56 protein-coding genes and 1 riboswitch (1 of these 57 running past the window's edge) are annotated in these 55349 nt (G+C 69.7%); of the genes, 28 read left to right on the top strand and 28 right to left on the bottom strand.

Annotated features, from left to right (window positions below; all coding sequences use genetic code 11):
- The 5 genes from E3O60_RS10515 to E3O60_RS10495 form a co-directional block, all read right to left on the bottom strand.
- On the bottom strand, positions 1-1444 hold the 5' portion of the coding sequence (locus E3O60_RS10515) for an ATP-dependent Clp protease ATP-binding subunit (RefSeq protein ID WP_088457570.1). It extends 719 nt beyond the left edge of the window; only the first 1444 of its 2163 coding nucleotides appear in the window; it begins with the start codon at positions 1442-1444; the stop codon falls past the left edge of the window.
- Positions 1445-1523: 79 nt separating this feature from the next.
- Positions 1524-2177: an alpha/beta hydrolase gene (locus tag E3O60_RS10510; RefSeq protein ID WP_088457571.1), complete on the bottom strand. Its 654-nt coding sequence runs from the start codon at positions 2175-2177 to the stop codon at positions 1524-1526.
- A complete protein-coding gene (locus E3O60_RS10505; protein ID WP_103479909.1) occupies positions 2174-3088 on the bottom strand; it encodes a VOC family protein in 915 nt (304 codons plus the stop codon). Before E3O60_RS10505 ends, E3O60_RS10510 begins: the two co-directional genes overlap by 4 nt.
- 64 nt (positions 3089-3152) lie before the next feature.
- Complete coding sequence (locus E3O60_RS10500) at positions 3153-3545, bottom strand: VOC family protein (RefSeq protein WP_088457573.1); 393 nt, start codon at positions 3543-3545, stop codon at positions 3153-3155.
- A gap of 126 nt (positions 3546-3671) precedes the next feature.
- Positions 3672-5051: an LLM class flavin-dependent oxidoreductase gene (locus tag E3O60_RS10495; protein WP_103479910.1), complete on the bottom strand. Its 1380-nt coding sequence runs from the start codon at positions 5049-5051 to the stop codon at positions 3672-3674.
- Between the two features lie 284 nt (positions 5052-5335).
- Here E3O60_RS10495 and E3O60_RS10490 point away from each other — a divergent pair, with 284 nt between their 5' ends.
- The 7 genes from E3O60_RS10490 to E3O60_RS10460 all read left to right on the top strand — a co-directional run bounded on the left by E3O60_RS10490 (position 5336) and on the right by E3O60_RS10460 (position 13849).
- Positions 5336-6766: an aminobutyraldehyde dehydrogenase gene (locus E3O60_RS10490; protein ID WP_241993244.1), complete on the top strand. Its 1431-nt coding sequence runs from the start codon at positions 5336-5338 to the stop codon at positions 6764-6766.
- Positions 6763-8811, top strand: a complete 2049-nt coding sequence (locus tag E3O60_RS10485) for a primary-amine oxidase (RefSeq protein WP_134498029.1) — start codon at positions 6763-6765, stop codon at positions 8809-8811. The genes E3O60_RS10490 and E3O60_RS10485 overlap by 4 nt, the downstream gene beginning before the upstream one ends.
- On the top strand, positions 8808-9683 hold the full coding sequence (locus tag E3O60_RS10480; protein WP_241980072.1) for a universal stress protein: 876 nt from the start codon (positions 8808-8810) through the stop codon (positions 9681-9683). The genes E3O60_RS10485 and E3O60_RS10480 overlap by 4 nt, the downstream gene beginning before the upstream one ends.
- Positions 9684-9737: 54 nt before the next feature.
- On the top strand, positions 9738-11288 hold the full coding sequence (locus tag E3O60_RS10475) for an APC family permease (protein WP_088457577.1): 1551 nt from the start codon (positions 9738-9740) through the stop codon (positions 11286-11288).
- Between the two features lie 48 nt (positions 11289-11336).
- Positions 11337-11699, top strand: coding sequence for a hypothetical protein (locus tag E3O60_RS10470; protein WP_088457578.1), 363 nt, complete (start codon positions 11337-11339; stop codon positions 11697-11699).
- 183 nt (positions 11700-11882) lie between these two features.
- Positions 11883-13247 carry a glycosyltransferase 87 family protein gene (locus E3O60_RS10465; protein ID WP_088457579.1) on the top strand — a complete coding sequence of 455 codons (1365 nt, stop codon included), beginning with the start codon at positions 11883-11885 and terminating at the stop codon, positions 13245-13247.
- Entirely contained in the window at positions 13244-13849 is a 606-nt protein-coding gene (locus tag E3O60_RS10460) for a histidine phosphatase family protein (RefSeq protein ID WP_088457580.1), read from the top strand. The genes E3O60_RS10465 and E3O60_RS10460 overlap by 4 nt, the downstream gene beginning before the upstream one ends.
- An 80-nt stretch (positions 13850-13929) precedes the next feature.
- Here the strand turns inward: E3O60_RS10460 and E3O60_RS10455 are convergent, their stop codons facing one another.
- Complete coding sequence (locus E3O60_RS10455) at positions 13930-15108, bottom strand: methyltransferase (protein ID WP_134498027.1); 1179 nt, start codon at positions 15106-15108, stop codon at positions 13930-13932.
- 102 nt (positions 15109-15210) lie between these two features.
- Between E3O60_RS10455 and E3O60_RS10450 the strand changes: the two genes are divergently transcribed.
- The 3 genes from E3O60_RS10450 (at position 15211) to E3O60_RS10440 (ending at position 20020) form a co-directional block, all read left to right on the top strand.
- Entirely contained in the window at positions 15211-18561 is a 3351-nt protein-coding gene (locus E3O60_RS10450; protein ID WP_134498025.1) for a DEAD/DEAH box helicase, read from the top strand.
- A gap of 8 nt (positions 18562-18569) precedes the next feature.
- A complete protein-coding gene (locus E3O60_RS10445; RefSeq protein ID WP_088457583.1) occupies positions 18570-19442 on the top strand; it encodes a DUF1206 domain-containing protein in 873 nt (290 codons plus the stop codon).
- Positions 19443-19519: 77 nt separating this feature from the next.
- Positions 19520-20020: a glutathione peroxidase gene (locus E3O60_RS10440; RefSeq protein ID WP_088457584.1), complete on the top strand. Its 501-nt coding sequence runs from the start codon at positions 19520-19522 to the stop codon at positions 20018-20020.
- On the opposite strand, the gene E3O60_RS10435 is transcribed toward E3O60_RS10440, so the two are convergent.
- Complete coding sequence (locus E3O60_RS10435; RefSeq protein ID WP_103479915.1) at positions 20017-20400, bottom strand: cupin domain-containing protein; 384 nt, start codon at positions 20398-20400, stop codon at positions 20017-20019. The genes E3O60_RS10440 and E3O60_RS10435 overlap by 4 nt on opposite strands.
- A 177-nt stretch (positions 20401-20577) precedes the next feature.
- A complete protein-coding gene (locus E3O60_RS10430; protein WP_134498023.1) occupies positions 20578-22143 on the bottom strand; it encodes a carboxylesterase/lipase family protein in 1566 nt (521 codons plus the stop codon).
- Positions 22144-22302: 159 nt separating this feature from the next.
- On the opposite strand from E3O60_RS10430, the gene E3O60_RS10425 reads away from it, so the two are divergent.
- The 7 genes from E3O60_RS10425 to E3O60_RS10395 all read left to right on the top strand — a co-directional run bounded on the left by E3O60_RS10425 (position 22303) and on the right by E3O60_RS10395 (position 28248).
- On the top strand, positions 22303-22866 hold the full coding sequence (locus tag E3O60_RS10425; RefSeq protein WP_103460360.1) for a dihydrofolate reductase family protein: 564 nt from the start codon (positions 22303-22305) through the stop codon (positions 22864-22866).
- A 60-nt stretch (positions 22867-22926) separates the two neighbouring features.
- Entirely contained in the window at positions 22927-23871 is a 945-nt protein-coding gene (locus tag E3O60_RS10420) for a carbohydrate kinase (RefSeq protein ID WP_134498022.1), read from the top strand.
- A gap of 142 nt (positions 23872-24013) precedes the next feature.
- Positions 24014-24973 carry a hypothetical protein gene (locus E3O60_RS10415; protein WP_134407933.1) on the top strand — a complete coding sequence of 320 codons (960 nt, stop codon included), beginning with the start codon at positions 24014-24016 and terminating at the stop codon, positions 24971-24973.
- 93 nt (positions 24974-25066) lie between these two features.
- Positions 25067-26038, top strand: a complete 972-nt coding sequence (locus E3O60_RS10410) for an aldo/keto reductase (RefSeq protein WP_088457589.1) — start codon at positions 25067-25069, stop codon at positions 26036-26038.
- A complete protein-coding gene (locus E3O60_RS10405) occupies positions 26035-27036 on the top strand; it encodes an NAD-dependent epimerase/dehydratase family protein (protein ID WP_241983686.1) in 1002 nt (333 codons plus the stop codon). The genes E3O60_RS10410 and E3O60_RS10405 overlap by 4 nt, the downstream gene beginning before the upstream one ends.
- A 28-nt stretch (positions 27037-27064) precedes the next feature.
- A complete protein-coding gene (locus E3O60_RS10400) occupies positions 27065-27949 on the top strand; it encodes an aldo/keto reductase (protein ID WP_103479921.1) in 885 nt (294 codons plus the stop codon).
- Positions 27946-28248 carry a putative quinol monooxygenase gene (locus E3O60_RS10395; protein ID WP_103479922.1) on the top strand — a complete coding sequence of 101 codons (303 nt, stop codon included), beginning with the start codon at positions 27946-27948 and terminating at the stop codon, positions 28246-28248. Before E3O60_RS10400 ends, E3O60_RS10395 begins: the two co-directional genes overlap by 4 nt.
- A gap of 16 nt (positions 28249-28264) precedes the next feature.
- Here the strand turns inward: E3O60_RS10395 and E3O60_RS10390 are convergent, their stop codons facing one another.
- Genes E3O60_RS10390 through dnaK form a run of 5 tightly spaced genes read right to left on the bottom strand, consistent with a single transcriptional unit; the run spans position 28265 to position 33161 of the window.
- On the bottom strand, positions 28265-29188 hold the full coding sequence (locus E3O60_RS10390; RefSeq protein WP_088457593.1) for a LysR family transcriptional regulator: 924 nt from the start codon (positions 29186-29188) through the stop codon (positions 28265-28267).
- Positions 29189-29238: 50 nt separating this feature from the next.
- The gene (locus E3O60_RS10385) at positions 29239-29652 is read right to left on the bottom strand and encodes a heat shock protein transcriptional repressor HspR (protein WP_088457594.1); all 414 of its coding nucleotides are present in this window, start codon (positions 29650-29652) and stop codon (positions 29239-29241) included.
- Between the two features lie 8 nt (positions 29653-29660).
- Entirely contained in the window at positions 29661-30668 is a 1008-nt protein-coding gene (locus E3O60_RS10380; RefSeq protein WP_088457595.1) for a DnaJ C-terminal domain-containing protein, read from the bottom strand.
- Entirely contained in the window at positions 30661-31293 is a 633-nt protein-coding gene (locus E3O60_RS10375; protein ID WP_134498020.1) for a nucleotide exchange factor GrpE, read from the bottom strand. Before E3O60_RS10375 ends, E3O60_RS10380 begins: the two co-directional genes overlap by 8 nt.
- On the bottom strand, positions 31293-33161 hold the full coding sequence (gene dnaK, locus E3O60_RS10370) for a molecular chaperone DnaK (protein WP_103460304.1): 1869 nt from the start codon (positions 33159-33161) through the stop codon (positions 31293-31295). The genes E3O60_RS10375 and dnaK overlap by 1 nt, the downstream gene beginning before the upstream one ends.
- A gap of 221 nt (positions 33162-33382) precedes the next feature.
- On the opposite strand from dnaK, the gene E3O60_RS10365 reads away from it, so the two are divergent.
- From E3O60_RS10365 to E3O60_RS10355, 3 genes are read left to right on the top strand one after another with little or no spacing between them, the layout of a single operon-like run.
- Positions 33383-34108, top strand: a complete 726-nt coding sequence (locus tag E3O60_RS10365; protein ID WP_279327056.1) for a response regulator transcription factor — start codon at positions 33383-33385, stop codon at positions 34106-34108.
- Positions 34105-35637, top strand: coding sequence for a cell wall metabolism sensor histidine kinase WalK (locus E3O60_RS10360; RefSeq protein WP_198415711.1), 1533 nt, complete (start codon positions 34105-34107; stop codon positions 35635-35637). The genes E3O60_RS10365 and E3O60_RS10360 overlap by 4 nt, the downstream gene beginning before the upstream one ends.
- On the top strand, positions 35637-36116 hold the full coding sequence (locus tag E3O60_RS10355) for a 2'-5' RNA ligase family protein (protein WP_088457599.1): 480 nt from the start codon (positions 35637-35639) through the stop codon (positions 36114-36116). The genes E3O60_RS10360 and E3O60_RS10355 overlap by 1 nt, the downstream gene beginning before the upstream one ends.
- 56 nt (positions 36117-36172) lie before the next feature.
- Here E3O60_RS10355 and E3O60_RS10350 read toward each other — a convergent pair whose 3' ends face one another.
- The 3 genes from E3O60_RS10350 to E3O60_RS10340 are packed head-to-tail and all read right to left on the bottom strand — an operon-like array spanning position 36173 to position 39152.
- Positions 36173-37279, bottom strand: coding sequence for a Gfo/Idh/MocA family protein (locus tag E3O60_RS10350; RefSeq protein ID WP_088457600.1), 1107 nt, complete (start codon positions 37277-37279; stop codon positions 36173-36175).
- The gene (locus E3O60_RS10345) at positions 37258-37962 is read right to left on the bottom strand and encodes a ThuA domain-containing protein (RefSeq protein WP_088457601.1); all 705 of its coding nucleotides are present in this window, start codon (positions 37960-37962) and stop codon (positions 37258-37260) included. The genes E3O60_RS10350 and E3O60_RS10345 overlap by 22 nt, the downstream gene beginning before the upstream one ends.
- Positions 37959-39152 (bottom strand): Gfo/Idh/MocA family protein, encoded by a 1194-nt coding sequence (locus E3O60_RS10340; RefSeq protein WP_134407928.1) that lies wholly within the window; start codon positions 39150-39152, stop codon positions 37959-37961. Before E3O60_RS10340 ends, E3O60_RS10345 begins: the two co-directional genes overlap by 4 nt.
- A 111-nt stretch (positions 39153-39263) precedes the next feature.
- On the opposite strand from E3O60_RS10340, the gene E3O60_RS10335 reads away from it, so the two are divergent.
- The 3 genes from E3O60_RS10335 to E3O60_RS10325 all read left to right on the top strand — a co-directional run bounded on the left by E3O60_RS10335 (position 39264) and on the right by E3O60_RS10325 (position 42229).
- A complete protein-coding gene (locus E3O60_RS10335) occupies positions 39264-40292 on the top strand; it encodes a LacI family DNA-binding transcriptional regulator (protein WP_088457603.1) in 1029 nt (342 codons plus the stop codon).
- A 61-nt stretch (positions 40293-40353) separates the two neighbouring features.
- Positions 40354-40845, top strand: coding sequence for a GNAT family N-acetyltransferase (locus E3O60_RS10330; protein ID WP_088457604.1), 492 nt, complete (start codon positions 40354-40356; stop codon positions 40843-40845).
- Positions 40846-40900: 55 nt separating this feature from the next.
- Positions 40901-42229, top strand: coding sequence for an MFS transporter (locus tag E3O60_RS10325; protein ID WP_134498018.1), 1329 nt, complete (start codon positions 40901-40903; stop codon positions 42227-42229).
- On the opposite strand, the gene thiD is transcribed toward E3O60_RS10325, so the two are convergent.
- The 4 genes from thiD to E3O60_RS10305 form a co-directional block, all read right to left on the bottom strand.
- A complete protein-coding gene (thiD, locus tag E3O60_RS10320; protein ID WP_241993243.1) occupies positions 42201-43097 on the bottom strand; it encodes a bifunctional hydroxymethylpyrimidine kinase/phosphomethylpyrimidine kinase in 897 nt (298 codons plus the stop codon). The genes E3O60_RS10325 and thiD overlap by 29 nt on opposite strands.
- Complete coding sequence (gene thiE, locus E3O60_RS10315) at positions 43094-43735, bottom strand: thiamine phosphate synthase (RefSeq protein ID WP_134407926.1); 642 nt, start codon at positions 43733-43735, stop codon at positions 43094-43096. Before thiE ends, thiD begins: the two co-directional genes overlap by 4 nt.
- Complete coding sequence (thiM, locus tag E3O60_RS10310; protein WP_134407925.1) at positions 43732-44550, bottom strand: hydroxyethylthiazole kinase; 819 nt, start codon at positions 44548-44550, stop codon at positions 43732-43734. Before thiM ends, thiE begins: the two co-directional genes overlap by 4 nt.
- A riboswitch (TPP riboswitch) is annotated at positions 44542-44642 on the bottom strand. Its footprint overlaps the gene before it by 9 nt.
- 33 nt (positions 44643-44675) lie before the next feature.
- A complete protein-coding gene (locus tag E3O60_RS10305; RefSeq protein WP_088457608.1) occupies positions 44676-44942 on the bottom strand; it encodes a hypothetical protein in 267 nt (88 codons plus the stop codon).
- Between the two features lie 132 nt (positions 44943-45074).
- On the opposite strand from E3O60_RS10305, the gene E3O60_RS10300 reads away from it, so the two are divergent.
- Positions 45075-45875, top strand: coding sequence for an isocitrate lyase/phosphoenolpyruvate mutase family protein (locus E3O60_RS10300; RefSeq protein WP_134407924.1), 801 nt, complete (start codon positions 45075-45077; stop codon positions 45873-45875).
- A 37-nt stretch (positions 45876-45912) separates the two neighbouring features.
- The gene (locus E3O60_RS10295; protein ID WP_088457610.1) at positions 45913-46782 is read left to right on the top strand and encodes an alpha/beta fold hydrolase; all 870 of its coding nucleotides are present in this window, start codon (positions 45913-45915) and stop codon (positions 46780-46782) included.
- 34 nt (positions 46783-46816) lie between these two features.
- Here the strand turns inward: E3O60_RS10295 and E3O60_RS10290 are convergent, their stop codons facing one another.
- The 3 genes from E3O60_RS10290 to E3O60_RS10280 are packed head-to-tail and all read right to left on the bottom strand — an operon-like array spanning position 46817 to position 49673.
- Positions 46817-47587, bottom strand: coding sequence for an ABC transporter ATP-binding protein (locus E3O60_RS10290; protein ID WP_134407923.1), 771 nt, complete (start codon positions 47585-47587; stop codon positions 46817-46819).
- Complete coding sequence (locus E3O60_RS10285) at positions 47584-48675, bottom strand: iron ABC transporter permease (RefSeq protein ID WP_134407922.1); 1092 nt, start codon at positions 48673-48675, stop codon at positions 47584-47586. Before E3O60_RS10285 ends, E3O60_RS10290 begins: the two co-directional genes overlap by 4 nt.
- Positions 48648-49673, bottom strand: a complete 1026-nt coding sequence (locus E3O60_RS10280) for an ABC transporter substrate-binding protein (protein ID WP_241979918.1) — start codon at positions 49671-49673, stop codon at positions 48648-48650. Before E3O60_RS10280 ends, E3O60_RS10285 begins: the two co-directional genes overlap by 28 nt.
- 197 nt (positions 49674-49870) lie before the next feature.
- Between E3O60_RS10280 and E3O60_RS10275 the strand changes: the two genes are divergently transcribed.
- A complete protein-coding gene (locus E3O60_RS10275) occupies positions 49871-50956 on the top strand; it encodes a glutamate--cysteine ligase (protein WP_134407920.1) in 1086 nt (361 codons plus the stop codon).
- A 33-nt stretch (positions 50957-50989) separates the two neighbouring features.
- On the opposite strand, the gene E3O60_RS10270 is transcribed toward E3O60_RS10275, so the two are convergent.
- The 4 genes from E3O60_RS10270 to E3O60_RS10255 all read right to left on the bottom strand — a co-directional run bounded on the left by E3O60_RS10270 (position 50990) and on the right by E3O60_RS10255 (position 53377).
- Positions 50990-51484, bottom strand: coding sequence for an FBP domain-containing protein (locus E3O60_RS10270; protein ID WP_134407919.1), 495 nt, complete (start codon positions 51482-51484; stop codon positions 50990-50992).
- An 8-nt stretch (positions 51485-51492) separates the two neighbouring features.
- Positions 51493-52092, bottom strand: a complete 600-nt coding sequence (locus tag E3O60_RS10265) for a TetR/AcrR family transcriptional regulator (RefSeq protein ID WP_088457616.1) — start codon at positions 52090-52092, stop codon at positions 51493-51495.
- A gap of 49 nt (positions 52093-52141) precedes the next feature.
- Positions 52142-52276, bottom strand: coding sequence for a hypothetical protein (locus tag E3O60_RS18985; RefSeq protein WP_255455313.1), 135 nt, complete (start codon positions 52274-52276; stop codon positions 52142-52144).
- An 81-nt stretch (positions 52277-52357) separates the two neighbouring features.
- Complete coding sequence (locus tag E3O60_RS10255) at positions 52358-53377, bottom strand: DMT family transporter (RefSeq protein WP_134407918.1); 1020 nt, start codon at positions 53375-53377, stop codon at positions 52358-52360.
- A 33-nt stretch (positions 53378-53410) separates the two neighbouring features.
- Here E3O60_RS10255 and E3O60_RS10250 point away from each other — a divergent pair, with 33 nt between their 5' ends.
- On the top strand, positions 53411-54007 hold the full coding sequence (locus E3O60_RS10250) for a TetR/AcrR family transcriptional regulator (protein ID WP_134407917.1): 597 nt from the start codon (positions 53411-53413) through the stop codon (positions 54005-54007).
- Here the strand turns inward: E3O60_RS10250 and E3O60_RS10245 are convergent.
- Entirely contained in the window at positions 54004-54603 is a 600-nt protein-coding gene (locus E3O60_RS10245; protein ID WP_134407916.1) for a hypothetical protein, read from the bottom strand. The genes E3O60_RS10250 and E3O60_RS10245 overlap by 4 nt on opposite strands.
- A 147-nt stretch (positions 54604-54750) precedes the next feature.
- Between E3O60_RS10245 and E3O60_RS10240 the strand changes: the two genes are divergently transcribed.
- The gene (locus E3O60_RS10240; RefSeq protein WP_241993242.1) at positions 54751-55203 is read left to right on the top strand and encodes a VOC family protein; all 453 of its coding nucleotides are present in this window, start codon (positions 54751-54753) and stop codon (positions 55201-55203) included.
- The last annotated feature ends 146 nt before the right edge of the window (positions 55204-55349 follow it).

Genomic DNA, 55349 nt, shown 5'->3' with positions numbered 1-55349 from the left:
CATCGAAGAGGAACTCGGCGAGCGCCTTGGCCAGCTCGGTCTTGCCCACTCCGGTGGGCCCGAGGAACAGGAACGAGCCGGTAGGCCGGTCGGGGTCGGAGATGCCGGCGCGTGACCGGCGCACCGCATCGGCCACGGCCCGCACGGCCCGCTTCTGGCCGATCAGCCGGTGGCCGAGTTCCCCCTCGAGGTTGAGCAGCTTGTCGGTCTCCCCCTGCAGCAACCGGCCCACCGGGATACCGGTCCAGGCGGCGACCACCGCGGCAATGTCCTCCGCCGTGACCTGATCGCCGACCATCCGGGCGCCCTCCTGCTCGGTCTGCTCGGCCTCGGCGAGCTCACGCTCTATCACGGGGATATCGCCGTAGAGCAGCCGGGAGGCCTTTTCCAGGTCGCCGCGACGTTCGGCCAGCTCGGCCTGGCTGCGGGCGCTCACCAGGCGCTTCCTCAGATCGCCGACCCGGTTGAGTGATGCACGTTCCTTCTGCCAACGTTCCTGCAATTCGCCGAGCTTGACCTGGCGCTCGGCCAGATCGCCGCGTAGCTTCTCCAGGCGCGCCTTGGAGGCGTCGTCCTTCTCCTTCTTGAGCGCCATTTCCTCGAGCTTGAGCCGGTCCACGCTGCGGCGCAGCTCGTCGATCTCCACCGGTGAGGAGTCGATCTCCATCCGCAGCCGGCTGGCGGCCTCGTCGATCAGGTCGATGGCCTTATCGGGCAACTGCCTCGCGGTGATGTACCGGTTCGAGAGGGATGCCGCGGCGACGAGCGCGGCATCCGCGATCGAAACTTTGTGGTGCGCCTCGTAGCGCTCCTTGAGACCGCGGAGGATGGCGACGGTGTCCTCGACGCTCGGTTCGTCCACCATCACCGGCTGGAACCGACGCTCGAGCGCGGCATCCTTTTCGATGAATTCGCGGTATTCGTTCAGGGTGGTGGCGCCGATCAGGCGCAGTTCACCGCGGGCGAGCATGGGCTTGAGCATGTTCGATGCCGCCACCGAGCCCTCGCCACCGCCGGCGCCCATCAGGGTGTGCAGCTCGTCGACGAAGGTGATGATCTGGCCGTCGGCGTCGTTGATCTCCTTGAGCACGGCCTTCAGGCGTTCCTCGAACTCGCCGCGGTACTTGGCGCCGGCCACCAGCGCGGCCAGGTCGAGCGACACCAGCTGCTTGTCCTTGAGCGAGTCGGCCACGTCACCTGCGACGATGCGCTGGGCCAGACCCTCCACCACGGCGGTCTTGCCCACGCCGGGTTCGCCGATCAGCACTGGATTGTTCTTGGTGCGCCTGGTGAGCACCTGGCTCACCCGGCGAATCTCGGCGTCACGGCCGATCACGGGGTCGAGCTTGCCGCTCCGGGCAATGTCGGTGAGGTTCACGCCGTACTGTTCCAGCGCGGTCTTCTGCTTCTCGTCGGTGCCAGGGGCGCCCTGCATGTTGGCCATCAAAAATCATCCTCCGCGAATACTTGAGTGGACTCGGCTCAAGTTTAGACTGGAGGTGGCGGATACGCTACCAGGGCACCTACTTCGCGGTGGCCGGCTTTCGGGCCGCGTGGAGCGCGAGGAAGTCGCGCACGTCGCCGGCCTCGGCGTCGTCGATTCCGTGGGCGAGGCCCGGGTAAATGCGTTCGACCAGGGTGGAGTGCCGCGGCAGGTAGGCGCTGGTGCGCGTGATCGCGGCCTCAGCAATGACCCGGTCCTCGGCGCCGCGACCCCAGAAGACGGCCGGGCGCGTCTCGGCGAGGGTCGCGTCGCCGGGCTGCTCTGCAGCCAGAACGAAACCGCCGAGCACGACGGGGGCGAGCACCCGCTCGGGCCGGGTGCGCAGCAGCTGGCTGGCCATCAGGCCGCCCTGCGAGAAGCCGATCGGGATCACCCGGGTGCCGGGAGCCAGGTTCGCATCGACCCAGGCCCAGATCGTCTCGGTGGCCTCGGCGACAGGCCGGGCGTCGGGGTTTCCGGGCGTGGTGATCGGGAACCAGGCCGCGCCACCGGTGCCGAGTTCGAGCGGCGCGCGCAGCGACGCCCACGGCAGGGCGAGCCCGAACGCCGGGATCAGGCCGGTCAGGTCGTGTTCGTTCGAACCATAGCCGTGCAGGAGCAGCGCGACCGCGGGTTCGGTGGTGCCGTCGGCCGGCCAGGCGGACGAGCGCACATCCCGCAGCTGCGGGGTCATCGGGCGATCAGCTCGTCGGTGGTGAGGTCGGGCAGCGCCACGGTGACCTGGGTGCCCCACGGGTCGGCGACCGTCACGGAGCGGCCGTCTCCGGCGAACGGAATCGACCGGGCGGTGAGGCGGGCGGTGAGGGAGTGCAGGTCAGCGACGGCGGGCACCGTCACGGCCACGTCACCGAGGCCGAGGCTCGCCGCGCGGGGGCCCGAGCCACGGCTGTTCCAGGTGTTCATGGCGATGTGGTGGTGGTAGCCACCCGCGGAGGCGAAGAGCGCGCCCGGGTAGCTGCCCTGGGTGGCCTCAAAGCCGAGCGCGTCGACGTAGAACGCCCGCGCCGTCTGGATGTCGCCGACCTGCAGGTGCACGTGCCCGACCGCGCCGGGCAGGGCGGAGCCGGCATCGACGATTGCCTGATCGAGGTGACCCTGCAGGTAGGCGTTGGGGTCGAGGTACTCGGTGGCCATCCGGATCTGTTCGCCGTCGTGGATCCAGGTGCTGCGGTCCCGGTCGGTGTAGAGCTCGACGCCGTTGCCCTCCGGGTCGGTGAAGTAGAACGCCTCGCTCACGAGGTGGTCGCTGGAGCCGATGAAGATGCTGCGCGGGTCCTGCGCAGCGCGGTAGACCGTCGCCGCGAGGCTGCCGGGGGTCTCGAAGAGGAACGCGGTGTGGAACAGGCCGGCCTGGCGCGGGTCGACGCCGGGCAGGTCCGGGGTGTGGATGAGCCGCACCAGCGGCGTCGTTCCCCGGCCGAGCACACGGTGCACCTCACGATTGCGACTGCGCTCCTCGAGGGGTTCCATCGCGAAGGCCCGGGAGTAGTAGTCAGACATGGTCTCGAGGTCACCGACCCGCAGGGTTACCGCGCCCATTGACGTGGCGGCGTCGAGGATCTGCTCGCGTGCTGTGTCGCTCATGATTGGCTCCCGGTCTCGCTACGAAATGCTTGTAGCTACAACCATACAGCACGTTCCTCGGCGATCAGACCGGACTGGTCAGCTGGATGAGATTGCCACAGGTGTCGTCCAGCATGGCCACGACCACTGGGCCCATCGGCGTGGCCGGCTGGGTGATTCTCACACCCTTCGCTTCCAGCTCACGAACGGTGGCGGCCACATCGTCAACGGCGAACGAGGTGGCCGGGATGCCGTCCCCGACCAGCGCCCGCTGGTACGCCTGCGCCGCCGGGTGCACGTCCGGCTCCAACAGCAGCTCGACGCCGTCGGGCTCGCCCGGGCCGACCACGGTGAGCCAGCGGTGTTCGCCCACCGGCACATCCGTCTTCGGCAGGAAGCCGAGCTTGTCGGTGTAGAAGGCCAGGGCCTTCGCCTGGTCGTCGACGAAGATGCTGGTGACGTGGATGCGGATCGGCATGGGATTCTCCTCGTTCGGTGGAGCGGAGGGGCGCGGTGCGCTGATCCTAATACGCACGAAAGCGGCCGTGTGGTTGCCTCGTTTGGATGAGGTGACCACACGGCCGCATTCGCGAGCTGCGCTTGCTCAGGCGACGGGCACGCCGACGCGGAAATTCGCGCCGTGGTGCTCGTCGGGCAGGCGGTCGCCGCGGCCGTGCAGCTTCTGCCGCAGGGTGCCCTCGGTGTACTCGGTGGGGTAGACGCCCCGTTTCTGCAGCTCGGGCACCACCCAGGTGACCACGTCTTCGAAGGTGCCCGGCGTGATGGCGTAGGCCAGGTTGAACCCGTCCACGTCGGTCTCGGCCGCCCACTCCTCGAGCTGGTCGGCGATCTCCACACCGGAGCCCACAATGAACGGGCCGAGGCCGCCGATGGCGCCGGCCCGGGCGATGTCGCCGACGGTCCACTCGGAGCCGTCGTCGTTCGCGGCCTGAAAATTGGCCACGGCCGACTGGATGGCGTTGCTCTTGACGTTGCCGATCGGCTCGTCGAGCGCGAACTCGGACAGGTCGACCCCCATCCACCCGGACATGAACACCAGGGCGCCCTCCTCGCTGGCGTAGCTGAGGTAGTCGAGGTACTTGGCTTGAGCCTTCTCACTGGTCTCGTCTGTGATGATCGTGAGCAGCGTGTAGATCTTGGCCGAGTACCGGTCGCGGCCGGCCGCCTCGAGGGCATCGCGGATCTTGGTGACGGTGCCCGTGAGCACGGCCTTGGTCGACGCGGCCACGAAGATCGCTTCGGCGTTGCCGGCAGCGAACGCGATGCCGCGGCTGGAGGCGCCGGCCTGGTAGATCACGGGCGAACGCTGCGGCGACGGCTCGGAGAGGTGGATGCCCGGCACCTGGAAATGCTTGCCGGAGTGATTGATGGAGTGCACCTTGCTCGGGTCGGTGAAGATGCCGGTCTCGGTGTCGCGCACCACGGCGTCGTCCTCCCAGGAACCCTCCCACAGCTTGTACAACACCTCGAGGTACTCGTCGGCGTAGTCGTAGCGGTCGTCGTGCTCGAGCTGGTCTTCGTTGCCCATGTTGCGCGCGGCGGAGGGCAGGTAGCCGGTGACGACGTTCCAGCCGACCCGCCCCTTGGTGAGGTGGTCGAGCGTGGACATGCGGCGTGCAAAGGGGTACGGGTGCTCGTATGCGGTGCCGGCGGTGACACCGAATCCGAGGTGCTCTGTGACATATGCCATTGCGGGAATGACCAGGAGCGGGTCGGCGACGGGGATCTGTGCTCCGTTGCGGATCGCCGCCTCGTTGGTGCCGCCGTAGACGTCGTAGGTGCCCAGGACGTCGGCGAGGAAGATGCCGTCGAAGCGTCCCTTCTCGAGCAGCTTAGCGAGCTCGGTCCAGTACCCGAGGTCGGTGTAGCTCTGCGACCTGTCGTCGGGGTGGCGCCAGAGGCCGGAGGACTGGTGGGCGACGCAGTTCATGTCGAAGGCATTGAAGCGAATCTGTCTGGGCATGGATCAATGCTCACCTCTTCGCGGCCCGATCACATCCCTGCACGAAACACGACGTCACAGTGGGATGCGGCGCAGTATCTTCGAGCCGCCCTCAGCGGACGATGCATGAGTGCAAGATCCTGCACCCGCGCGGACGGTCGGGAGGGCCGGCGCGGCGGCCGGCTCCGAATGAATGGGGGTGCCTTTTCTCCCGGCCAGGTGCCATACTGGCCCGGCAACGCCCCGACCGAGCCAACGCCACCGGCGGCCGCGCACCGCATGACCACTCATCGAAGAGGAGTCCCGTGAGCACCGCGCTACTGTCCAATTTCATCAATGGCCACTTTGTGACACCGACGGGCTCCGTGCTGCTGGACATCGTCGATCCGACGACCGGGTCGATCGTGGCCCGGGCCCCGATCTCCACAGCGGGCGACGTCGACGACGCCATGCGCGCCGCCAAGGCCGCCTTCCCCGGCTGGAGCCGGAAGACCCCGGGCGAACGGCAGTTGGCGCTGCTGCGGCTGGCCGACGCCGTGGAGGCCAATAGCGACGCGATCGTGGAGGCTCAGCACCGCAACACCGGCCAGCCGCGCGCCACCATCGCCGCCGACGAGGTGGCCGCCGGGGCCGATCAACTGCGTTTCTTCGCCGGCGCCGCCCGACTGCTCGAGGGCAAGTCGGCCGGCGAGTACCTCGAGGGCATGACCTCCTGGGTGCGCCGCGAACCGATCGGGGTGGTGGGCCAGGTCACCCCGTGGAACTTCCCGTTCCTCATGGCCATCTGGAAGATCGGTCCGGCCCTGGCCGTGGGCAACACCCTCGTGCTCAAGCCCAGCGACACCACCCCTGAATCCACCCTCGAACTCGCCCGGATCAGCCAGGGCATCCTGCCGGACGGCGTGATGAACATCGTGCTCGGCGATGCGAGCACCGGTGCGTTCATCGTCGAGCACCCGGTGCCCGGCCTGGTCTCGATCACCGGCAGCGTGCGCGCGGGTATGGCCGTGGCTGCCGGCGCCGCGCACACCCTCAAGCGCGCTCACCTGGAGCTCGGCGGCAAGGCGCCCGCCGTGGTGTTCGGTGACGTCGACGTGGCCAAGGTCGCCTCGGCGATCGCCGACTTCTCCTTCTATAACGCCGGCCAGGACTGCACGGCCATCGCCCGGGTGCTCGTGCACGAGTCGATCCACGACGAATTCGTGGGCGCGTTCACGGCCGAGGCCGAGCTGCGCATCACCGGGTCCGCCGACGACGCCGACAACTACTTCGGGCCGCTCAACAACGTGCGGCACTTCACCGACGTGGTCGAGAAGGTGGAGGGCCTGCCGGCGCACGCGGTGATCAGCACCGGCGGCCACCGGGTGGGTGAGGCGGGCTTCTTCTTCGAACCCACCGTGGTGACCCAGGTGCGCCAGACGGATGCGATCGTGCAGGACGAGACATTCGGCCCGGTGATCACGGTGCAGAGCTTCGGCACCGAGGAGGAGGCCATCGCCATGGCCAATGACGTGCGCTACGCGCTGGCCTCGAGCGTCTGGACCCGCGACCATGCCCGGGCCCTGCGGGTCTCCCGCGACCTCGACTTCGGCGCTGTCTGGATCAACACGCACATCCTGCTGACCGCCGAGATGCCGCACGGCGGATTCAAGTACTCCGGCTACGGCAAGGACCTGTCCATGTACGGCGTCGAGGATTACACCCGCATCAAGCACGTGATGAGCGCACTCGAATGAGCTTCCATCCTCTCGACCCCCTGACCGGCCCCGAGTTCACCCAGGCGGCGGCCGTGCTCGCCCGTGAGCACGGGGTGGGTGCGGGCTGGCGGTTCGCCTCGATCGAACTTGTCGAGCCGGCCAAGGCCGCCATCGCCGAATTCGAGGCCACCGGTGTCGCCCCGGAGCGCCGGGCGCGCCTGGTGGTGCTGCATCGCGCCCAGAACCACACCTGGGTGGCGGTGGTGTCGCTGCGCACCGACGCCCTGCTCGAGTGGGGTCAGGTGGTGGGTGTGCAGGCCAACTTCACCGTCGATGAGTGGGAAGAGGCCGACGCGGCGCTGCGGGCGCATCCGGAGGTCGTGGCCGCACTGGCCAAACGCGGCATCACAGACCTCGAGAACGTCTTCATCGACACCTGGACCTACGGCGACGCCGTGATCCCCGACGTCTACCGCGGCCTGCGCCTGGGTTGGGCCGACGTCTGGGTGCGCAGCGGTGCCGGCGCCAACCCCTACGCGGGACCGGTCAGCGGGCTGCACTTCGTGATCGACGTGAACACCATGAACCTGCTCGAAATCGAGGACACCTTTGCCGTGGACCCGCCGAGCGTGATGGGCGAGTACGTGCCGCACCTGGTGCCGGAGCGCATCCGCACCGCGAGCACGAGGCCGCCGTTGAAGCCGCTGGACATCGTGCAGCCGGAGGGCCCGAGCTTCAGCGTGGACGGCAACCTGGTGCAGTGGCAGAACTGGTCGCTTCGAGTGGGATTCAACTATCGCGAGGGCATGACGCTGCACAGGGTGACCTACACGGATGCCGGCCGCGAGCGCCCGATCGCCAACCGGCTCTCGTTCGCCGAGATGGTGGTGCCGTACCGCGACCCGAGCGTCGACCACTTCCGCCGCACCGCGTTCGACATCGGCGAGTGGGGCCTGGGGTTCATGACCACGTCGCTGGAGCTCGGCTGCGACTGCCTGGGCGAGATCCGCTACCTCGATGCCGTGCTGCACAACAGCGCCGGCGAGCCGTACTCGATCCCCAATGCCTTCTGCATCCACGAGGAAGACAACGCCGTGCTCTGGAAGCACGTCGACCACGACGGCGGCGCGGAGGTGCGCCGGATGCGCCGGCTGGTGGTGTCCTTCCACGTGACCGTGGCCAACTACGAGTACCTCGTCTACTGGCGGTTCTACCAGGACGGCAACATCGAGTGTGAGGTGCGCGCCACCGGCATCATGGTGGTCACCCACCTCGAGCCCGGCCAGCCGCACCCCAACGGCACCCTCGTCGACGAGCGCACCTACGCGCCGTTCCACCAGCACTTCATCGTGGCCCGGATGGACCTCGACATCGACGGCCCGGCCAACACCGTGTACCGCAGCGAGACCCGCATCGAACCGATCGACGCTGCCAACCCCCTCGGGCTGGCACTCACCCAACAGAACACCCCGATCGAGACCGAGGGCTTCGATGACTTCGACTGGAACACCCAGCGGGCCTGGAAGGTGGTCAACGAGCAGACCCTGAACGGGCTCGGCACCCCGGTGTCGTACAAGCTCGTGCCGGGCGGCGCCATCCCGTCGTTCTTCCACCCCGAAGCCCCGGCCCTCACCCGGGCTCAGGTGATCGGCCACACGGTGTGGGTCACTCCCAACGACGACGCTCAGCGTTGGCCCTGCGGCGAGTTCGTGAACCAGAGCGGCATCGACCACGGCCTGCCCGAGTGGATCCAGGCCGGCCGCGCCGTACGCGATACCGATGTGGTGCTCTGGTACACCTTCGGCATCCACCACATCACCCGGCCGGAGGAATGGCCGGTGATGCCGGCCGACATCGTCTCGTTCTGGTTGAAGCCGGTGGGCTTCTTCGACCGCAACCCGTCGCTCGACGTGGAACCGAGCGCCGCGCACTGCGCCCCGGGCATGGAGCACGGCGGGATGGCCGACCACCCACACGAGCACAGCAGCCATGAACACAGCACGGACGAACACAGCATGGACGAACACAGCACGGATGAACACAGCACGGATGCGCCGGCCACGGAACCAAGGAGAACAGCGTGACGCGAGTACCGAACTATGTGGTGGCCTACGAGGCCACCGCCCAAGGCCGCGAGGCCCTCGAGCTGGGCATCGCGATGGCCAGGATCACCGCGGCCGAACTGCGCATCTGCCTGGTGTTGCAGCGCGTCACCGCGGCCCCGGCGAAGATCCACGCCGCGAGCAGCGACTTCGAGGTTCTCCTGGCCGACCAGGCCACGAAGTGGCTCGAGCAGGCCGCCGGCTGGGTGCCCGCCGATGTCACGGCCACGACCCATCTGCTCTGGGCCGACTCCACATCTGAGGGCCTGATCCAGGCCAGCGCAGACCTCGATTCCGACCGGATCGTGGTGGGCGCCGCCCGCGGCGGACTGTTCAACAGGTTCACCATCGGCAGCGTCGCCAACGCCCTCTTGCATGCCTCCCCCGTACCCGTTGCCCTCGCCCCACACGGGTACCGCGCGCCGGCCCAGCTCACCCGGATCACCTGCGCCATCGGCACCCGGCCGGGCTGGGAAGCCCTGCTCGACTCGCTGGTGGCATTCTCCGACGGGCTGAGAGTGGACCTGCGCTTCGTGACCCTGGTGGAGGTCGACGCGGCCCGCGAGAAGCAGTCACCGGCCGCCGCGGGCAGCACCGCCCACCTCGACGCCGTGCTCGCCTACTACGAGCGGCACTCGACCAGCCACGGCGTCATCACGACCGAGGTCGGCACCGGCAAGAGCGTCGAAGACGCGGTCGAGGCCCTCGACTGGCGGCCCGATGAGCTCGCATTCGTCGGGTCAAGCCGGCTGGCCGCGCCGCGCACGATCTTCCTCGGCATCACCGCCCACCGCATGCTGCACGCCCTGCCGGTGCCGCTCGTCGTCGTCCCGACCTCGGCCACCCGCACCTGATCCAACCCGTTCGCTGATTTCGACCCGTAGCTGATCCGACCAAAGGACAGGTTCATGGCACAGTCATCCGCCTCCGGCGCCACGCCGGCCACCACCTCCACCTCATCCAGCGCCGGCGGTCTGTCCGCCAAGGGCCTGAGTGCCGGCAGCGTGGGCCTCCTCGGCGCCACCGTGATCGGCATCTCCTGCATCGCCCCCGCGTACACTCTCACCGCCTCGCTCGGCCCCACCGTCGCGGCCGTGGGCACCCAGATGCCGGGGATCTTCATGGTCGGCTTCATCCCGATGCTGCTCGTGGCGCTCGGCTACCGCGAACTCAACAACGCCATGCCGGATGCCGGCACCTCGTTCACCTGGGCGACCCGCGCGTTCGGGCCGTGGCTGGGCTGGATGGGTGGCTGGGGTCTGATCGTGGCCACGGTGGTGGTGCTGTCCAACCTCGCCGGGGTGGCCGTGGACTTCTTCTACCTGATGCTCGCGCAGCTGTTCGACAACCCCGGCCTGGCCGACCTGGCCGGCAACGTCTGGATCAACATCTTCACCTGTCTGGTCTTCATGGTCGGCGCCTGTTACGTCTCCTATCGGGGCATGGAGGCCACCAAGATGGTGCAGTACGTGCTCGTCGCATTCCAGCTGCTCGTGTTGATCTGGTTCAGCGTCGCGGCGCTCATCCACTTCTCCGACGGCACCGCGTTCGACGCCCTCGGCTTCAGCGCCAGCTGGTTCAACCCGTTCCTCACCCCGTCGTTCTCGGCATTCGCCGCCGGGGTGTCGCTGTCGATCTTCATCTACTGGGGCTGGGACGTCACGCTCACCATGAACGAGGAGACCAAGGACCCGGCCCGGACGCCTGGCCGGGCGGCGACCCTCACGGTGGGCATCATCTTCGTGCTGTACATCCTGGTCGCGGTGTCGGCGCTGATGTTCTCCGGTGTCGGCACCGGCGAGCTGGGTCTGGGCAACGAAGACATCCAGGGCAACGTCTTCGCGGCGCTGGCCGGCCCGGTGATGGGCCCGTTCGCGATCCTGATGTCGCTGGCCGTGCTGTCCAGTTCGGCGGCCTCGCTGCAGTCCACCTTCGTGGGCCCGGCCCGCACGATGCTCTCGATGGGTCACTACCGAGCGTTCCCCAAGCGGTTCGCCTCGATCAGCCCGCGGTTCAAGTCGCCGGGCTTCGCGACCGTGATCGCCGGTGTGGTGGCCTGGGGGTTCTACGCGGTGATGCGGGTGCTGAGCACCGATGTGCTCACCGACACCATCCTCACCCTGGGCATCATGATCTGCTTCTACTACGGCGTCACGGCGTTCGCCTGCGTCTGGTTCTTCCGCCGCGAGGTGTTCTCCAGCACCCGGGCGTTCCTGCTCAAGCTGCTCGCCCCGCTGCTGGGCGGCATCATCCTGGCCGTGATCTTCGCCACGACCCTGATCGACAGCACCAATCCCGACTACGGCAGCGGCTCGGAGATCGGCGGCGTCGGCCTGGTGTTCATCCTCGCGATGGTCCTCTTCCTCACCGGCATCGTCCTGATGCTCATCATGCGCAGGGTCGACCCGGCCTTCTTCCAGGGCAAGACCCTGACCAAGGGCACCTCCCGCGACGCGTGAGTCTTGTCTCGGGATCGGCGCCGTTCCGGCCGTGGTTGACTGTCTGCCATGGGGAAGTGGAGCGGTGACACCTGGCTGGGCTGGGCTCTCGTGCTGTTCTGCCTGTCGCTGGCATCGACATTCATTGCCGGTGTAGCCGGGTTCAATTTTGACCCCGACGATTATCCGAGCTCCTATTACGCCGCTCGGGTTCCCGGCCTTGTCGGGGTCATGGTTGTGTCGCTGGTGATTCCGGCGCTGGCTGCCGCGGCATCGGTCTTGTCCGCGCGTGCCGAACCACGTGAGGCGCGGCGGACCACGACCGCGACAGTCATCCTGGTTCTGGCGCTGTCATCTGTCTGGTTGTGCTTGGTGCTCGGGATCGACTCGGTGCAGCAGGCCATCGAATTCTCTGAGCATGCTCCGATGTAGGTGCCGAGGTCCGCTGCGGCGCAGTTGAGCCGCCCGACCGGCACCATCCGCTCACCTCGCTGAACACACTCTCAGGCGGCCGCCCCTCCCGGACAGCTTCTGGTTGTTTCCCTTTCACCTTCGATTCGTACACTCCCCAGTGATCGGCTTCACAAGGTCTGACTGTGGAAAGTGACGTGTGCGATGTCGTATTTTGTGGAACTGGTCGATCACCGCCTGGCCAGGCTGCTCACCCCCGCCAGGCGGGATTGGCTTCGGAGTCCCCGCACCCTGCTGCTCGGCTTCCTCGGGCTGCACCTGCTCTTCCTGTTCGCGCTGCTGCCGACCATCCTCACCGGCCGGGTGCTGGGCGACCTGCCGCTCTATCGGGTCTGGGCCGAGCAGGCGCTGGCCAACGGCGTGTGGCAGGGCATCGACGTCGAGTGGGTGTATCCCATCGGCGCGATCGTGCCGATCGTGCTGGCGGATGCGGCCGGCCCACTGCTGTACCAACTGCTCTGGTTCGTGATGACCGGGGCCCTCAACGCCGCGGCCATCGGCATCCTCACCGACTGGGGCCGCGATCGGGCCGGCTACCGGGCGGCCTGGTTCTGGCTGGCCTTCAGCCTGCTGCTCAGCCCCGTCGGACTGCTGCGCCTCGAGGGGCTCAGCGCCCCACTGGTGATCATGGGCCTGGTGCTGGTGGCCCGCCGCCCCGTGCTGGCCGCCGCCCTGCTCACCGCGGCGACCTGGATCAAGGTCTGGCCGGCCGCGGTGCTGCTCGCCGTCGTGGCGGCGAGCCGGCGCCGGGTGAGCGTGGTCGTCACCGGCGGAGTGATCACGGCCGGTATCGCCGGCGCCGTCTGGGCGGCCGGAGGCCTGCGGTTTCTGACCGGCTTCGTCACCATGCAATCCGACCGGGCCCTGCAGCTCGAGGCGCCGGTGACGACCCCGTGGGTGTGGCTGGCCGCGATGGGCCAGCACGGCACCACGATCTACCAGAACCACGCCATCGCCACCCGCGAAGTGAGCGGCCCCGGCGCCGGCTTCGTGGCGGCCGCCATGACCCCGCTGATGTTCCTGGTCATCGCCGGCATCTTCGTTCTGCTCCTGCTGGCCCTGCGTCGCAGCCGCGACAACGCCCAGCTGGTGCTTCTGGGCGCATTGGCCCTGGTGACCACGTTCGTGGTGCTCAACAAGGTGGGTTCGCCGCAGTACATGCTGTGGATCGCCCCGGTCGTGGCCGTCGGCGTGGCCCACGACTGGGTTGTCTGGCGGGTGCCGGCCTATCTCACGATCGTGATCGGCGGGTTGACCACCCTGATCTTCCCGATCTTCTACCTGCCCCTGGTGCACGGGGATGCCGGTGCGATCCTGCTGCTCACCGTGCGCAACGCTCTGCTCGTGGTGCTGCTCGGCTGGTCGGTCCTGGCCCTGTGGCGCACGGCCTTCGCGAGCTCGCCGGCATCCGTATCGGGCGTCAGCGCGCCGGAGCGCGTGGCCTGGCCACCCGCTGACGCCACCAGTTTGCGGGGCGACCCGGCCACACGAGGCAGAATAGGGAGGTGACTGCTACAACGACCTTCGCCCTCGTCCGCCACGGCCAGACCGATTGGAACGCCATCGGGCGCATCCAGGGGGCCACCGATGTGCCCCTCAACGACGTGGGCCGGGGCCAGGCCACGGAGGCGGTCGCACCGCTCTCGCAGTACGAATGGGACTTCGTCGTGGCATCGCCGCTGTCCCGTGCGGCCGAGACGGCCGACATCATCGCCGCGGACCTGGACCTCGAGGTGACCCGCCACCTGCCCGGCCTCGTCGAGCGCAACTACGGACCGGCGGAGGGGCTCTCCGCCGGACCCACGCTCGACGCCCTGCGGGCCGACGGCGACTCCGGCAGCTTCCGTGGTGCCGAGGCGGCGCTCAGCGTGTCCAACCGCGGCCTTGGTGCGCTGCGCCAGCTCGCCGAGGACTACCCGGGCGCCCGCATCATCGTCGTCTGCCACGGCACCCTGATTCGCCTCAGCCTGATGGCCGCCCTCGAGCGGGACATCCCGCCGATCCTGAACGCGGCAATGTCGGTCGTGCAGTTCAGCCCCGAGGCCGGCTGGACCGCATCCGTCATCAACAACGAGCCGCTCGAGGCCGACGCCGTGGCCCTCGCCGGCTAACTGTTCCCGCTGCGGACAAATGGTCCCGGCACACCGGGCGCATATGTCCGCATGGGCAACAGGTGCGGCTGCCTGACCGGCTAGCGACGGGTGGACACCGTCACGGTGAACTTGGTGTTGCGGCCGACCTGATGGGTCGGTCCCACGATGCGGGTGAGGGCGGGGCGATAGCCGAGGTGGGTGTTCCACACGGTCCACAATTCGCCGCCGGGGCGCAGGACTCTGGCCGCATCCTCGAAGAGCTTCAGGGCGATGCCGGCGTGCACCGACGACCCGATGTGGAACGGCGGGTTCAGCAGGATCAGCTCGGCGGACGCGTCGGGTTGCGCGCTCAGCGCGTCGTCGCGCAGCACCCGCACCCGATCCATTACGCCGTTGGCCGACATGGTGGCCAAGGCGGAGGCGACGGCCGCGGCGGACTGGTCGCTCGCCACCAGCTGCAGGCCGGGGCGACGCTGGGCGAGGGCGGCCGCGAGCACCCCGGTACCGCAGCCCAGGTCGACGGCGGTGACGGCATCCGGCTTCATGCGGTCGAGGAATTCGAGCAGGTAGCGGGTGCCGATGTCGATGGTGGTGCCGGCGAAGGCGGCGCCGTGGGCGCAGACGGTGAGACCCAGGTCGGGGTGCTCGACCGTACGCGGCCACGCCGGGCCGGCCTGGTCAGTGCTGTCCGAGACCGTCGGCTGCGTAATGATCAGGACACGCGACTTCTGCCGCGCCGGCGTGACGTGCAGCTCGCCGAAGTGCCGGCGCAGCACCTCGTTCATGGCCACAGTCATGTGCTTGATGCGGCCACCGGCGACCAGGGTCACGTCGGGGGCGGCGAAGCGGGCGATGGTGCCGGCCAGCTCGTCGAGGGCGGCCAGGCTGCGCGGCAGCTGCAGCAGCACCAGGCGGGCCCCGGTGAACAGCTCGGCGCCCAGCTGCACATGCCGGTACGCCCCGGTGAGGCCGGCCAGATCGGGCACGCTGCTCGCCAGATCGGCCGCGTTGTGATCGAGGGCGTGTTCGCCGGAGAGCGCGTCCTGGTAGACGCGCACCTCAGGCTGCGCTCCCAGCCGCGCGGTCAGCTGCGCCACCGCCGCGAGCGTCAGGGCACCGTAGTGGTCCTCGAGCACCACGACCTCGCCGACACCGGCCGTGGCCAGTCCCGCCGCGGCCTCGTCCAGGATCAGCCGGTCGCTCGCGTCGACGGCGAAAAGATTGGTCGCCTCGACATCGGGCCAGCGGCGCAGGCGCTCGAAAGGAAAGTCAGGCATCCGCTCAGAATAGCCGCCAGGGACTCGAACGGCTCAGCGAGGCCGGTGCGGCGTGGGACAATAAGAGACCCCTTCACCCAACCGTCACGGACACCGCACCTTATGGCCCACAACCTCAGCGATCTGCAGATCGCGCGCCTCGCCGGGCCACAGGCATATTCGCGTGGGGTGCGTTACGCCAAGGAGGGCCGGGTTGAAGACCAGGTCTGGCAGCTGGGCGGCAGCCGCCTGCTCGGCACCGTCGGCGGCACCCAGGCCCGACCCTACGACGTCACCGTGACCTTTCAGCAGGATTCCAACGGCACCGTGGTGCGCGCATCCGGCACCTGCAGCTGCCCGATGGGCCTGAACTGCAAGCACGTCGTCGCACTGCTGCTGGCCAGCCGGTCCACGGCCGCCGACCTCGCCCGTGCACGCTCGGCAGATTCCCAGCGTCCCCACACCAGTGCCCCCGCCACCTGGCAGAGTGCCCTGGCACCGCTCACCAGGGCGCCGGAGGCCGAGCCACCGACGGGCACCGCCCTCGCCCTGCAGTTCGAGTTACTGCCGCCGCCGCGCGCCGCGCGGCTGCCCGCCCCGAGCGTGTCGCTCGCCCGCCTGGGCGTGCGCCCGATGGTGCGCGGCAAGAAGGGCAAGTGGATCCGCGGCAACCTCACCTGGGACAACCTCTCCTACTCCCGCGGCATGCTCAACCGCGCCCAGTTGCGGGTGCTCTCCGCCATCTTCGAGCTCTACTCCTCCGGCCAGCGTTACCACGTGACCACCGACCCGTGGCTGCACCTGGACGGGTTCGCCAACCGCGCCCTCTGGGGTCTGCTCGGCGAGGCCCGCGAGGCCGGCATCCCCTTCATCGGCACCACACCCGGACAGGAGCCGGTGACGGTCTCGGACGAACCCGCCGAACTGTCGCTCGACATCCGCCGCGACCACGGCGGCCTCACCCTCTCCCCCACCGTCTCCCTCGGCGGCCAGTTGCTCGACCGCAGCGCCCTGGGCTACATCGGTGACCCGGCGCACGGCCTGTTCACCTGGACGACCACCAGCACCGACGTGCGCCTCACCATCGCCCCACTCGCGCGCCAGCTCGGCCGCGACCTGCGGGTTCTCGCCTCGGCGCACACCCCCATCACGATTCCGCCCGACGAGGAAAACGTCTTCCTCGCCGACTTCTACCCGTTCCTGCGCGGCCAGCTCTCGCTGATCAGCACCGACGAGTCGTTCGACCTGCCCGACACCGCCCGCCCGGTGCTGGCCCTGTCGATCATCGCCCACGCGGATGCCCGCATTGGCTTGCACTGGGAGTGGCAGTACACCGGCGGTGCCGGCGCCTCGGGCGCCCCGGCCATCGCGCCCCTGCACGGCCCGGCCACCGACGACGCCCCGGCCGGCTACCGGGACACGGCCGACGAGGCCCGCATCCTGCATGCCGTCAGCGGCATATTCGCGGGATTCCCCGCCCACCAGCCGGCCTTGTTCGCCGCGGAGCTGACCGGTTCAGCCGGCGCTGCCGATTCCCCGGGCATCCTGCGCGCCGACGCCACCCTCGACGGCGCCCGCATGATCGAGTTCCTCGAGGCCGTGCTGCCGGTGCTCGAGGCCACGGACGACCTGCTCGTGCAGTTCGTCGGCGACGCCCCGGAGTACCGCGAGGCCGCCGAGCCGCCCACCCTCACCTTCGCCACCTCGGCGCGGGCCGAGAGCCGGGACTGGTTCGACCTCTCGGTGCGGGTCACCGTCGACGGCGAGGATGTGCCCTTCGACGAGGTCTTCAGGGCCCTGGCCACCGGCCAGGAACTGATGATCCTGCCGGACGGCACCTACTTCAGCCTGGACCGGCCCGAACTGCAACAGCTGCGCCACCTCATCGAAGAGGCCCGCGGCCTGCAGGATTCCCCGAACGACTCGCTGCGCATCAACCGGGCCCAGTCCGACCTCTGGGAGGAACTGCAGGACCTCGGCAGTGCCGAAGCCGAGGCCGCCGCCTGGCGTGACACCCTCGCCGGCCTCGCCGACGGCGCCACGATCGCGCACCGGGAGCTGCCCGCCGCCGTGCAGGCATCGCTCCGGCCCTACCAGCAGACCGGGTTCGACTGGCTCGGCTTCCTCTACGACACCGGCCTCGGCGGCGTCCTCGCCGACGACATGGGCCTGGGCAAGACCCTGCAGGCCATCGCTCTCATCGTCGACGCCCGCGAACGACAGAGCGAACGCCGCCCGTTCCTGGTCGTCGCGCCCACCAGCGTGGTGCACAACTGGGCCACCGAGTGCGCCAGGTTCGCCCCCGGCCTCTCGGTCGCCGCGATCACCGAGACCACCGCCAAGCGCGGTGCGTCTCTGGCCGAGGCCGTGACCACGGCGGATGTCGTGATCACCTCGTACACCCTGTTCAGGCTCGATTTCGACGAGTACGACGCCGTCAGCTGGGCGGGCCTGCTGCTCGACGAGGCCCAGTTCGTGAAGAACCACAAGTCCAGGGCGCACCAGTGCGCCAAGCGGCTGCAGGCCCCGTTCAAGCTCGCCATCACCGGCACGCCGCTGGAGAACAACCTGATGGAACTGTGGTCGCTGCTCTCGATCACCGCCCCCGGCCTGTTCCCCAGCGCCGCCCGCTTCTCCGACTACTACCAGCGGCCCATCGAGACGCAAGCCGACGGTGACAGGCTCGGCCAGCTGCGCCGGCGCATCCGCCCGTTCATGCTGCGCCGCACCAAGGACCAGGTGGCCAGCGACCTGCCCGCCAAGCAGGAGCAGGTGCTCGAACTCGAACTGCACCCGCGCCATCGCCGGGTGTATCAGATGCACCTGCAGCGCGAACGGCAGAAGGTGCTCGGACTGCTCGGCGACCTCAACCAGAACCGGTTCGAGATCTTCCGGTCGATCACCATGCTGCGCCAGCTCAGCCTGGATGCGAGCCTGTACGACGACAAGTACGCCGACATCCCCTCGAGCAAGCTGGATGTGCTCATGGAGCTTCTCGAAGACGTCGTCGCCGAGGGGCACCGCACTCTGATCTTCAGCCAGTTCACCGGCTATCTCGCCAAGGTGCGCACCCGCCTCGACGCCGCCGGCGTGACTTACTCCTACCTGGACGGGCGCACCCGCAACCGGGCCGCGGCGATCGACGGGTTCAAGAACGGCGACACCTCGGTGTTCCTGATCAGCCTCAAGGCCGGTGGCTTCGGCCTCAACCTCACCGAGGCCGACTACTGCATCCTGCTCGACCCCTGGTGGAACCCCGCCGCCGAGGCGCAGGCCGTTGACCGGGCACATCGCATCGGCCAGACCAAGAACGTGATGGTCTACCGTCTGGTGGCCACCGACACGATCGAGGAGAAGGTGATGGCGCTCAAGGCCGTCAAGGCCAAACTCTTCGACAGCGTCATGACCGATGGCGGCGCCCAGGGAACCGGCCAGGGGCTCACAGCCTCCGACATCCGCGAACTGCTCGAGTAGCGCCGGACGTGACCGATATTCCCGCCGGCCCTGCGGCCGACCAGGCTGTCGATCACGCCGTCGACCAGGCCGTCGAGGCCCGCGAGCGGCTCAAGCAGGCCGCTCGGCGCGCCCACCGCAGCCGGTCGGTGCGGGCCTCCGCCCGGCTCGGGCTGCTCGCCAACGGCCTGGTGCACGCCCTGATCGGAGGAATCGGCCTGCGCATCGCGAACGGCCAGCCCGGCGAAGCCGACCAGCTCGGCGCGCTGAGCGCCATCGCCAACGGCCCCGGCGGCATTGCCGTGCTCTGGTTGTCGACGGTGTCGTTGTGGGGCCTGGCGCTCTGGCAGGGCACCAACGCCGCGTTCAGCGTGGCGCCCAATCGACGGGTCCTCGTGTTCCGCCGCTGCCTCAACGTCGGCAAGGCCCTCGGCTTCGCGCTGCTGGGCACCGTCACGTTCGCGGTCGCGCTCGGCGCCAGGGCCGGCGGCGCCGAGACGGTGCGGCGCGCCGACGACGCCATCGTGGAGAGCCCCGTCGGCCTGTTCCTGCTGCTGGTCGTGGGCAGCACCGTGGCCATCATCGGCGGCGGCCTCGTCTGGCGTGGTCTGCGACGCAACTTCCGCGAGGAGCTGCGCTACCTCTGGGGGCCCACCAAGGTCATCGTGCTCGGCCTGGGAGTGTTCGGCCACGTCACCAAGGGGATCGCGTTCCTGGTCACCGGCGGGCTACTGCTCGCCGCCGCCGTGTTCGCCGATGTGCGCTGGGTGGGTGGCCTGGACGCCGGGCTGCGCTACCTGCTCACCCTGCAATCGGGCCCGATCCTGCTCAACGTCGTCGCTGCGGGCCTGATCGCTTTCGGACTGTACCTGGTGGCCCGGGCGGCGTTCCTGCGGCACTAACAGCCGAACAGCGCAGTCAGGCTGAGAGTTGGATGAGGGCCCGACGATCTGCTTCAATTTCGAAGTACTCTGTGGGCATGGACATTCGCGAGATCCCCCTCACCGCCGCCGACGGCTCCACCACCTCGCTGGCCGAGTACGCCGACAAGGTTGTGCTCGTGGTCAACGTCGCCTCCCGCTGCGGCCTGACACCGCAGTACGAGACCCTCGAACAGCTGCAGCGCACGTACGCCGACCAGGGCTTCACAGTGCTCGGCTTCCCCTGCAACCAGTTCGCCCTCGGCGAGACCGGATCGAGCGAGAAGATCGCCGAATTCTGCTCCACCACCTACGGCGTCACCTTCCCGCTGATGGAGAAGACGAAGGTGAACGGTGGCTCCCAGCATCCGCTCTACGCCGAGCTCACCCAAACGCCGGATGGCGCGGGCAAGGCCGGCAAGGTCAAGTGGAACTTCGAGAAGTTCGTGATATCGCCCTCCGGTGCGGTCCAGCGGTTCCGCCCGACCACCCTGCCCGACTCCCCCGAGGTCATCGCGGCTATCGAGTCCGGCCTGGCGGAGCTGAAGCCCGCCGCCTAACCGTTCTCGGAGTTCGGCACCCCGTAGGACGCCGCGCTGTGCATCTCGATGGCCACATACGGTTCGTCGCCGACCACCCAGGCGTTGTGCCCGGACGGAATGAGGTAGGAATCGCCGACGGTGATGGTGGCCGTGGCCCCGTCGTCGAGCATGACCTCCAGGGTGCCCGACAGGCAGTAGCCCACGTGCAGGAGGCGACAGGAATCGGTGTTCACCGTCGGCTTGATGTTGTCGGCCCACGTCCAGCCCGGCTGCATCGTCATACGGCCGACCGAGAACTCGTCCAGGTGGTTCAGTTCCAGCAGAGTCTTCTCCGGCGCGCGACGCTCGTCAGGCGTGCTGTGCGACTTGACCTGCAGGGTGTGCGCAGTGGTGGCCATGGTGTCTTCCCAACTCTGGCGGGCCCATCAAGAAGGTCGGACACGCGGCCCACCCTGACGTGCCTGGCACGTGACCGAGCCAGACTAAACCCACCTGGCGAGGCCTGAAAGCCCGGGCTCGGATCTCCGTGAGCGAGCACCGACTGTTCCCCATCCAATAGTGGTTGAGGTGGGCGGCTAGGAACCGAACGCCAGGCGGGCGTCGGCATACGTGGCGGTGACCGTCGTGGTGCAGGTGCCGGTGCCAGTGCCAGGGGCGTCGGCGTTGATGTCGACGAGGGCGTCGTCGAAGCGGCGCACCGGTTGTGCGTCCAGGTCGCCGGGCTCCGTGGTCCAGGCGCGAGGGGTCCAGGCGGGCCAGCCGGGATCTCCGTCGTTGATGAAGGACACCGCGGCTCCGTGCACCTCGTCGGCCAGCCGCTGGGACGGGGCGGGACCGGCCAGCGCCGCCACCCGCGGGGCGTCCAGCGCATCGAAGAAGAACGGCAGATCGAGGCAGTGCAGCGCCCCGCCGAGGGTGGGCGAGCGCCACGCGAACGCCCAGAGCCAGCTGGGCGCCGCATCCGTTGTGGCGGCCTCTGCCCTCGTTTCGGCGACCCGCAGCATGACGCCGCGGATGGCGCGGTCGGAGGCGAACTGGCCCAGCAGTTCGGCGGTACCGAGCCTGTCGTGCGCCGCGGCGTACGCCCGCGCCGACGGCGCGGCGACGCCGAGACGGCCGAGCACTTCCGCGGCATCTTCGCCGGCCAACTCGTCGGTGAGGTCGGCTATGGCGAAGTTGAATTCGTGGTCGGTGCTGCCCAGCATCAACGGCTTGGCGGCGCCGATGCCCGCCCGCACGGCGTCGACCGTGGCCAACGGGACCAGGTCGCCGTCGACGACCGGTCCGAACGGGAGACCGGCGACGAGGGCGTTCGCGATCTCGCCCAGCGGCCCGGCGGGGGTGCCGGCGGCGAAGGCCGTCGCCCGCGGCTGCTCGGCGAGGATCTGGTTTTCGGTGAGCGCCCCGAGTCCCGCCCGGGTGGGCGCAACGCCGGCCAGGGCGGCCAGGCGCCGACCGGTCCGCTCCACATGGTCGGGCACGAGATAGGTGGCCACCCCGGAGATGACGATGGCCCGCGCGAACAGCGGTTGCGCCCGCGGCATCGTCAACAGGGTGAGCACGGCGCCGCCGCCCGCGGATTGCCCGGCGATCGTTACCCGGGCCGGGTCGCCGCCGAAGACCTGGATGTTGTCGCGTACCCACGCGAGCGCCAGCAGCCAGTCGAGCACGCCGCGGTTCAGCGGCGCATCCTCGATCCACCCGAAGCCGTCGAAGCCGAGCCGGTACGACACGTTCACGGTGACAACACCGTGCCGGTTGAAGTTCGCGCCGTCGTACCACGGGCTCGCTGCCGACCCGGAGGTGTAGCCGCCGCCGTGGATGTAGACCAGCACGGGCAGGCCGGCACCGGCGGGCGCCGGGGCGGGGTCGGGGGTGAACACGCTCAGGTTCAGCGTCGACTCTCCCGGGAAGCTGGGCTCGGGCACCAGAGTGCTGTCGCCACCGTCGATGCGTTGCGGGGTGGCGCCGGGGCTGCCGGCATCCCGCACGCCGGACCAGGCCGGGTGCGGCACCGGGGCCGCGAAGCGCAGCTCCCCGACCGGCGGGGCGGCGTAGGGAATGCCGAGGAACGCTGTCGACCCGGGGCGCCGGACGCCGCGGACGATCCCCGCCGTTGTCGTGACCTCGACGGTGTTCATGGGGCGCCCTTTCACTGAGACGGTGGTGGTGCACCGCGATTGAGGTTATCGCGCAGAGCGCCGCCGGGTCTGGCCCCGACGGCGTCCGGCGCGCAGAATGGATGCGCCACACCGCGGTGAGCATTCGCCGTGGACCGTTCACCGCGCGAGGAGCACACCATGGCCAAGCTGATCTGCACCTTCATCACCTCCCTGGACGGCTATGTGGCCGACACCGAGGGCAACTTCGACTGGAGTACCCCGAGCGATGAGGTGCACACCTTCGTCAATGACCTGGAGCGTTCGGTGGGCACCTACCTGTACGGCCGGCGGTTGTATGAGGTGATGGTGGCCTGGGAAACCATGCACCTGAACGACGACGCCCAGCCCGCCGTGATGCGCGACTACACCGCGATCTGGCAGGCGGCAGAGAAGATCGTCTACTCCAGGACCCTGGCCGAACCACTCAGCCGGCGTACCCGCATCGAGCGCAGCTTCGACCCGGAGGCGGTGCGGGCGCTCAAGGCTTCGGCCACCGCCAACCTGTCGATCGGCGGTCCGCACCTGGCAGCGCAGGCCTTCGCGGCCGGGCTGGTCGACGAGGTGCAGCTGTTCATCTCCCCCGTCGTGGTGGGCGGCGGCCTGAAGGCCGTGCCCGACGGCCTGCACCTCGGTCTCGAGCTGACGGACGAGTACGCGTTCCGGAACGGCGTGGTGTACCTGGGCTATCGCGTACGGCACTGACCGCACACGATAATCTGGGGCTGCGCCGGCACCCCCGGCCCCACCAGATTGGACCAGACGATGACGCCTGACCGTGCTCCTGACCGTTCGATCGCCGCATCCACCCGCGCCCTCGTCATCGGCGAGGCCCTCATCGACATCGTGCGGCGCCCGGGCGCCGAGCCGGTGAGTCACGCGGGCGGCAGCCCGATGAACGTGGCGTACGGACTCGGTCGGCTCGGTGTGCCGACCACCCTGGTCACCCAGATCGGGGCAGACCCGTTCGGCGAGATCATCGCGGGGCACCTGCGCGCGGCCGGCGTCGACCTGCTGCCGGGGTCGGTCACGACCGGCGCCACCTCGAGCGCCACCGCCATCCTGGATGCGGCCGGCGCCGCCACCTATGACTTCGACCTGCGCTGGGAGCTGCCATCGGTGGCGCTGCCCGCCCCGTGCACCTTGATCCACACGGGCTCGATCGCCGCGATCCTGCAGCCCGGCGTCCGGGCCGTGCTGACCGCGTTCACCGGCGCCCCGGCCGGCACCCTGCTCAGCTACGACCCCAATGTGCGGCCCGGCATCATGGGCAGCCGTGACGACGTGGTGCGGGCCGTCGAAGAGCTCTCCCGGGCCGCGCACGTGGTGAAAATGAGCGACGAGGATGCCGCGTGGCTCTATCCGGGGCGGAGCCTGGACCAGATTGCCCGGGAATACGTGGCGGCCGGGGTGGCCCTGTTCGCCATCACCCGAGGCGGCGACGGCGCCCTGCTGCGGGCCGGCGGGGCCACGGCCGAGCTGGCCGCGCATCCGGTGACCGTGGTCGATACCATCGGCGCCGGTGACTCGTTCATGTCGGGGCTGCTCTACGCGATCCTCGTGAACGATGCCACCGAGGCCATCCTGCAGAACACCCTCGGCGCCGCCGACCTCGGTCGCCTGGGCCAGACCGCCCTGGTGAGCGCGGCGATCACGGTGTCGCGTGCGGGCGCCAACCCGCCCACGGTGGCGGAGCTGTTCGCGCGCTGACCCGCCCCTTCCACCGCACCGATGCAGACAGCGTGGGGCAAGTCAATCCCCTTGAACGCTGCAGCGACCCTGGCTTTACTGTGCCTACGTTGTCCCCATTGAGTGGGTCTCTGGCAACGGGTAACAGGAAGTTTGGTGCGACATGGCGGTCACAACAACCGATACGGCAGTGCAAGTCTCGGTAGAACTCACTCCCACGGATGGAGTGGTGATCGAGGGTAATTCGCTGGGGGTCACCATACGCATCACCGCGCTCCGGCCGGCGTTGATCGAGCACGCCGAGCTGACTCTGATCCGCAAGGTCAACTACACCTACGGCCGCGGCAACATCTACGGCGGCGTGTTCCCCGCCCGCGAACGCACCACCGAGCTGCTCACCACGGTCACGGTGCAAGCGCCGGGTGCAATCCCGGCCGGCCAGACCCGGGTGTTGTCGGGCAGCCTGAGCATTCCCACCGACGGCCCGGCCTCGGTGCGGGGAGACCTGATCGACGTGGGCTGGTCTGTGCGTTGCGTCCTGCATGCCGCCGGTGGTCAGATCATCAAGCGGGAACGACTGATCGACGTGCAGTCCTGGGGCCAGACCAGCGCCACCGACATCGGCCATCCGCCGGTCGGCGAACACCTCGGACAGGTCGCCCTGGAGTTCATCGCGTTGTCCTCCCGGGTGCTGGAACCCGGCACCCCGCTCACGGGCGTCCTGCGGGTGCGTCCCCGCGACGAGATCTCGACCCGGGGCGTGCGCGTGCAGCTGGTGCGCTGCGAGGAGGTCTGGGGCGGACCCGGCCAGGTCGCCGACCCCGACGCCAGCGAGTCCGAGGGCTACCGGCACGCCGAAGCCGTGACGGCCGCCGTCGTGGTGGGCCCCGCCGGGATGCTCACCCCCGGCACGGTGGTCGATCTGCCGTTCACGGTCGAAACACCCGCGGGCCTGCCGGCACCGTCGTTGTCCATCGGCAACCTGCACGTGCGCTGGGAAATCCGGGCCGTCGTCGACCTGCCCCTGCGCCTGGACCCGCGGCTCTCGCTCGACCTGCTCGCCGTCACGGCCAGCCGGCAACCGAGTGATTCCGGCCGCCCCGGGGCCCTCGACACCGACTGAGCACCGGTCTCACCAGGATTGAGAAGGCGGAGTGCTGGATCGCATCCGGTTCTCCTGTTGGACAGTGGGCTCCGAGCGGAGCAGCCTGAGGGTATGGAATACACACACCTCGGTCGTTCCGGCCTGTCCGTTTCGCGCCTGTGCCTCGGCACCATGAACTTCGGGCCCGAGACCGACGAGCCCACCTCGTTCGGCATCATGGACGCTGCCAGGGCGGCGGGCATCAACTTCTTCGACACCGCCAACGTCTACGGCTCCAAGCAGGGCCGGGGCGCCACCGAGAGCATCCTGGGCCGCTGGTTCGCGCAGGGCGGCGAGCGGCGCGAGGACACCGTGCTGGCCACCAAGGTCTACGGCACCATGTCCGACCGGCCCAATGACGGCAAGCTGTCGGCGCTCAACATCCGCCGCTCACTCGATGAGAGCCTGAAGCGCCTGCAGACCGACCACATCGACCTGTTCCAGTTTCACCACGTGGACCGTGACACCCCGTGGGATGAGATCTGGCAGGCCATGGAAACCGCCGTCGCGCAGGGCAAGGTCCTCTACGCCGGCAGCAGCAACTTCGCCGGTTGGCACATCGCCACCGCGCAGGCCGAGGCCCGCAAGCGCAACTTCAGCGGGCTGGTGAGCGAGCAGTCGCTGTACAACCTGCTCAAGCGCGACATCGAACGAGAGGTCATCCCCGCCGCCCAGGCCAACGGGATGGGAATCCTGCCCTGGTCGCCGCTGGACGGCGGCCTGCTCGGCGGTGTGCTGCGCAAGGAGCGCGACGGCAGCCGCCGGGTCTCCGGGGCCAACGCCGACAAGCTCGAGAAGAACCGCGCGGCCATCGGTGCGTACGAGGACTTCGCCGCCGAACTCGGCACCGAGCCCGGCGACCTGGGCCTGGCCTGGCTGATGCACCAGAGCGCGGTGACCGCACCGATCATCGGTCCGCGCACCATGGAGCAGCTCGAGGCCGGCCTGCGCGCCGTTGACCTGAAGCTCGACCAGGCCGCGCTCCAGCGCCTAGACGAGATCTTTCCCGGCTACCGCACCGCGCCGGAAGACTACGCCTGGTGAGCGCCGGACTCAGTGTTCTCTTCATCGGCGGCACCGGGGTGATCAGCACGGCCGCGGCCGAGCTGGCCGTGGCTCGTGGCCACCGGCTGACCGTGCTCAATCGCGGCCAGTCCGCCCTGCGCAGCGTTCCCGACGCGGCTGAGGTGCTCACCGTGGACGTGCGGGACGCGGCCGCGGTTGCGGCGGCGCTCGGTGAGCGTCGTTTCGACGTGGTGGTGGACTTCGTGGCGTTCACCCCGGAGCACGTGCGCGCCGACATCGCCCAGTTCGCCGGCCGCTGCGGGCAGTACATCTTCATCAGTTCGGCCTCGGCGTACCAGAAGCCGCCGGCCGCCCTGCCGGTGCGGGAGTCCACTCCCCTGCACAACCCGTTCTGGGCGTACTCCCGCGACAAGGCCGCCTGCGAAGATGTGCTCATGGCGGCGCACCGGGAGCAGGGCTTCCCGGTCACCATCATCCGCCCGTCGCACACCTACGACCGAACCCAGATCGCGCTGCTCGGCGGGTGGACCGACATCCACCGGATGCGCACCGGTCAGCCGGTGGTGGTCCACGGCGACGGCACGTCGCTCTGGACCCTCACCCACAGCACCGACTTCGCCAAGGCGCTCGTGGGCCTGTTCGGCCGGTCGCAGGCCGTGGGCGACAGCTTCACCATCACCTCGAACGAGTACCTCCCCTGGGACGCCATCTACGCCGAGTATGCCCGCGCCGCCGGCGCCCCGGCGCCGCAGATCGTGCACGTGGCGAGTGACACCATGGCGGCGGCCAACCCCGAGTGGAGTGGTCCGTTGCTGGGCGACCGGTCTCACTCGGTGATCTTCGACAACAGCAAGGTCACCGCACTCGTGCCCGACTTCGTGTGCACCACCCCGGTCGCGCTCGGCTTCCGCGAGGCGATCGCCTGGTACGACGCGCATCCCGACCAGCAGGTGGTGGATGCGGCGCTGAACGCCACCCTCGACGGGCTCGTCACCGCGCACTCCACTCTTTCCTGATCATCCGCAGCACTCGATTGGACACCCTATGAAGACCCGACTCATCGGCGACCGTCCCGTCAGCTCCATCGGCCTGGGCGGCATGCCCATGTCGATCGAGGGCCGACCCGACGAAGCCCGCTCCATCGCCACCATCCACGCCGCCCTCGAGGAGGGCGTGACCCTGTTCGACACCGCGGATGCGTACCACCTGCACGCCGACGAGGTGGGCCACAACGAGTCGCTCATCGCAAAGGCCATCGCCTTGTGGGGCGGCGACTCGTCGCGGGTGATCGTGGCCACCAAGGGCGGGCACCTGCGGCCCGGCGACGGCACCTGGTACGTCGACGGCCGACCCGAGTACCTCAAGCAGGCCGCCGAAGCCTCGCTCAAGCGCCTCGGCGGCGACGCGATCGACCTGTACCACCACCACCGGCCCGACCCCGCGGTGCCGTACGCCGACTCGATCGGCGCCATCCGGGACCTGCTCGACGCCGGCACCATCCGCCTGGCCGGTATCTCCAACGCCAACCCGGCGCAGATCCGCGAGGCCCACGACATCCTCGGCGGCCGGCTCGCCAGCGTGCAGAACCAGTACTCGCCCGCGTTCCTCAGCAGCCGGCCCGAGCTCGACCTCTGCACCGAGCTCGGCGTCGCGTTCCTGTCCTGGAGCCCGCTGGGCGGCATCAAGTCCGCCGCCGACCTGGGCACAGCCTTCGCGCCGTTCCAGCGGGTGGCGGATGCCCACGGCGTGAGCCCGCAGGTCGTCACGCTGGCCTGGCACCTGGCCGCGTCGCCCCGGGTGATTCCCATCCCCGGTGCGAGCCGACCCGAGAGCATCCGTGACTCGGTCCGCGCAGCCGACCTGACCCTGTCAGACGAGGAACTCGCCACCCTGTCGGCCGCTCTGAACGACGCCGCGGTGACGGCATGACCGCCATCGTGCACCTCGACCTGCGCCTCGACCCGGCCGCGCTCGAGACCGTCCCGGCCCTGCTGAACGAAGTCCTCACCGCGACCCGCGCCTGGCCGGGCAACGAGGGACTCGAGGTCATCGTCGACGACGCCGACCCCGCCCACGTGATCGTCGTCGAGCACTGGGCCACCGCCGCCGACCACGACGCCTACGCCGCCTGGCGCACCACGCCGGAGGGTGTCAGTCGTCTGGGTGAGGTTCTCGCTGCCCCGCCGGTGAAGACGGTCTTCTCCGGCCGGATCCCGCTGGCCCTCTAGCCGGTCAGCCGGTCGGTCAGGCCGCCGAGCCGACAGCGTCGACGGGCTCGAGGGCGGCGGCCGCGGCGGCGACGTCTTCGAGCAGCTGCTCGAGGAACGCCGACGCGGCCGGGCTGGGCTCGTCGGCGACCGCCACGGCCACCGCCCACTCGGGCACGGTCGCCGGCAGCGGCACCGCAACGAGGTCGTCGGGCCGCTTCAGCGCGAAGCTGGTGGGCACAATGGCCACGCCCAGGTTGTAGCCCACCAGTTCGAGCAGCGGATGCACGTCGTTGACCTCCATCGCCGCCCGGTACTCGAAGCCGGCGGCGGCGAACGCCCGCCGGGCGAGCATGTGCGCGCCCCAGCCGGCCTGGAAGCCGATCAGCGGTTCGGTGCGCAGGGTCTCCAGGTCGGCCTCGGCCAGAGCCGCGACGGGGTGGTCCGGGTGGCAGAGCACCACCATCTTCTGACTGCTCAACCGGTGCAGCCGCACTCCGGGCGGGGTGTCCCCCGTCACCACGACCAGCGCCACATCGGTGGTGCCACTGGCCACCCCCTCGATCAGCTCCACGGAACCCAGCTGGCGCAGGCGCACCTCCACCCCCTGGTTCGCGGTGCGGAAACGGGCGAGCTCGGCGGGCAGGTCCACGGAGCCCAGGCACGGTTCGGCGCCCACGGTAAGGCGTCCGCGCATGAGGCCGCGTACCGCGGCAACGGCGTTCTGGGCCGCTGCGGCGCTGGCCAGGGTGCGAAGCGCATCCGCCAGCAAAGCCTGACCGGCGGCCGTGAGCTCGACCCGGCGGGTGCTGCGGATGAACAACGAGGTGCCCAGCTCGATCTCCAGGGCCCGGATCGACGCGGACAGCCCCGACTGGGAGATGTGCAGCAGCTCGGCTGCCCGGGTGAAGTGACGTTCGTCGGCGACCGTCACGAAGTGTTCAAGCTGACGCAGTTCCATTCAGCAACCCTACAACTCAGTGCGGCAGCACCCAGAGCCTCGACGTCTCGCTACTTGTCGAGGGGGCGCCAGATCACCACTTGGTTCGAGCGGCGGGTGCGGGTGCCGGCGCGCATCGAGATGACGTCACCGGCCGAGCCGGCCGCGAAGACGCGGCGGCCCGGACGGTTGAGCAATTCGTCGGCCAGGGCCGCTTCCAGGTCCCCCACCCGGCTTTCCAGGGCCCGCACGGTGTCTTCCAGCGCGAGGATGCGCCGGATCCCCTCCAGGCTCACACCCTCGGCACCCAGATCCGCGATCTCCCGCAGCCGGGCCACATCGCGCATTGAGTAGCGGCGCGAGCGGCCCGGCGTGCGGCCGGGGCTGACGAGCCCCATCCGGTCGTACTGCCGCAGGGTCTGCGGGTGCATACCCGCCAACTCTGCGGCAGTGCTGATCACGAAGACCCGGGTGTTCTCATCCATGACCGGTGTCAGCCCTTGGCCCTGGCGAGCAGTTCGTCGCGCGGGTTCTCCTTGGGCAGCGCCTCGTTGAACGCGAGCAGCTTCTCCTCGGCGTCCTTCGACAGGTGCGACGGCACGGCCACCTGAACCTCGGCGAGCAGGTCGCCGGTGCCCTTCGGGGTGACCACACCGCGACCCTTGACCCGCAGCACCCGCCCACTGGGGGTGCCGGGCGCCACGCGCAGCTTCACCGGCGGCCCGCCCAGGGTGGGCACCTCGATGGTGGCACCGAGGGCGGCTTCAGCGAAGGTCACCGGCACGTTCACACGCAGGTTGAGTCCGTCACGTTCGAAGACCGGGTGCTTGCGCACGGTGACGGTGAGCACGATGTCACCGTTCTCGCCGCCGTCCGGGCTGGGTTGCCCCTGCCCGCGCAGCTTGATCTTCTGCCCGTCGGCCACGCCGGCGGGAATCTTGACCTTGATCGACCGACCCTCCTGCGTCTGCAGGGTGATCTGGTCGCCGTGGGTGGCCGTGATGAAGTCGACCGTGGTCGACGCGACCACGTCACGCCCCCTGGTCGGCCCGCCCGCGCCTCGGAAACCTCCGGTGGGGGTGCCGAACCGGCCACCACCACCCTGGGCGCCACGGCCGAACATTCCGCCGAGGATGTCGTCGAAGCCGGCCTGCTCGTAGGAGTAGCCCTGCTGTTGACGGGCTCCTCCACCGAACATGCCGCCGAAGACGTCGTCGAAGCCGCCCTGCTGGCCGCCCTGCCCGGGGGCGGTGAAGCGAGCTCCACCGCCCATCGCGCGCACGGCGTCGTACTCCTTGCGCTGTTCGGGGTCACCGATGACCGAGTGGGCCTCGCTGATCTCCTTGAACTTCGCCTCCGCCGCGGGGTTACCCGGGTTGGAGTCGGGGTGGTACTTGCGGGCCAGCTTGCGATATGCCTTCTTCAGGTCGGCCGCGGAGACGTCCTTCGACACCCCGAGAACCTTGTAGAAGTCCTTGTCGAACCAGTCCTGGCTAGCCATCGCTCGGTACCTGCACGACGACCTTGGCCACCCGCAACAGCGAGGACCCGAGGTAGTAGCCGGTCTCGACGACGTCGCCGACGGTTTCCACGTCGATGTCGGGCGTGGGCATCTGGAAGATGGCCTCGTGCACGGTGGGGTCGAACACGTCGCCGACGGTGCCGTACGGCTTGAGGCCGATGCGCTCGGTGCTGGCGCGCAGCTTGGCCGCGATGGTCGCGAAGGCGGTGTCGCCCTCGAGATCGCCGTGCTTCTCGGCCCGGTACAGGTCGTCGAGCACCGGCAGCAGTACCTTGACGACTTCGCCGGTGACGCGCTCGCGCTCGATCTCCCGGTTGGCCTCGGTGCGCTTACGGTAGTTGGCGTACTCCGCGGTGACCCGCTTGAGGTCCGCGAGGTGCTCGCTGGAGGGATCGGATGCCTCGAGGTCGGCCGCGTCCAGGATGTCCTGCACGGTCAGCTCGTCCTCCTCGATGCCCGCGGCGTCAGCCGCGTCGACGAACTCGGCCGGAGCGGCCGCGTCGGAGTCCGGCCCGCCCGCCGCGGGGGCGCCCGATTCGGGCGCTCCCGCAGCAGCAGACTCGTCTTCGGGACGGTTCTCGTCCGGACGGTTGGCGTCGCTCATTACTTCTTCGCTTCGTCCTCGTCGTCGACAACCTCGGCGTCGACAACGTCTTCGTCGGGGTTGCCCGACTCGGCGGTGGGCTCGGCGGTCTCGGACTCGCCGGCCGCGGCATCCGCCTGGCTGGAGGCGTAGATGGCCTCGCCGAGCTTGCCCTGGCTCTCGGTGAGCTTGTCGAACGCGGTCTTCACAGCGTCGTCGTCGTCACCGGCGAGAGCGGACTTGAGGGCGTCGACGTCGGCCTGAACCTCGGTCTTGACCTCTTCGGGCAGCTTCTCGTCGTTCTCCTTGATCAGCTTCTCGATCGAGTAGGCGAGCTGCTCGGCGCCGTTGCGGGTCTCGGCGGCTTCGCGGCGGCGCTTGTCTTCTGCCGCGTGCTCTTCACCCTCGCGAACCATGCGCTCGATGTCTTCCTTGCCCAGCGCGGTGCCGCCGGTGATGGTCATCGACTGCTCCTTGCCGGTGCCCTTGTCCTTGGCGGACACGTGGACGATGCCGTTGGCGTCGAGGTCGAAGGTGACCTCGACCTGCGGGATGCCGCGCGGGGCCGGCGCGATGCCGGTGAGCTCGAAGGTGCCCAGGTTCTTGTTGTCGCGGGTGAACTCGCGCTCGCCCTGGAAGACCTGGATGGCCACGGACGGCTGGTTGTCGTCGGCCGTGGTGAAGGTCTCGCTGCGCTTGGTGGGGATGGCCGTGTTGCGCTCGATGAGGCGCGTCATGATGCCGCCCTTGGTCTCGATGCCGAGGCTCAACGGGGTGACGTCGATGAGCAGAACGTCCTTGCGCTCGCCCTTGAGGACACCGGCCTGCAGTGCGGCGCCGACGGCGACGACCTCGTCGGGGTTGACACCCTTGTTCGGGTCCTTGCCACCGGTCTCGGCCTTGACGAGCTCGTACACGGCGGGCATGCGGGTGGAGCCACCGACGAGAACGACGTGCGCGATGTCCTCGACCTTGACGCCGGCCTCACGGATGACGTCCTGGAAGGGCTTCTTGGTGCGGTCGAGCAGGTCTTCGGTCATCTTCTCGAACTGGGCGCGGGTGAGCGTCTCGTCGAGGTTGGCCGGGCCGTTCTCCGTCAGCGAGAGGTACGGCAGCTGGATGCTGGTGGACATGCTCGAGGAGAGTTCCTTCTTGGCCTGCTCCGCGGCTTCCTTGAGGCGCTGCTTGGCGATCTTGTCCTTGGAGACGTCGACGCCGGTGGAGTCCTTGAAGCGCTTGATCAGGTGATCAACGATGCGCTGGTCCCAGTCGTCGCCGCCGAGGCGGTTGTCACCGGAGGTCGAACGCACCTGGATGGTGCTGAAGTCGTCGTCCTTGCCCACCTCGAGGAGGGAGACGTCGAAGGTTCCGCCACCGAGGTCGAAGACCAGGATGAGCTCGTCTTCCTTGCCACGGTCCAGGCCGTAGGCCAGGGCGGCCGCGGTGGGCTCGTTGATGATGCGCAGCACGTTGAGGCCGGCGATCTCGCCGGCTTCCTTGGTGGCCTGGCGTTCGGCGTCGTTGAAGTACGCGGGAACAGTGATGACGGCATCCGTCACCTTGTCGCCCAGGTACTGCTCGGCGTCGCGCTTGAGCTTGGCGAGGATGCGGGCGGAGATCTCCTGCGGGGTGTACTTCTTGTCGTCGATGTCGACGGTCCAGTCGGTGCCGACGTGGCGCTTGACCGACGAAATGGTGCGGTCCACGTTGGTGACGGCCTGGCGCTTGGCGGTCTCGCCGACGAGTACCTCGCCGTCCTTGGTGAACGCGACCACGGAAGGCGTGGTGCGGAAGCCTTCAGCGTTTGCGATGACGGTGGGTTCTCCACCCTCGAGTACGGCCACCACCGAGTTGGTGGTTCCGAGGTCAATGCCGACTGCACGAGCCATGTGAGAGTATCTCCTTCAAAGTTTGGGTTCAAGGCCTGTTTCAAAGACTTGAGTGTTGCTGGCTCAAGTGTGCCACCGCCCAAAAACCTAAGTCAAGCCGGGGTCGCCAAAGTTGAGTCGGAGAGGCTCAACTCCCAGCGTTCTCACAAGAAGTGGGACAATAACGTGTGCCGCCCTCGACCTCACCCGATCCCGCCGCGGACTCCGTACGCCGACGCGCCGTGCTGGCGAAGCTCCCGCGGATCTCCCGGCTCGACGGCTCCGCCATCCGGGTTCTCCTCGTCGACGACGAGGACACCCTCACCAATCTGGTGAGCCTGGCGCTGAGTTATGAGGGCTGGATCGTGGACGTCGCCCACACCGGGCAGGCCGCCCTGCGGGCCTACCGGGACAACCGGCCGGACGTCGTGATCCTGGACATCATGCTGCCGGACACCGACGGATTGAGCGTGCTGCGCCACCTGCGCTCCGGCGGTTCCACCACGCCGACCCTGTTCCTCACCGCCAGGGACTCTGTGGACGACCGCATCATCGGCCTGACCGCCGGCGGTGACGACTACATGACCAAGCCGTTCAGCCTCGAGGAGCTCGTGGCCCGGCTGCGCGGGCTGCTGCGCCGCACCGTGCAGGCCGTCCCCGAGGAGCAGGCCGCGCTGGTGGTGGGCACCCTGACCCTGGACGAAACCAGCTATCGGGTGCGTCGCGACGACGCCGACATCATGCTCACCACGACCGAGTTCGACCTGTTGCGCTACTTCATGCGCAACCCGATGCGGGTGCTGAGCCGGGCGCAGATCCTTGACGAGGTCTGGAACTACGACTTCGCCGGGCGCGGGAGCATCGTGGACCTCTACGTGTCGTACCTGCGCAAGAAGATCGATGCGGAACGCGCCCCGATGCTGCACACCGTGCGCGGTGTCGGCTACATGCTGAGGCCCGCGGAGTGAGCGCGGTCGGTTCGTCTACGGCTCCCCCCGAGCGCGGAGCGGCACCCTGGACACTCCGCCGCCGACTGGTGGTGGGAATCGCCGGCGTCGTGGCAGCGGTGCTTCTGGGCATGGGCCTGCTGAGCATCGCCGTGTTGAGCACCTCCACGAACACCGTGGCCGATGCCCAGCTCACGGCGTCGCTGTCGGCGCTGAGCCAGTCTGTCGACAAGTACCGGGGTCCGCCCGCCGTCGGCGGGCACGGGCACGGCGGCGGCGTGGCCAAGTCCTTCGTCGATTTTGTCGGGCACGGGCGTGGCACCGTGATCGCGGTCGTCGCTGATGGTGTGGTCGCCGACTCCGCCCTGTTCTCGGGCACCGGCGCCGTTGTGCTCTCGACCGACGCGATCGAGGCGATCGAGCTTGCCGTCACCGATCTGGAGTCGGGCGGCGAGAACCGAAGCCTGAACCTGGGCGACCTCGGCAGTTACCGCGTCGCGACAGTCGTCAACGACGGCGAGCTGCTGGTGGCCGGCGTACCGCTCGAGGCCGCCGAGATGGCTTTGTTGCGCCAGGGCCTGGCCATCGCCGTCTTCACGGTGCTGGCGCTGGCCGGAACCGTGCTGGGCACGATTCTGGTCGTGCGACTCGCCCTGCGCCCACTGGCCCGGGTGGTCGAGACCGCCGTCGAGGTGACCGCGCTGCCGTTGGCCGTGGGCGACCACGGCATCTCCACCCGCCTCGCGGCCGCAGACACCGATCCCCGTACCGAGACGGGCAAGGTGGGTGAAGCCCTCAACCAACTGCTCGACCACGTCGACACCGCCCTCAGCGTGCGGGCCGCCACCGACCGGCGGATGCGCCGGTTCGTCACGGATGCCTCCCACGAGCTGCGCACCCCGCTCGCGGCCATCCAGGGCTACGCCGAACTGACCCGGCAGGACAGCGCCGAGCTGCCCGAGATCACCGAGTACTCGCTCGCCCGGATCGAATCCGAGGCTCGGCGGATGAGCTCGCTCGTGAGTGACCTGCTGCTGCTCGCCCGTCTCGACGAGGGCCAGGACCTGCACGTGGAAGACGTGGACCTCGCCGACCTGCTGCTGACCGCGGTGAACGACGCCAGGGCATCCGCGCCGTCGCACAGCTGGCTCGCCGAGGTGCCGGACACTGCCGTGGTCGTGCGCGGCGACCGGGAACGCCTGCACCAGCTGGTGGCGAATCTGCTCTCCAACGCCAGGGTGCACACCCCGCCCGCCAGCAGCGTGACCGCCCGGCTGCGGGTGGGCTCGCCCGGCATGCCGGTGCAGCTGAGCGTGCAGGATGACGGGCCGGGCATCACCGCGGATCTGCTGCCGGTGATCTTCGAACGCTTCGCGCGCGGCGATGCCTCCAGGACCCAGGTGTCCGGCGGCCCCCGCAGCACCGGCCTGGGCCTGGCGATCGCCCTGTCGATCGCCGAGGCGCACGGAGGCACCATCCGGGTGCGGTCCTCCCCCGCGGGCACCGCCTTCACAGTCACCCTGCCCACCCCGGGCACCCGGCGCCCGTGATGCCCCGACTGGTGGTGGTGCTCCCCGTGGTGCCGCTGCGCGTGGGCGCCGGCTTCGCCGTGGCCGAATGGCCCCTGCACGTCACGGTGCTGGCGCCGTTTCTCACGGATGCCGACCCCGGCGACGTCGGCCACGCCATCCGTCTCGCCGTCGAGAACCAGGCGCCGCTCACCGTCGTCGCCGGCGAGGACGCGCTGTTCGGGCGGCGGCACACCATCCCCGTCACAATGCTGCTCCCGCACGAGGGACTCACCCGGCTGCACCACACCCTGGTGGACACCCTGCGGCCGTTCGCCGCCGCTCCAGACGAACCGGCCTTCACCGGCGACGGCTTCCGCGCCCATGTGACGCACAAGCCGCCCGCCCGCCTTCACCCCGGCCAGTCCCTCACCCTCGGTCAAATCGCCCTGGTGGACATGCTCCCCCGAACACACGAGGCCGGCCGCACGGTCCTGGCCGCCACCAGTTTCGCGAGCTGAGAGAAAAGCCCCGAAAACCAGAGGGTTTCGGGGCTTGACTCACCGTCCGCGAGGTGTCACTCGCGCGGCGACCAGACCTCCCGGGCGGTCAGCGGCACCGCGAGGGGACGCTCGGTCGTCGTGGTCAGCTCGAGCCGGCGCCCCTCGGCGGCCGACTGCAGCAGCGAGGTCATCACGTCGAGGGAATGCAGCGCGATGTCACCGTTCGCGCGGGCCGCACGGTCGGGGCCGGCCGCGATGAAGTCGAGCAGGCCGATACCGCGGGCGCTGTCCAGGTAACCGGCCGCCGTCGGCAGGGGCCGCCACTGGGTGGCCCCGAGCTCGAAGAAGCGCGTCTCGCCGTCGAACCGGTTCGGGTCTGGCGCCGAGAGGGTGCCGTTCTCACCGTGCACCTCGAGGGGGGCCGCGTCGGTGGCGGCGCCGTCGAAGCTCGTCGTGATCGTGGACAGGGCGCCACTGTCGTGCTCGAGCACCCCGGTGATGTGCGTGTCGACGTCGACCGGGATCACCGCGCCGGCCCGCGGGCCCTGCGTGATCGTGCGCGTGCCCCGCAGCCGGCTGGCCGCGCCGGTGACCGAGCGCACCGGCCCGAGCAGGTGCACCAGGGCGGCCACGTAGTACGGGCCCATGTCCAGCAGCGGGCCGCCGCCGCTCTGGTAGTAGAAGTCGGGGCTGGGGTGCCAGCGTTCGTGCCCCGCTGTCACCATGACGGCGGATGCGGCCAGCGGGCGCCCGATCAGGCCGTCGTCGATCGCGTGACGAGCGGTCTGCACCCCGGTACCCAGAACGGTGTCCGGCGCGCTGCCCAGGCCCACCCCGGCGGCAAGCGCCGCGGCAACGATCTCGCGGGCGTCGGCCATCCGGGCGGCCAGCGGTTTCTCCCCGTAGACGTTCTTGCCGTGGCCGATCGCGGTCAGCGCGATCTCGGCGTGCGCGGCCGGGATGGTGAGGTTCAGCACGGTGTCGACCTCGTCGCTGGCGACCAGCTCGGACACCGACAGGGCTCGCGCGTGCGGCAGCCGGTCGGCCAGGGTGCGGGCCCGGGCGGTGTCGAGGTCGGCGACCGCCGTGATCCGGATCTGGGCGCTGTCGGCGAGAGTGTCGAGGTAGGCGGCCGAGATGTTGCCCAGGCCTACGATTCCTAGGCGGTGCGGGTGGCCCACAGCATGCCCCTTTCGATGATGGTGCGTACGTTGGGGTCGGCGAGAACCTCCGGGCTGTGCCCCGCGGTGCTGACGCATAAGCGACCCGTGCCCCAGAGCCGGGTCCACACCGCCGGCGAGGTGATGGGCCGGTGCCAGGGCTCCCAGTCGGGCGCCGGATGGGTCGTCGTGGCGAGCACATCGATGAGGTCGTCGTGCAGCACCCAGTACTGCTCGGTGCACAGGTCGAAGTCGGCGAGGCCGGCGGTGATCGGATGCTCCCGGCCGAGCGGCGTCATCTGCACCGTGTAGTCCAGGTAGTTGTTCTCCTGCGCGCCATCGACCCGGTCCGCGGGCGGTTTGCCCGGGTGGGTGGCGAACTGTCCGCCGATCAGCTGCAGGTAGTCGGCGGAGGCCCGGAAGGAGTCGGCGATGCCGCCGTGCCAGCCCGTGAGACCGGTGCCGGCGGCCACCGCCGCGCGAAGTCCCGCGACCTGGTCGCCGCTGATCTCGCTCATCGTGACGCTCTGCACGATGAGGTCGAACCGGGCCATCTGCTCGGCGTCGGCGTAGATCTCGGGTGATTCCTCGATCTGCACCGAGTAGTCGTGTGCGGCGAGGAACGGTAGGAACATCGCCGTGGCGGCGACGGGGTGGTGGCCGTCCCAGCCTCCTCGAACGATCAGGGCGTTGTGCTGGGTCATGCGGTTCTCCGTTCCACGGGCGTCGTCTGGGATCTGGCCTTGGCGCTCGCCTCGACCGCGGCGAGTACCCGTTGAACATCGAGCGCCTCGCCGAAGCCCGGCGAGGGCGCGGTTCCGGCGCCGATGGCGGTCACGAAATCGACCATCTGGTGGGTGAACTGGTGCTCGTAGCCGAGGCCGTGCCCGGTGGGCCACCAGTTGGCGACGTAGGGATGCACGGGATCGGTGACGACGATGCGGCGGAAACCCTCGGCCTCGGGGTCGGTACCGCGGCCGTCGAAGTACTCGAGTTCGTTCATCCGCTCGAAGTCGAAGGCTATCGATCCGCTCTCACCGTTGATCTCGATGCGGTTCGCGTTGCGACGGCCGGTGGCCATCCGGGTGGCCTCGAACACTCCCAGGGCCCCGCCGGAGAAGGTGGCGGTGAACGCCATCGCATCGTCGACCGTGACCGGCCCGCGGGCCGCGTCGGGGTCGGCGACACCGCCGAGTCCGGCCGCCGCGCCGCGCTGCGGACGTTCGGTGACAAAGGTGCGCAGGGTCGCAGAGACCTCGGTGATGCTCTCGCCGGTGAGCCATTGCGCGGTGTCGATGCTGTGGGCGCCGATGTCGCCGAGCGCCCCGGAGCCGGCCTTGGCCTTGTCCAGCCGCCAGCTGAGCGGGGCCGCCGGATCGCTCAGCCAATCCTGCAGGTAGTCAGCCCGCACGTGCCGGATAGCGCCCAACCGGCCCTCGGCGATGAACCGGCGGGCCAGCGCCAGCGCCGGCGTGCGGCGGTAGCTGAAGCCGCACATCGACAGCACGCCGGACTGGGCGGCCTGCTCGGCGGCGTCGGCCATCGCCACGGCTTCAGCCACGGAATTGGCCAGCGGCTTCTCGCACAGCACGTGCTTGCCGGCCGCGAGGGCGGCCAGGGCGATCTCGGCGTGGGTGTCACCCGGAGTGCAGATGTCGATGACGTCGATGTCGTCGCGGGAGACGGCTTCGCGCCAGTCGGTCGACCACTCCTGCCAGCCCAGTTTTGTGGCCTGCGCGGCGGTGGTGTCAGCGGACCGGCCCACGAGCAGCGCCATTTCGGGTTCTCGGGGAAGGTCGAAGAACCTCGGCGCCGTGCGCCAGGCCTGCGAATGGGCCGCGCCCATGAACGCGGTTCCGATCAACGCCACCCGCAGCGGGGTCTGGTCTGCCATTCGCGCTCCTTCAGTCGACACCATCGTCGGACGCTTGTCCTCTGCGAGGATGGCAGCACCAGCACCACCCCGGCACTTTTTTGCGCAAAAATGGTGGGAGGAGGCAGGGTGATGGGCGAAACGGCACGGGTGACACTCAGTGATGTCGCCGAGCGAGCGGGAGTGTCCATCGCCACGGCCTCACGCGCCCTGGCCGGGCGCGGCGAACTGGGTCTGGCCACCCGGGAACGGGTTCTGGCGGCCGCGACCGCGCTGGGCTACGACCGGGGCACGTCGTCGCGCGGACGGCCCAGCACCCTGGACACGCGATTGATCGAGCTCGTGCTCGGCTCCTTCGACGATGCCTGGACCGACGAGGTCACGGCGGGTGCGCGGCGCAGTGCCTTCGAGCACGGCTACGACCTCGTGCTCACCCTCGAGCGGGACGACCCCGCCGACGACTGGCCCGCGCGGGTCGCCACCCGCCGGCCGTCCGGCGTGATCCTGGGCCTCATCAGGCCCACCCGTCGGCAACTCACCGAGCTGCGGGGGCTGAGGATCCCCCTGGTGTTGCTGGACCCGCGGTCCGACCCCAACGGCGAGCTGGCCAGCGTGGGCACGACCGACCACCAGGGCGGTTACGACGCCGGCGCGCACCTGGCCGCCACGGGCCTCGGCCGCTTCGCCGTGATCACCGGCACCCCGCGGTTCAGGTTCGGCAAGGCTCGCGAGGAGGGCTTCCGCCGCGCGATCGCCGAGCACGCGCCCGGCGCCCCGGTCACGCGCGTGGACGTGGGCTGGGACGGCGCTGGTCTCAGCACCGCGATCCCCGACCTGTTCTCCGGTGACCGCACCCCTGTGGGCGTCTTCGCCTGCAACGACGCCATGGCCCTGGCGGTGTACCCCGCGGCCCGGCGGGCCGGGCTGCGCATTCCCGCGGACATCAGTGTGATCGGCTTCGACGACGAACCGCGCTCCATTGTGGCGTCACCTCCGCTGACCAGCGTGCACCAGCCGCTGGGGGCGATGGCCGCCCGCGCGGTGGCCCTCGTGCACGAAATGCGCGCCCGCGGCGGGGAGCACTTCGACAGGATCGAGCTGCCGACCCGGCTCGTGTTGCGCCAGTCCACCCTCGCCACCCCTCCGCGAACTGTGCGTTGAGCGCTAAAACCTCGGGTTTTCGGTGCGAAAGTCACGGCTCGCGGGGCGGTAATTTGGGGGAATGGAGATACGGGAAGCCCGGGAGGGCGACTGGGGCGCGATCTGGCCCTTTTTGCGGGACGTTGTGGCGGCCGGCGAGACCTATTGCTGGCCACGGGACACCAGCGAGGCCGACGCTCAGGCGTGGTGGCTGGGCAAGCCCGGCGGCCGGGTCTTCGTGGCCGAGGACCACGGCCGGGTGCTCGGCACCGCCGAGCTGCACCCCAACCAGCCGGCGGCGGGAGGTCACGTGTGCAACGCCGGCTTCATGGTGGCCCCGCAGGCGGCCGGTCGAGGCATCGGCCGCGCCCTGGCCGAGCATGTTCTCGAGCAGGCCGCGAACGCGGGGTTCCGCGCGATGCAGTTCAACGCCGTGGTGGAGACCAACCACAACGCCGTGAGCCTCTGGCAGAATCTGGGCTTCAGCATCCTCACCACGGTGCCCGGCGCCTTCCGTCATCCGGTGCACGGCTATGTGGGCCTGCACGTGATGCACAGATCGCTGCTGCCCTGACTACTGCCCTAATATCCGTCGCCCATTGTTCACCCCACGGCCCTAGGGTGAACGCATGACCGAGACACTCGACGGCAACGGCGCCGCCCACGCCCCCGCGGCCCGCACTCCCGCCCGCGCCGCCGTCGTCGCCTGGAGCCTGTGGGACTGGGGCTCGGCCGCTTTCAACGCCGTGGTCACCACGTTCGTCTTCTCGGTCTATCTCACCGGCTCGTCATTTGGCGACGAGGGCGACGTCGCCGCCCAGCTCGGCTGGGCACTCGCGATCGCCGCGTTCCTGATCGCCGTGCTCGCCCCGGTCACCGGCGCCCGCTCGGACTCCTCCGGCCGGCGCAAGTTCTGGCTCGGCGTGAACACCTTCATCGTGGTTGGCCTCACCGCCGGCATGTTCTTCGTGCTGCCCACTCCGGAGTACCTGCTGCTCGGCCTGGTGCTGCTGGCCGCCGGCAATGTGTTCTTCGAGCTCGCCGGGGTCAGCTACAACGCCATGCTCGCGCAGGTCTCGACGCCACGCACCATCGGCAAGGTGAGCGGTTTCGGCTGGGGCATGGGCTACATCGGTGGCATCGTGCTGCTGCTGATCGTCTACTTCGGCTTCATCAGCCCCGAGGTGGGCCTGTTCGGCGTCACCAGCGAAGACGGGCTGGCGGTGCGGGTGACGATGCTCATCGCCGCCGCATGGTTCGGCCTGTTCGCGCTGCCGCTGCTGTTGCGGGTGCCCGAATACCGGGCGCCGGATGCCGCGAAGCGCGCCAAGGTCGGCTTCTTCCAGTCCTACGTCGAACTGGGCCGCGACGTGGCCAAGCTCTGGAAGACCAACCGCCAGGTCGTCTACTTCCTGTTCGCCAGCGCCATCTTCCGTGACGGCCTGGCCGGCGTCTTCACCTTCGGCGGGGTACTTGCCGCGTCGGCGTTCGGCTTCTCCCCCGGCGAGGTGATCATCTTCGCGATCGCCGCGAACGTGGTGGCCGGAGTCGCCACCATCAGCGTGGGAGTGCTCGACGACAGGCTGGGCGCCAAGCCCGTCATCGTCACCGCCCTGGTGGGCCTCATCGTCAGCGGCAGCCTGGTGTTCCTGCTGCACGACGGCGGCCAGATCGTCTTCTGGACCGCCGGCCTGGCCCTGTGCCTGTTCGTGGGGCCCGCCCAGTCGGCCAGCCGCACCTTCCTGGCCCGGATCATCCCGGCCGGCCGGGAGGGCGAGGTGTTCGGCTTGTACGCCACCACCGGTCGTGCCGCCAGCTTCCTGGCCCCCACGGCGTTCGCACTGGCCGTGACCATCTTCGGCGAAACCTACTGGGGCATCCTGGGCATCGTGCTGGTGCTTGTCATCGGCTTGCTGTTGTTGCTGCCGGTCAAGGCCCGGCAGAACCAGATGGGCTGAGCCCTCGAGGCGGTGGCTCCGGATGCGTTCCGGCCGCCGCCCAGAGCGCGTGGAAGTGGTTGATCGGGCCGTGCCCGCCGCCCACCTCGAGCCGGTCGGCGGAGGCCACGCTGTCGCTGAGCCAGGCCTTCGTCTCGGTCAACGCCCGCGGCCAGTCCCGGTGCCGGGCCGCCAGCGTGGCCAGGGCCGACGACATCGAACAGCCGGTGCCGTGGGTGTTCACGGTGTTGATGCGCGGCGCGGAGACCTGCACGATGCGGGCCCGCCCTGGCTCGGTGCCGGCCGCGTCGACGAGGGCATCCGGGCAGGCCAGACCGGCCAGGTGGCCGCCCTTGACCAGCACCCGGGTGCCGCAGGCGCGGGAGAGCCGCTCGCCCTGCTCGAGGGCCGCTGCCCAGTCGGCGGCCTCGGGTTCGTTCACGAGCACGGCCAGCTCGGGCAGGTTCGGGGTGACCAGGTGCACCAGCGGCACCAGGGCGCGGAGCGCGGCCTCGGCGGACGCGTCGAGCAGCCGGTCGCCGCTGGTGGCGATCATCACCGGGTCGAGCACGATCACGGATGGCCGCACCCGGGCCAGCCACGCGGCCACGGTCTCGATGAGGTCGGCCTGGCCGAGCATGCCGATCTTCACGGCGTCGATGGTGACGTCGTCGCTGACCGCGTCGAGCTGTTCCACGAGGAAGGACACCGGCGGGATGTGCACCGAACGCACCCCGCGGGTGTTCTGGGCGACGAGCGCGGTGACCACGGCCATGCCGTAACCGCCGTTAGCGGCGATGCTCTTGAGGTCGGCCTGAATCCCGGCGCCGCCGGTGGGGTCGGTGCCGGCGATGCTGAGCACCCGGGGGATCTCCCTCGGCCCGGTCATCGGGTCCACTCCCGGCGCAGGGCGCTGGCGGCGGCACGGGCATCCGGAGCGGCGCAGACGGCCGACACCACGGCCACCCCGGCGGCCCCGGCCCGGCGCAACGGCCAGACATCCGCGAGCCCGATGCCGCCGATCGCGACGCAGGGCAGCGCACTCGTGGCGGCCAGCGCGGCGAAGCCGGGCACCCCGAGCACGGGCGGATGGTCGGGTTTGGTGCTGGTGGCCCGGATGACGCCGACGCCCAGGTAGTCCACGGTTCCGGGGGGCAGCGCGAAGACCCTGTCGAGCTCGGCCGGGGTGTTGGCGGTGATGCCCACAATCGCGTCGGAGCCGACCCTGTCGCGCACTCTGGCCACGGCTTCGTCGCCCTGGCCCACGTGCAGGCCGTGCACGGCGGCGCCCTCGGCGAGCGCCCGCAGGTACACGTCGACCCTGTCGTTGACGACCACGGTGGCGCGGTCACCGACCGCGTCGGCCACCTGCAGCAGCAGGCGCAGCACGTCGTCGTCCGACCCGGTCTTGTCGCGCACCTGCACGGTGGTGATGCCGCCGGCGACGGCGTCGATCACGGTTCTCAGCACGCCCCTGGCAGCGCACAGGGCGGTGTCGGTGACGAGGTAGAGCGAGAGATCGCTCACGCCAGCCGCGCCCGGTCGATGATGGTGGCGCCGTCGAGGGAGTGCAGCCGGTCGAGGAAGTGCGCCGCGAAACTGCCCGGCCCGGCCGCGTCGGCGGCGGCGAGTTCGGCGGCGACGGTGTACAGCAGCGTGGCGGCGGCGGTCGCGGCGAGCGTTGCGCCGGGTTCGTCACGGTCGACGAGCGAGAGCACGGCGGCGGTCACCGCGCCGAGCGCGCATCCGCCGCCGGTGACCCGGGTGAGCAGCACGTGACCGTTGGCCACCCGGATGGTCTGCGAACCGTCGGTGATGAGGTCGACCGCGCCGGACACGGCTACGCTCGCTCCGGTGCTGCGGGCGAGCAGGGCGGCGGCGTCGGCGGCGCCCTCCGGCGAGTCGGTGGCGTCGACGCCTCGGCCGCCGGTGCCCAGCTGGGCCAGGGCGATGATCTCCGACGGGTTACCGCGGATGGCCGTGGGCCGGAAGTGCAGCAGCTCGCGAGCCAGCCCGGTGCGCACCGGCAGCACGCCGATCGCGACGGGGTCGAGCACCCAGGGGGTGCCGGCGGCGTGTGCGGCCGACGCGGCCTCGAGCATCGCACTGCGCTGCTCGGCGTGCGGGGTGCCCACGTTCACCAGCACTCCGGAGGCCACCCCGGCGAACGGTCCGGCCTCGGTGGGCACGTCCACCATCGCGGGCGCGGCTCCCAGGGCCAGCAGCACGTTGGCGGTGAAGTTGGTCACCACCGCGTTGGTGAGGCACTGTACGAGAGGTTGGCTCTCGCGCAGACGGTCGAGCAGATGGGCAGCATTCTCTGGTGTCAGACGGATGGTCATCCGGGACATCCCTTCGCTAGTACGAACTAGATCAGGTTCAACGGGTGTTTTCTCAGCCCCGGCCGTTTGGCAGGGCACCCCGTGTCACTACCGAAACCCTAGCGGCCGGATTGTTCACACCCGGACTAGTAGTCGAAATCGTCGACGGCGAACCACGGCACCGGCACCGCCGGGTCCAGAAGCGCGAGCGGATCCACCTCGAAGGTCTCCAGCACCACGCTGACGCCGGGTGACACGAGCGCCTCCACACCGACATCGCCGACGACGGGTAGCCTGACCATTCCGCCACCCTGCCGGACGGCGGCCGTGAGGGCTGCTACGAGCGCGGTCACGTCGCACGAGCTGCGCAATCGGAACAGGCGCTCGCCGACCGTGAGGGTGTGAGCCTGCATGACATCTCCCTCGGTGTAGATCTCACGCTAAGACCAAAGCGGCGACGTGTATACACGGTTGACAGCGCTGCGTCTTTGTCTTTGTCTGAAACCCTCCAGCGTTTACACCGGCGCACCCGGCACACTGGACCGATGACAACCACACTGCTGAACAAGGCCGAACTCCTCAACGCCCTGCACGTGCCCGGCACGCCACTGATCGTCACGAACGTGTGGGACGCGATCACCGCCAAGATCGTCTCCGAGACCCCGGGCGTGAAAGCCCTCGCCAGTGCCTCGCACTCGGTGTCCAACGTGCGCGGCCTGCCGGACGGCGAGGGCCTCACCGTCGACGAGGCCATCATCGCCGCCCGCATTATCACCGGAGCGACCGACCTGCCCGTCTCGGTCGACTTCGAGAAGGGCTACGCGGCGGATTCCGCGGGGGTCGCCCGCAACGTGCGCCGCCTGATCGAGGAGGCCGGGGCCGCCGGCATCAACATCGAAGACTCCGTGGGCGCCACCAAGGCGCCGCAGTTCGACATCCCCACCGCGGCCGCCCGGGTCGCCGCGGCGCGGGAGGGCGCCGAGGCGGCCGGGGTGCCGCTGGTGATCAACGCCCGCGTCGACACCCTCGCGGGCGGCGGCGAGTGGGCCGAGGCCGTTCAGCGTGCCAACGCCTATCTCGACGCCGGCGCCGACGTGATCTTCTTCCTCGGCCTGGGCGACGAAGACAAGGTCAAGCGCGCCCTCGACGAGGTGAACGGCCGCATCTCCGTGATCGGGAACCCCGGCGCCGTTCCCCTGGCCCGGCTGGCCGAACTCGGCGTCTCCAGGGTCAGCTTCGGCCCCGGTACCCTCGGCCTGGCCCTCGCCGCGTTGCAGCGCGCCGCCGCCCAGCTCACCGCGCTCGGCGATTACCCCGACGACCTCGGCTTCCCCTTCGAGCTCTAACCCGGCCTCGGCGTGGGCGGCTCGGTACGGTGGGGTCATGCCCAGCTTCGCGTCGCACGATGAGACCGTTCTGCACTACGACGTTCTGACCCCGGATGCGGCGGGCGCGCCTGAGCGCCCGCCGCTGGTCGTGCTGGCCGGCGGGCCGGCCCGGCATCCGGAGTACCTGGGCGATCTGGCCGGGCTCACCCGCCTGCGCACCCTCGTGGTGCTGCACCAGCGGGGCGTGGGGGCGTCGTCGCCATCGCCCACCGCGCCCGCCGCATCCTGGCCCGCCCTGGCCGACGACGTCGAGGCGCTCCGCCGGCACCTGGGGCTGGCCGAGATCGAGCTGCTCGGCCACTCGGCCGGCACCCGCGTCGCGCTCGCCTATGCGGCCCGCCACCCTCATCGGCTGGCGAGCCTGTGCCTGCTCACCCCGCCCGCGCAGTGGCTCGTGACCGTCCCCGACGACAGCTCGCACATCATCACGGGGCACCGCGCCGAGCCCTGGTACGCCGATTACGTCGCGCACCGGATAGCGGCGACGGCGGCGACGACCGCCTCCGACCTGAACCACCTGTTCCCCTACCTCGCCCCGATCGCCTGGTCGCGGTGGACGGCCCAGGCCCGGGAGCACGAGGCGACCGGCGCCTGGCATCCCGCGGCGCAGGACCTGTTCTTCGCCGGGGCCGACCCGGCGGGCATCCTGATCGGCCTGGCGCAGGTGCACTGCCCGGTTCTGGTGGTCGCGGGCGCCGACGACGGCCTGACCGGGCTGGCCCCGGTGCTGGCCGTCGCGGACCTGTTCACGAACGGTCGTGCAGTGACCATCGCCGGCGCCGGGCACTACCCGTGGGTGGAGCAGCCGCAGGCGTTCACCGCGGCGCTGGCCGGTTTCTACCGGCGCCCGGCGGACACGGCCTAGACCCTCCGACGCCGGCCGCCGCGGGGCGCGGCCGTCAGAGCGGGGTGGGATCGAACAGCACGTGAGAGCGGCCCGTCATCGCGTCCTCGGCGACCCGGGCCCGCACCCCGTAGACGTCGCCGATGAGCTCGGGCGTGAGCACGTCTCGCGGGCTGCCCCCGGCGACCGCGCGTCCGTCCTGCAGGACAAGCACACTGTCGCAGAAGGTGGCCGCGAGATTCAGGTCGTGCAGGGCCACGATCGCGGTGACCGGCAGGTCGGCGACGAGGGCCAACAGCTCCAGCTGATGCCGGATGTCGAGGTGGTTGGTGGGCTCGTCGAGCAACAGCTCGGTCGGCTCCTGCGCGAGAGCCCGCGCGATGTGGGCGCGCTGGCGCTCCCCGCCCGACAACGTGCGCCAGAGTCGGTCCGCCTTGTCGGTCAGACCCACGTGCGCCAGTGCGCGGTCGATCGCCCGCGCATCGTCTGCGGTGTCCCCGCCGAAGAGCGACCGGTAAGGCGTGCGGCCCAGCCGCACGACGTCCCGTACCAGGATGTCCACCTCGGTCTCCGCGTGCTGCGTGACGGTCGCCACGGTTCGGGCGACGTGGCGGCGACGCACCGAGGTGAGGTCGGCCCCGTCGAGCGTGATCCTGCCGGTATCGGGTGCCGACACGCCCTGGAGGAGGCGCAACAGGGAGGATTTGCCGGAGCCGTTCGGGCCGAGCAGACCCACCGTCGAGCCGGGCAGCGGGCAGAGGGTCACGTCGTCGATCACGAGGGTGCCGCCTCGCCGCCAGCTCACGCGGTGCGCTTCGAGTGTCACGCCCTGCCCCTGCCCTTGTTCCGCAGCAGCAACAGCACGAACACGGGAACGCCCACGAGGGCGGTGCCCACGCCGACCGGCAGCGGGGTGGGGGCGAAGACGACGCGGGACGCGGCATCCACCCACACCATGAAGACAGCGCCGAGCACAATCGTGGCCGGGATGACCCTCGAGTGGCGCTGGCCGAAGAGCAGGCGGGCCGCGTGCGGCAGAACCAGGCCGACGAAGCCGATGGCGCCCGCGATGCTCACCAGGGTGGCGGTCAACAGGGCCGTGACGATCAACAGGATCAGCCGGGTGCGCCCGACGTGGATGCCGAGAGACGCGGCGACATCCTCACCGAACGCGAAGGCGTCGAGCGATCGCGCCCAGACCAGGCAGATCAGGGCGCCCACCGTGACCACGCCGGAGCTGAGGGCCACGTCGTCCCAGCGCATGCCTTCGAGCGAGCCGAGGAGCCAGAACATCACCCCACGGGTCTCGTCGGAGTCCGCGAAGGCGAACACGACCAGGGAGGTGAGCGCCGAGAACAGCTGGGTGCTCGCGACGCCGGCCAGGATGACCCCCGCCGTGCCGGCGGACGAGAACCGGGCCAGGAGCAGCACAAAGCCGAACGCGGCCAGGGCGCCGATGAACGCGCCGCCGGAGAGCCCGATGGCTCCGCCGCCGATGCCGAGAACCCCGACGAGCACCGCCCCCGTCGATGCCCCGGAGGACACCCCGAGCACGAACGGGTCGGCAAGCGGATTGCGCAGCAGCGACTGCAGGATGACCCCGCTCAGGCCGAGCCCGGCCCCGCACGCCGCTGCGACCAGGGCCCGCGGCAGCCGTTCCTGCCAGACGATCGCATCCTCCGAGACGCGCACCGGGATGTCGGTCAACGCTAGATGGTTCAACAGGATGTCGCGCACGTTGACGAGGGACACATCCGCGGGGCCGAGCGTGACGGCGACGCCCACCGAGAGCACGATCGCGACCAGGCCGAGCAGGCCGAGGGCCAGGGCGAGCACCGCGCGCGGCAGGGGCCGCCCGCGGGTCACCGAGGCGGCTTCAACGGTGCTCAGAGCGCGTCCTTGTGCTCGTCCCACCAGGCACGGATCTTCTCGAGGCCGTCGACGAAGCGGATGGACGGGTTCATCTCGGCGCCGTGCAGGGCGATGTAGCGCTGCTCCTGCACGACCTCGAGGTTCTTGGTGAGGGGGTCGCTCTCGAGGAATTGGATCTTCTCGTCGAGACGGTCGCCGGGGAAGCGGTCGCGCTGCAGATCGCCCAGGACGAGGATGTCCGGGTCGGCGTCGACGACGCTCTCCCAGCCAACGGCAGGCCAATCGTCGGCGGTGTCGGCAAAGACATTCGTCATGTTCGTGGTGCTGGCCAGGAGCGCCGCTGAGCCGAGGCCGCCGGCGATGTAGGGCGTCTTCGTGTCGGCGAACCAGAACATGACCGAGTGTCCGTCGAAGTCCAGGCCGTCGGAGGCCGCCGCGGCCCGCCCTTCGAGTTCGCTGACCAGCGCCTCGCCCCGGTCCGTCACGTCGAAGATCTCGGCCAGCTCGCGGATCTCCTGGTACAACGCGTCGACCTTGAGCGCCGTCGTGCGGGTTCCGCCGCCGTTGACGCTCACACCGTTGTCGCAGTCGGTGGGCGAGAGGTAGGAGCCGATGGCCGTCTCGGCGAGCCGTTCGCGGCTGGCGACCCCGGCGTCGGCGTAGTGGCGACCGAACGAGGCCGTGACGAAGTCGGGGTCGGTACCCAACAGCACCTCGTAGGTGGGCGCGTTGTCGGCCAGCCGCGGTACCGCCGAGTTCGCGGTGGCCAGCGAGTCGAGCACCGGGTCGGTCCACGACGCGGTGCCGACCATGCGCTCTTCCAGGCCGAGCGACAGCAGGATCTCCGTCGAGTTCTGGTCCAACGACACCACGCGCTCCGGGGCGGCCTCGAACGTCTGCTCGGAGCCGCAGTTCGAGACGACGAGGGGATACCCCGTCTTCCCGTCGCTGGCGACGGCCAGGGCCGCCGGCGAGTCGATCTCCTCGGAGGCGCCGCAGCCCGACAGGGTGGCGAGCGCGACGGCGGTGAGCAGGCCCACGAGGGCGTGCGTCCTTTTCGTAGTGATGGGAACTCCTGACGGTGCTGAGCGTAAAGTGACGGCTCCTCGCGATGCGGGCCTTGGTAAGTATAGCCTTACCTAAATTCCTGTCCGCTCGGTGAGGTGTTCCCTGACCTGCCTCCCGGTGACAGGATGTTCCTGTCCGGCTCCGCCGATCCGGCTCCCGGAGGCTGCACATGGTGACGTTTGGCATCGAGGAAGAGTACTTTCTCGTCGACCCGCGCTCCCTGCGGCCGGTCAGTATGGCCGACACCATCCTGGGCGATCTGCCGCCCCGGGCTCGCGCGCCCGGACTCGTCACCCGCGAGTTCCTGGCCTCACAGGTGGAACGAGCCTCGGCGGTCTTCACCGAGCTGACCGAGGCCGAGGCCGACCTGGCCGCCTTTCGAGGCGAGCTGGCTGCGGTGGCGAGGGAGCGCGGCGTCCTGGCTGTCGGAACCGGCACGCCCTTCGACGCCCCGGCGGCGCCGACCCTCACCGACGCGGCCCGGTACCACCGGATCGGGTCCGGAGTGCGCGGGGTCGTGCGGGACCATCAGATCTGCGCCACGCACGTGCACGTGGGCGTGCCCACCCGGGAGGCCGGGGTGCACGCCCTCAATCATCTGCGGGTCTGGCTGCCCACGTTGATGGCGCTGACCGGCAATTCGCCGTTCTGGCGCTGCCGGGACATCGGCTTCGATTCCTGGCGGGCGGTGATCATGCGCCGCTGGGCGACCACCGGCTGTCCGCCGGCGTTCACCGACGCCGACGACTACGACCGGCGCATCCGGCGTCTGGTCGGTGTGGGAGCCACTGTCGACACCGGCACGGTGGCTTGGTACGCGCGGCTGTCCGAGAGCTATCCCACGCTCGAGGTGCGGGTGGCCGACGCCCAACTCGACCTGGCGCCCACGATGATGCTGGCGGCGGTGGCCCGCGCCCTGGTCGTGACCGGCATGGCCGCGGGCGAGCGTGGGGCGCCGCCGCCCGCGGTGGAGCCCGAACTGCTCGACGCCGCGCTGTGGCACGCCTCCCGCGACGGCATCCGCGGCCAGCTCCTCGATCCCACCACCAGGGAGCTGGCCCCGGCCAGTGCGGTCACCGACAGTCTGCTGCGCTCCGTCGGCGACGCGTTGGAGAGCACCGGGGACCGGCCCCGGGTGGCCGAGCTGGTGGAGCAGGTGCGGCGCACGGGAACGGGCGCCCAGCAGCAACGGCGGGCGTTCCGCACGGGCGGGCTCGCCGGATGGCGGGAACTTGTCGAGTCGTCGTTCAGCTGATCGGCGCGCCGACTCCCGCGCCCGGCTCCAGGTTCAGTCGCCGGGGCGAATCACTTCGCCCACGAATCCGGTCGACCGGGCGCGCAGCATCGAGATCCGGTCATCTCGGGCGGCGGCAACGTCGTAACCGATGTAGGCCATCGACGGCAGCTTCCGCACGTTGGCGGAGCACTGGAACGCCTCACAGACCAGGATGCCGACGGTGTCGCCGTTGCGGCCGGCCGCCCCGGCCCGCTGGGCACTGTAGAGCACCACCTCGTTGGGCAGTTTCACATCGCGGCACCACGAGCACTGGGCGCGACGGCGTGGGGAGGCATCCGCCTGTCGGAGGACGATGCCGACAGGCTCGCCGTCGACGGGGACGACGACGTAGGAGCGGCGCTTCATCCTGGGGTCGACCCAGCCGACATAGTCCAGCTGCGCCCAGTCGAGCTGGTCGAAGCCGGGCGGCAGGGTGATGTCGGACACGACCTTGCGGGAGGCGTTCACGAAGGTGGCCTTGATGGTGGCGGTACTGAGGGGGAGCATACGAAGTCTCAATCGGTTGAGTGGTCGGGGTGCTGCGTGTCGGTCGTGGGCCAGTTCCGAAGCGACGTGTCGATGGCGTCGAGCACCCGGGTCCAGCTCGAAGCCGCGGTGGGATCCGAGTGGTCGAAGCCGCCGCCGGACTCGAGCGCGACGAAGCCGTTGATGGCGCTGCCGAGTAGCCGCACACCGTGCACCTCGTCGTCAGGGCTGAGGCCGTAGCCGCTCACAATGGCCCGGGCTGAGCGGGCGATGAGCCCGCCCGCGCTCTGGGCGGCAGCCTCCGGCGATACGCGGCGCTGCGCCGCCTGCCACCGGCCGGGGTAGGCGATGGCGTAGTCGCGGTGGGCGTTCGCGAACGCGAACAGGGCGCTCCGGCCGGCCTTGCCGGGCAGGGCCTCAGCCAGACCGTCCGCGAGCTCCTGCAGGGCGAACGCGGCGGTGAGGTCGAGCAGGTCGTCGAGCCCCGAGATGTGCGAATAGATACTCGCCGGGCGCACGTCGAAGCGGCGGGCGAGGGCGGAGAGCGTCACGGCGGACAGTCCGGTCTCGTCGGCCAGTTCGGCGGCGGCCTGGACCAGCCGGGCTTCGGTCAATCCGGGACGCTTCATCAAATTTCCTAAGTCTCGCAGTTTATAAACTACAGACTATAGGCAATGCTCAGTCCTCGGGAAGCAGCGTGAACTCGACCCGGCCCCAGGCCGCCCCGTTCACCTGCACCTCGAGGGCGTGCACCCCCGGGTGGTAGCGCCGGGTGGTGATGGCCCGGAACGAGTGCGACCGGGCCAGCTGCACGGTCTCGCCAGCTGCACGGTCTCGCCGGCGGCCAGGGTCACGATCGGCGCGGTGACCAGGGCTGCGGCGGCTCCCGTGTCGCTAAAGGCGTAGTTCTTCGCGACTCGCCGTGGCTTCGGACCGAACGAGCGGCGTTTCCCGAGATTCTCCGCCTTTACATGCGGGCGCGGCTGCGGATGACGCGGCGCGCTCGGGAGCGATGACCAGCACTACCGCGCCCGCTCCGAGCACGAGTCCGACGAGGGTGGCGGGAGTGAACGGGTCGGCGAAGAGGATGCTGCCGGCGACGGCCGTGGTCGGCGCCACCAGGTACAGCAGGGCGTTGAGGGCAGTGATGCCGAGGCGGCGCAGCAGGTACCAGTAGAGCGCGTAGGCGATGAGGGTGGGGAACACAGCGATCAGCACCGTCGAGAGCCAGAAGCTCAGGGTGGCCGGCGGGGCGAGCGCCCCGGTAAGAGCGGCCAGCAGCGTCACGGCCACCAGCGTGATGGCGGCGTGGGTGGCCAGGGTGGCGAAGACGCCGAGCCGGGCCGGGGTGCGCCGCTCCAGGAAGGTCGCGGCGACGAGACTGGCCAGCGCCACCAACGGCAGCAGGTAGGCGGGGGTGGGCGAGATCGACGTCGAAGCATCCGCCGCCACGATCAGGACCACTCCCACCGCACCGAGCGCCAGGCCCAGCCACTGCAGCGCCCGCACACGCAGCCCGAGCAGCGGTCCCACCAGGGTTGCCACGACCAGGGGCTGGATCGCGTCGATGAGGGCCGTCGTCCCGGCCGAGACCCCCGCGCCGACGGCCAGATAGACGGGCAGGATGTAGCCGAATTGGGCGAATAGCCCGATGGTGAGGTGCGGGCGGATGTCGCGCCAGGCCGGGAACGCGCGTCGGTGAGCTCGAAGCCGACGATCTCGGAAGCGCAGCGCCATCATGCCGACCAGCAGGAGTGCCGCGACGACGAGGTACCGCCAAACCAGCACGGTCAGGGCCGGCGCCGCCTCCGTGCCGATCTTCGCGATGATGAACCCGGAACTCCAGGTCAGCACGAAGGCGGCCGAGGCAGCGACCAGAAGAAGTCGCTGAGGTATACCGATCTGTGTACTCATTCGATCGAGTATACAGAACGGTATAGTGGGGCCATGACCACCGAGAACTCGCCCGAGGCGATCCCGCACTACACCCCGGGGGCCGAGCGGCTGCTGGCCGCGGCGTCCGACCTCTTCTATCGGGAGGGTATCCACGCCGTCGGCGTCGACGCCATTGCCGCGGCGGCCGGGGTCACCAAGAAGACGCTCTACGACAGGTTCGGGTCGAAGGAGGCGCTGGCCGTGGCGTATCTCCGCGGGCGGGACGCTCGGTGGCGGGAGTTCCTGGAGCAGGGACTCGCGTTGCAGGCGCCCGGCAGCGTGGACCGTGTCCTCGCGGTGTTCGACATTTCGGCGCGCTGGGCCGTCGCCAACAGCAGCAAGGGCTGCAGCGCCATCAACGCGCGCGCCGAGACAGACGATGCGGCGCATCCGGTGGCCGTCGAGGCGATTCGCCAGAAGAAGTGGATGCGCGACGTGTTCGAGCGGCTCTGCCGGGACGCGGGCATCGCCGGTGCGGACCGGGTGGCCGACATTCTGATGCTGCTCTACGAGGGCGCCCTGGTGACCGTGGGGATGGGCACCTTCGCCGACCCGTTCACGGCCGGACGTACGGCCGCGAACACGATCCTGCGAGGCGACGCCCCCTAGGGACGGTGCGTGGCCGCCTGGGCATGCGCAGCGTCCTGTCGGGCACTGGCTTCGCGCTCGGCCCGGTCGGCGATTGCGGCGTCGTCCACGCTGAGCATCACGCCGCTGTCTCGCAGGGTGAACAGGTGCAGCAGAATCCGCCAGCGGCCGACCTCCCACTGGCGAGGCGGGATCTCCTCATCGTTCCAGGGCTCTGTCGGAGTTCCCAGATTCTGACTGAGCAGGGCAAGAATGCGGTCATAGCCGAGCCTGGTTCCCGGATCGTTCGGGCTCGGCGTGTTGTACAGCTGCAGGTCGATGCCCAGGAAGTCACCCGCGTGGGACATCCAGCTGGCGTAGACCTCGCCGCCGAACGACACCTCGAGGCGCCGGATATCGACCGGGCTCGGCCACGTCTGGCCGGCGGCCGCGCCGGCGCCGTCGTCGTCGTTGCCAGTGTCGGTGTCGGTGTCGACCGGCCGCACCCCCAGCGTCGCAAAAAGGTCACCCACCGCAGCATCTGTCGCCGGCCAAGCGCCCCGGGTGACCGCGAGGACCAGCTCCACGGCCTGGGCCGGGTCGGGTGCCGGCGAATTCGCGGGCGACGCATCCGTCATGCGCACAGACTATGCCCACCGGTGTCGACTCGAGGGCCTAGCGCCCTCTGCCACCATGCGTAGCGTGGACGACCTGAGCACTCCGACGAGAGGACTGTACCGATGAACGGCGTACCGATGAACGGCCTACCGATAAACGGCCTACCGATGAACGCACCGACCGGCATCCTGCGCGGCATGAGCAACGTGAGCTATTGGGCCGCAGACCACGCCGCCGCGACGGCCTGGTACACCGAGCTGTTGGGCATGGAGCCCTACTTTCAAATGCCAGGCTACGCGGAGTGGCGGGTGGGCGACTACGGCCACGAACTGGGCCTGATCGACGCCAGGTACGCCCCGCAGCCTGCAGTGGATGTGCCCGGTGGGGCGGTGCTCAACTGGCACGTCGACGACATCAGGGCGGCCCTGGACCGGCTGCTCGAGCTGGGCGCGACGATGCGCGAGGACATCCGGGAGCGCGGAGAGGGCTTCACGACGGCGGCCGTGGTGGACCCGTTCGGCAACGTGCTCGGCGTGATGACGAACCCGCACTACCTGCAGGTGCTCGCCGACGCCACCCCGGACGGAGAGGCGGCCCGCGCCGGGCATCCGGCGCCCTAAGGTGCGCGCCATATTAGGAGATAGTGAGTTTTCTAGGACGCAGTTGCCCGCGGGCTCAAGGGGTCAGCGCAACACTCTGACTTCTTGGAGTGATGATGCGTATTCCTGTTTCCCGTGCTGTGCGTCGGGTGTTCTGGACAGCGATT

The sequence above is a fragment of the Cryobacterium sp. TMB1-7 genome, assembly GCF_004402435.1.
GTDB classification, from domain to species: domain Bacteria; phylum Actinomycetota; class Actinomycetes; order Actinomycetales; family Microbacteriaceae; genus Cryobacterium; species Cryobacterium zongtaii.
Note: the sequence above shows the minus strand (reverse complement) of the source record. Positions and strands in the feature narration are given on the sequence as shown.

What these genes read in the sequence shown, in the direction of transcription:
- E3O60_RS10510 (WP_088457571.1), bottom strand. Translation starts at nt 2,177, where the DNA reads ATGACCCCGCAGCTGCGGGATGTGCGCTCGTCCGCCTGGCCGGCCGAC.
- E3O60_RS10505 (WP_103479909.1), bottom strand. Translation starts at nt 3,088, where the DNA reads ATGAGCGACACAGCACGCGAGCAGATCCTCGACGCCGCCACGTCAATG.
- E3O60_RS10500 (WP_088457573.1), bottom strand. Translation starts at nt 3,545, where the DNA reads ATGCCGATCCGCATCCACGTCACCAGCATCTTCGTCGACGACCAGGCG.
- E3O60_RS10495 (WP_103479910.1), bottom strand. Translation starts at nt 5,051, where the DNA reads ATGCCCAGACAGATTCGCTTCAATGCCTTCGACATGAACTGCGTCGCC.
- E3O60_RS10485 (WP_134498029.1), top strand. Translation starts at nt 6,763, where the DNA reads ATGAGCTTCCATCCTCTCGACCCCCTGACCGGCCCCGAGTTCACCCAG.
- E3O60_RS10475 (WP_088457577.1), top strand. Translation starts at nt 9,738, where the DNA reads ATGGCACAGTCATCCGCCTCCGGCGCCACGCCGGCCACCACCTCCACC.
- E3O60_RS10470 (WP_088457578.1), top strand. Translation starts at nt 11,337, where the DNA reads ATGGGGAAGTGGAGCGGTGACACCTGGCTGGGCTGGGCTCTCGTGCTG.
- E3O60_RS10465 (WP_088457579.1), top strand. Translation starts at nt 11,883, where the DNA reads ATGTCGTATTTTGTGGAACTGGTCGATCACCGCCTGGCCAGGCTGCTC.
- E3O60_RS10455 (WP_134498027.1), bottom strand. Translation starts at nt 15,108, where the DNA reads ATGCCTGACTTTCCTTTCGAGCGCCTGCGCCGCTGGCCCGATGTCGAG.
- E3O60_RS10450 (WP_134498025.1), top strand. Translation starts at nt 15,211, where the DNA reads ATGGCCCACAACCTCAGCGATCTGCAGATCGCGCGCCTCGCCGGGCCA.
- E3O60_RS10440 (WP_088457584.1), top strand. Translation starts at nt 19,520, where the DNA reads ATGGACATTCGCGAGATCCCCCTCACCGCCGCCGACGGCTCCACCACC.
- E3O60_RS10435 (WP_103479915.1), bottom strand. Translation starts at nt 20,400, where the DNA reads ATGGCCACCACTGCGCACACCCTGCAGGTCAAGTCGCACAGCACGCCT.
- E3O60_RS10430 (WP_134498023.1), bottom strand. Translation starts at nt 22,143, where the DNA reads ATGAACACCGTCGAGGTCACGACAACGGCGGGGATCGTCCGCGGCGTC.
- E3O60_RS10425 (WP_103460360.1), top strand. Translation starts at nt 22,303, where the DNA reads ATGGCCAAGCTGATCTGCACCTTCATCACCTCCCTGGACGGCTATGTG.
- E3O60_RS10420 (WP_134498022.1), top strand. Translation starts at nt 22,927, where the DNA reads ATGACGCCTGACCGTGCTCCTGACCGTTCGATCGCCGCATCCACCCGC.
- E3O60_RS10415 (WP_134407933.1), top strand. Translation starts at nt 24,014, where the DNA reads ATGGCGGTCACAACAACCGATACGGCAGTGCAAGTCTCGGTAGAACTC.
- E3O60_RS10410 (WP_088457589.1), top strand. Translation starts at nt 25,067, where the DNA reads ATGGAATACACACACCTCGGTCGTTCCGGCCTGTCCGTTTCGCGCCTG.
- E3O60_RS10400 (WP_103479921.1), top strand. Translation starts at nt 27,065, where the DNA reads ATGAAGACCCGACTCATCGGCGACCGTCCCGTCAGCTCCATCGGCCTG.
- E3O60_RS10395 (WP_103479922.1), top strand. Translation starts at nt 27,946, where the DNA reads ATGACCGCCATCGTGCACCTCGACCTGCGCCTCGACCCGGCCGCGCTC.
- E3O60_RS10390 (WP_088457593.1), bottom strand. Translation starts at nt 29,188, where the DNA reads ATGGAACTGCGTCAGCTTGAACACTTCGTGACGGTCGCCGACGAACGT.
- E3O60_RS10385 (WP_088457594.1), bottom strand. Translation starts at nt 29,652, where the DNA reads ATGGATGAGAACACCCGGGTCTTCGTGATCAGCACTGCCGCAGAGTTG.
- E3O60_RS10380 (WP_088457595.1), bottom strand. Translation starts at nt 30,668, where the DNA reads ATGGCTAGCCAGGACTGGTTCGACAAGGACTTCTACAAGGTTCTCGGG.
- E3O60_RS10375 (WP_134498020.1), bottom strand. Translation starts at nt 31,293, where the DNA reads ATGAGCGACGCCAACCGTCCGGACGAGAACCGTCCCGAAGACGAGTCT.
- dnaK (WP_103460304.1), bottom strand. Translation starts at nt 33,161, where the DNA reads ATGGCTCGTGCAGTCGGCATTGACCTCGGAACCACCAACTCGGTGGTG.
- E3O60_RS10355 (WP_088457599.1), top strand. Translation starts at nt 35,637, where the DNA reads ATGCCCCGACTGGTGGTGGTGCTCCCCGTGGTGCCGCTGCGCGTGGGC.
- E3O60_RS10345 (WP_088457601.1), bottom strand. Translation starts at nt 37,962, where the DNA reads ATGACCCAGCACAACGCCCTGATCGTTCGAGGAGGCTGGGACGGCCAC.
- E3O60_RS10340 (WP_134407928.1), bottom strand. Translation starts at nt 39,152, where the DNA reads ATGGCAGACCAGACCCCGCTGCGGGTGGCGTTGATCGGAACCGCGTTC.
- E3O60_RS10335 (WP_088457603.1), top strand. Translation starts at nt 39,264, where the DNA reads ATGGGCGAAACGGCACGGGTGACACTCAGTGATGTCGCCGAGCGAGCG.
- E3O60_RS10330 (WP_088457604.1), top strand. Translation starts at nt 40,354, where the DNA reads ATGGAGATACGGGAAGCCCGGGAGGGCGACTGGGGCGCGATCTGGCCC.
- E3O60_RS10325 (WP_134498018.1), top strand. Translation starts at nt 40,901, where the DNA reads ATGACCGAGACACTCGACGGCAACGGCGCCGCCCACGCCCCCGCGGCC.
- thiD (WP_241993243.1), bottom strand. Translation starts at nt 43,097, where the DNA reads ATGACCGGGCCGAGGGAGATCCCCCGGGTGCTCAGCATCGCCGGCACC.
- thiM (WP_134407925.1), bottom strand. Translation starts at nt 44,550, where the DNA reads ATGACCATCCGTCTGACACCAGAGAATGCTGCCCATCTGCTCGACCGT.
- E3O60_RS10305 (WP_088457608.1), bottom strand. Translation starts at nt 44,942, where the DNA reads ATGCAGGCTCACACCCTCACGGTCGGCGAGCGCCTGTTCCGATTGCGC.
- E3O60_RS10300 (WP_134407924.1), top strand. Translation starts at nt 45,075, where the DNA reads ATGACAACCACACTGCTGAACAAGGCCGAACTCCTCAACGCCCTGCAC.
- E3O60_RS10295 (WP_088457610.1), top strand. Translation starts at nt 45,913, where the DNA reads ATGCCCAGCTTCGCGTCGCACGATGAGACCGTTCTGCACTACGACGTT.
- E3O60_RS10275 (WP_134407920.1), top strand. Translation starts at nt 49,871, where the DNA reads ATGGTGACGTTTGGCATCGAGGAAGAGTACTTTCTCGTCGACCCGCGC.
- E3O60_RS10270 (WP_134407919.1), bottom strand. Translation starts at nt 51,484, where the DNA reads ATGCTCCCCCTCAGTACCGCCACCATCAAGGCCACCTTCGTGAACGCC.
- E3O60_RS10265 (WP_088457616.1), bottom strand. Translation starts at nt 52,092, where the DNA reads ATGAAGCGTCCCGGATTGACCGAAGCCCGGCTGGTCCAGGCCGCCGCC.
- E3O60_RS10255 (WP_134407918.1), bottom strand. Translation starts at nt 53,377, where the DNA reads ATGAGTACACAGATCGGTATACCTCAGCGACTTCTTCTGGTCGCTGCC.
- E3O60_RS10250 (WP_134407917.1), top strand. Translation starts at nt 53,411, where the DNA reads ATGACCACCGAGAACTCGCCCGAGGCGATCCCGCACTACACCCCGGGG.
- E3O60_RS10245 (WP_134407916.1), bottom strand. Translation starts at nt 54,603, where the DNA reads ATGACGGATGCGTCGCCCGCGAATTCGCCGGCACCCGACCCGGCCCAG.
- E3O60_RS10240 (WP_241993242.1), top strand. Translation starts at nt 54,751, where the DNA reads ATGAACGCACCGACCGGCATCCTGCGCGGCATGAGCAACGTGAGCTAT.